Below are 55,528 nucleotides of genomic sequence, written 5' to 3'. Positions count from 1 at the left end.
TGCAGGCGGATTGCTATGGCGGCTTCGAGCCGTTGTTCGACCCAAAAAGGAAAGCAATGCCGATCACGCCGGCATTTTGCCTGGCCCATGCGCGGTGGGGATTCTTCGAGCTGGCTGACATCGAGAAAGCCGCCCGGGAAGGCAAGGGCAAACCGGTCTCTCCGATCGCGCTGGAGGCGGTCAGGCGTCTGGATGCGTTGTTCGAGATCGAGCGCGCCATCAACGGCCGTAGCGCCGACGAGCGGCGTGCCGTGCGCCAGGAGCGGAGCAAGCCGCTGCTCGACGACATGCACGACTGGCTGCTCCGCGAGCGAGAAAGCCTCTCGCGCTCCGCCGAGGTCCTGAAGCCCATGAACTACATGCTTAAGCGCTGGGACGACTTCGTCCGCTTCCTCGACGATGGCAGGATCTGCTTGACCAACAATTGCGCTGAGCGTGCATTGAGAGGCATTGCCTTGGGAAGGCGCAACTGGACCTTCGCTGGCAGCCAGCGTGGCGCCGATCGTGCAGCTATCATGCTGACGATGATCACGACCTGTCGCCTCAACGACGTCGATCCCAAGGCTTGGCTCGCCGACGTCCTCGCCCGGATCGCTGATCTTCCCACCTCGCGTCTGCGCGAACTGCTGCCCTGGAAATGGAAGCTCCTGCACCAAGCCGGCAAGTCCGCCAATCAGCAAGCCGCCTGACCCTTCACGCAACGCCATCGTAGAACTCGCCGTGCTCGCGCGCATGCGTCAATCAGGCGGCCTTCGTCGTATGCGTACGCCTGACATTCGATGCGAAGATGAACAACGACCCGCTGGAACGTCTTGGTGCCATCGCGGGTCAGGGCATGCTTAGCTCCTTGGTGTTGCGCTGGCGTGGCGCTCACGTGCGAGTGAAGATCACGCGATCGGACTCCAAGCGAAAATCGCAGCGGTGCTCTTCGTAAGCCGCGAATTCGGAAAGAGCGAGTATGCCCGCGCTGTCCCATTCATCGAAGGCAACATCGCTGGTTGAGTAGAGTTGGGCCGCCTCGCTCTTGCTAATCCATCCGCTCGCGCCGACGGGTAAGCTTTGAAGAGCCACAGATAATGCAGCTTCGGAGCTGGCATCGAGATGCAACGGCCAGGAGGGGGCGATTACCTTGCTTTGCCGAAACCGAGACTTAAACCAATCCATCAAATTAGCTCCCGAGCAATCGGGCCTGAAGTGCTTCGGCGGCGCGTTGATCCGCGTCAGCGTTTGAAAGAAAGTGCCCGTAGACGTCAAATACCCTTGATCGAGCTATGCCCCATTAGGCGCTGGATCTGCTTCGGGTTGTGGCCGTTTTCGATCCAGAGGGAAGCACAGGCATGGCGCAACGCATGCCGTATTATCCTGCCACAATCGTCTGCGGTGCACCAGCGTCGTCCAGCACCGACTTAGCAGCCTGGCTCGGGCTTGACTAACCGGCCCATTGCGGGAAAACGCGCCCGCTGGTGCGGCTTACGCGACCGTCCTGTTTACGGAAGCGCTGCAATCGACCGTAAACCGCCAAACGAGTTCGGCCTAACTGCCGGCCGATCTCGGTTGCAGTCATACCGCTTTCGATGAGCGCACGGAGATGCGCCTCTTCCTCGGGCGACCACGGACGTATTTCCAGTCTATTGTTGGACATCGCCGATTCCTCCCAGCGACAGCACAGATCATGCCTGCTCACGCAGGGTTACTAGAGCTCTCGAACGCAACGCCGATCAGATTGCCACTCGACCAGATCAATCGGCAACTTCGAATGCTGCGATCTTTTTCAAGCATCAGCTTGAATGTGGAATTCACGTATCGCTTCGACGGAAGCTCGATTGCTGCGCCTTGATCCGACATGTTGACCACGCGACAACGCAAACTGGCGCCGTCGCCGAACACGTAGGCGACCTCGTCCACCTCGATACGCTCACGCTTTCGACGCTCGATCATTCTGTGCTGCCCGCAACGAACTCATTCGTCCAATGTGCATCGCGTCTGTAGCAGCCTGAGTTGTCGCGCGATCTGCCTTGCCAGGTTGGATCGCTCCTTGGCGAGCCTGCTTCTCTCCTCAACCATGTCGTGTCCGTCCTGTTCAAGCACCTCAATCAAGATGGCTTGGTTTTCAATGCTGAGTTGCTTGGCTGCAATGTCTCGCGAGATACTTGTCAATTCATCGTCGCAATGTGAGGTCATGGGCAATCCCACGGCGGGCCTGTCGGCGAGTAAAGCTACATCCTACGTCGCCGATCCTGCGAAAACGTTACCCGAGCCGTTCGGCTCGGTGGCTGCAAGCGGGGCCAGATACCGGCTTAGGCGCATCCTGTTACCTCAGCATCACCTCCGACTTCGAGCGCGCCCCGTGCTGGTTCGACCGAAGGTCGCCGCACTCCGAACAGTCCTTCATCGCAGATTTCGTTCGGGCTCATGGATCGGCATCGTCTTCGCCCGCACACAAACAACCAGCGCCACCGCGTGTTAGAAATGGACGCTCCCGCACAAATAAGGGTGTATTGGAATCGCATGGCGCGTTCGGCGAGTCATTGTTTGCCTTAAGCAACGTTGTGCGAATCCCCTGATGGATGGCCATCGATGCCAAGGGCGTAAATCCCCATTTCGGGCGGCTCGGAATGGTCCCCGCAAGTTTTTTTGCTTTGGGGACGCGGAATTTTATGAGCTCATCAAGGGCACGCCGCTCGCCCGAGCCGGCCGAGAAAGCAAGTGTCGTGCCCGGCTCAACGCCATTGGCGAGGCTTTCCGGCGTCGGTTGGAAAACCAACCGCTCGCCTATCCCGATGTTGATGAGGTGATCCGGTTGTGGCTGGATCGACCCTCTCCTTGCAGGTGCGACGCGTGATGCTTCGGTCTTGGAACGATGCCCCCTGCCTACGCCTCATCTCATCCGACCAGCGCGCCCATCCTTCTGTTACAGAGCCAATATTCCGGTTCTTTAGGGGCACAACTTTGAGCCCGGCGCTACCCGAGGCCGGGCTCGCTCATCCCAAGGAGCCACCCCGCAAGCTCAGCAAGGCGCACCTGCTGTTTGTTGCATCGGCACGGCAACGAACGGCCGTGGTGGGCGAACCTGCAGATCGCGCCACTGCCGCTCGCGCAGGAACTGTGGGCGGCGAGCCCGGTCCATGGTCCGATCGACAGCGCGGCCGGCGCCGCAGCCGTCCTCGCCAACCTCGGCGCGGCCCCCGGTCTGCCATCGAATGGCTGCTCGCCATCGACATCGCCGAACTGTCCTGGGAGATCCAGCGCTACCGCATGTTGCGGCACAAATTGCTCGAGACCTATCGTCAAAAGTCGATCGAAGCGGCGCTACGGCGCATCGACATGGTCGGGATCGATCCCGACTTCGAACACCAGGCCGAATACTACACGCAGCAAAATGCCCTGAGCTGGCGCATTGATCCCGTCGCTGCGACCGAGATCGAAGCGCGGCTTGCCGCCTAGGGCTTTGATCAAGATGCCGTCACCACTGAAGTCTACGTCCAGGCGCGCGAGGTCCTGGTCCTGTTCGAAGGCTTGCTCAACGCCGCGCAAACCAAACGCACATTGCTGCTGCGCGAGATCAGGCACCAGCGCTTCGTCAGCGCACCGATGCGGCGGCCACGCTGAAAGATCAGATCGATATTCCCGACCGCGCACTCTCGATTCTCGCTTGCGCTCACAGATGTGTTCGCTTGATCGAAGTTCCGAAAGCGGGATGCGAAGCAACATCGGAGTAGCGGCATCGCACCTGCAAGCTTCGGAGCCGCCTACCGCTGCGAACTCCGCCGCAGCAGGCGCTCACAACTCGTTCACTCGGATGAACGCAAATACAGGCTCGCGCCTAAAACGGTCTCTGCCGATCGATCGTGCGGCCCCTGCATACCTTTTGATCATCCGATACGGTTGATAACCGCTGCGACACAGGGCCAAATGTTCGCGCCGTTCGCCTCATTGCACCGAACACGAACTCTGGATCGTAACAGACATGGTCAAATTCTTTCTCGCCGCGGGTTGGTTGGCTCTCGCCCTCGTCACGTTTGTGACGCTCGCTCCCATTCACGATCGGCCCATGATTGCGCCCCGTCACTTCGAGCACTTTGCCGCATTCTTCATCCTCGGTCTCGTGTTCGTGCTGGCCTACTCGAATCGCATTATCCTCATAACTGTAATCGTCGTCGGCAGCGCAGTCATCCTCGAAGCCCTGCAGCTGCTGACTCCGGATAGACATGGTGACCTCATGGATGGCCTGGTCAAAGTGGCTGGAGGTGTCTGCGGGATCTCGGTCGTCGCTCTCGCGCGCGTCGGTATAACTCAGGCTATGACCAAGATCGTATCTCGCGGATGACCGGCTCGGCCCTGAAATACATCTGCTCTTAGCTACCGCTGTGAGGGCCTACGCAAGCAAGAAGGGGTTCTCCGATCGGGAGCGGAATGCACTTGTCAAGCTTGACGGCAAACCGGAGTTATACAGCTATCGTTTCCATAACTATCTTGAACAATTGCATCAAACGTCATTTTACCCTCGAGAGATCCGGGATTTCGGAGTGAATTTTCACGAGGAATTTGTATGACACCACGCGCGAGGGTCGCCAATCTTCTTGAAGGCTGTGATAACGGGCGCAAGTTGGCAGAATCTGAAGACTTGCTGGCGAGGCTGATCGTTGAGGCGGAGAACGACGCTCTTCTGCTTGCATCGATCGAGCTTCAGAACAATTGCTTTCCAGGGTTCACTCAGGCCGAAGCTGCGCTTATCATTAGAAAGCTGATGCGGCGCAACTAGCAAGGCTAGCCGTCATGGGTCTCTGGCTGATCGCAGCTATGTTGTCGCTCGGCTTATGAGCTGGGTACGTTGTGCGGAACCAACAGCTACTGCGATGGCACCACGAATTGGAACGATCGCGCACGGCCGGCGGCTGCTCGAAATGGCGTCGGGGCCCTCGGTGCGCCAAGCAATTTTCTGGACAGAGAAGCCAATTCTTACACGTTAAGTCTGTCCCCTTTCTCTAAGGCCGTGATTGCGTCTTCGCGATCACGTCGCGCAACCCGCGTTCTTGGATCGGCAAACGGCTGCGGCAGCGACGCTTCAAGGCTAGGCATCAATTGCCCCATAATTGATATAGCGTTCCCATTTTTGCGCCTGCAATATAGAGCGATGGTGTCAGGCACCAAGCGATGATCAGATATGCTGCAAGCACACTTGCCATAATCTATTGGATTTGCGGCCAACCGGCCTATTGCGGTTTTGAACAGCAAGTCGCCGCTCCCCTTTCGTTCGCTCTGTTCTGCGTCCGATATCCCGAAGATTGCCAGCAACATGGCGATCTGCGTATTACAGATTTCCGTTCTCGCAGTCAGCGATGGCGAGAGCTCAACCAGATCAATTCCATGGTCAATTTCAGCATCATGCCGAAGGCGTTGGCGGCAAGCCGCAATGACTATGACTGGCAGATCTTTCCCAGCGAGGGAAACTGCGCGGACTACGCTGTCACAAAGCGCCATCTGCTGCTGCGAGCAGGTTGGCCGAGTTCGTCTCTTCTTCTTGCGGAGGTTGGCATTCGGACAACCGGAGAGCACCACCTGGTTCTGCTTGTACGAGAAGGCAGAGCTATCTTGGTTATCGACAATCTGAGTACGGCCATTCTCAACGTCAACGAAGCTTCCGACCAATACGCTTTTCTGCGCATACAATCGAATCACGACCCGCAACTCTGGACGCGCAGGCTTACCGTATCGTAAGTCCATGGAATCGCCTGACTTGAGCGGAGCGGGCGTTCTGCCTTCTGCTTGGCGGAGAGTCGACCTGACCTGGCCATGCGTGCCTTGGTCCGAAGTCATGGCGGGCTGGCTTCTGAGGCGTATCAGCGGACCGCAACTGACTGGCTCGGCCCAAGCCCACTGCTCTGCGTCTATTGTGATTCAAAAGGATTGACGCAGGACCGCGAGGTCAGCGTCCGCGCCGGGCAATCGCCTAAAATTGGTGCAGGGATGCACTTCCGTCACCATGCACTTCCAGGCTTGACGGGCGTATAGTCGAGAGAGATCGCGGTGATCCGGTCCTTTAAATCTTGGTCTCGAAGGGCGTGGCGGTATGTCGGGCCCTCACATGCCGACACTGACGGCCCGATACGTGTGAACTGTCTACTGACGCAAGTTTGATACTCCGAGCCGTCGAACGATCAACGCATCGCGAGCGAGTCTCTCACACTTTTCGCTACAGCAACTTCGAAGCATTTCTCGCGCAAAATAATTCGTTCGTTCCGCTCAAGGCTTTACTCGCGGAGATTTTCGATGATCGATCTTAGCGGTTACAAGCTGACGTTCGACGATGAATTCAATTCCAGGAGCATTTCACTTACTGGCGCCGGCACGAAGTGGGCGGACACCAGGGCCGAATGGCTGGGCGATGCGGCGTCCGACGTCGGCTTCGGCACCAGCTCGTTCGTCGACCCCAGCTCGGGATACGATCCTTTCTCCGTTTCCCAAGGAGTGCTTGCGATTACCGCTGTTCCGGATCGTACTCCATTCGGAGTTCCCGGGAGCTGGGAGTCCGGACTGATAACAACCCAGAGGACTTTCTCACAACAGTACGGTTACTTCGAGATACGGACGGAGTTCTCGTCATTACCAGGCGCTTGGGATGCATTTTGGCTGCTGCCCGTGAAAACTCTTCCCGACCCGAATGGGCTCGGACGGTGGCAAGAACTCGATGTGGTTGAGCACTATGGCGTCTGGAGTAAAGGGGCATACAGCACCATTCACACAACGGACCGAGCGTTGAATGAAAACTGGCAGACGCAGCTCCAGGTCTATAGCGAACTGCCAAATCCTGCTGGCTATCATACCTATGGCGTGAATTGGCAGAATGAGCAGATCAGTTTCTATATCGATGGCCAGCTGGTTGGGACTCGCGCAACGCCAAGCGACATGCATCAGCCAATGTACCTTCTGGCGAATCTGGCTACGCAAGAGCCCGCAAGCCTCGCGGGGATACCTATCACCAGTAAGATCGATTACATCCGCGTTTATTCGGCCGACCCATCGGCGACAGCTGTTTCTCTAGAGCCGGTCTCATCTCCCGCGGGTAATGACGCCGGGACCTACGGCGCTGTAACTGCGTCGAGCACACCCCAAGCAACACCGACATCAACATCGATCGGCGCCGGTTCCGATCAACTCGTCTTCAAGATCAGCGAAGATGCCTACCTTGGAGACGCGCTCTACACCATCTCGGTCGATGGCAACCAGATCGGCGGCACATTGACGGCCCATGCATCGCATGCGGGCGGTCAATCCGACACGATCGCGGTGCACGGGAATTGGGGACCCGGCGATCACACCGTCCTGGTTCACTTTCTTAACGACCGCTGGGACGGCACGCCGGCTACCGACCGCAACCTTTACGTGGACGCCGTTGGCTTCAACGGAACGAACCTTCCGCAAGGCGCCATCGGAAACGTACTCGGACAGACCTTCAGCTTCCACGATGGTGCATCGGCCGAAACGACCACGCCGGTGATAACGCCCCCACCGCCGACAAATCCAACCGGTACGCCTTCACAAACACAAGACGGCTCATCACCATCGATCGGTGCCGGTCCAGATCAACTCATCTTCAAGATCAGCGAAGATGCCTATCTCGGAGACGCGCTCTACACCATCTCGGTCGATGGCAACCAGGTCGGCGGGACATTGACGGCCCATGCATCGCATGCGGGCGGTCAATCCGACACGATCGCGGTGCATGGCAATTGGGCACCGGGCGATCACACCGTCCTGGTTCACTTCCTTAACGACCGCTGGGATGGCGCCCCGGATACCGACCGTAATCTTTACGTGGACTCCGTCAGCTTCAACGGCGCGAACCTTCCGCAAGGCGCCATCGGAAACGTACTCGGACAGACCTTCAGCTTCCACGATGGTGCATCGGCCGAAACGACCACGCCGGTGATAACGCCCCCACCGCAGACAAATTCGACCAGTACGCCTTCACAAACACAAAACGGCTCATCAACGTCGATCGGCGCCGGTCCGGATCAACTCGTGTTCAAGATCAGCGAAGATGCCTATCTTGGAGACGCGCTCTACACCATCTCGGTCGATGGCAACCAAGTCGGTGGGACATTGACGGCCCATGCATCGCATGCGGCAAGTCAATCCGAGACCATTGCGGTGCACGGGGATTGGGGACCCGGCGATCACACTGTCCTGGTCCACTTTCTCAACGACCGCTGGGACGGCACCCCTGACACCGACCGCAATCTTTACGTAGACTCCGTCAGCTTCAACGGAACGAACCTTCCGCAGGGTGCGATCGGAAATGTGCTCGGCCAACTCTTCAGCTTCCATGATCTAGTGATCTAGTTGGGTAGATGGGTTGAACCGATAGCTCGGCCCGTGGGGGGCGACGGGTCCCAGGACCTGAATAATGGCATCGAGAACGGCCGCCACCGGGCCCATGACAGCGCCTTGTCTAGCGCCGCGAAACAACGCGGAGACGTCCCGATCGTCTCCGGTTTCGAGACCTGTAGGCCATCAATGCTCTGGCTGGTTCGCGAGGCAGCATGGCCGCAAGCACAAAGAAAGCAACCAGTGCCATTTTTTGAACGATTGGGAAAGGCTCAGAGCCAACACTCGCTATCAGTTTCGGCAACATCGAAGCGCGTGAGCTGCTTCCCGATACGATTTGGAGGCAGAAGCTTCGCTCGCGATAGTAAAAGGCGCCTTGCGGCTCAACCAATCTTCGGCCCGGAGCCACTCGAGCGAGAATCGCGCGCAAGTGCTCGGTACGCGCCACAAACCTCTTGATATCGCGCTGTAGCAACGAAGCGCTTGGAAGCTGACCGAGCTGCGAATCGTTTAGGCCGTGGACGCGGTAGTTTCCCAGCTCTTCGGAAAGACTGACGACGTCACCAAAGAAAGGAGCAACAAACAAAATCACTCCATCAACGGCCTTGTCATAGTCCACCTCGCGCAGCAGTTCGCAGACATCCCGACGAAACACGTTTCCAGACGTCGGTGGCGTCTTGTAGACGCCGCGTCTGAGCACCTCATTGACCAATCGGTCGCGCTCCCGAAACGATTCGAGCGACGAAAACGATCCGATAGGCCTGCTTTCGGCATTGATGAGCGTCAGACCAAATTGCAGTTTTGCAACGCGCTCGTCCAATTCGGCCAGGATTCTGGCCAGTGAACCTGGCTTGAGCTCATCATCGGCGTCGAGGAACAAGATGAATCTTGCTTGGGTCTTCTCTAGCCCAAACAGGCAGGCCCCTAGCTGCCCGCGGTTTTCGATCTTGAATGCAGTCACCGCGCAGCGGGTGATCGTCTCCCACGAGCCGTCAGTTGAGCCATCGTCCACCACCAGGAGTTCGCAGGCATCGCAGTTCTGGTCTAAGACGCTTCTGATCGCTCGCTCAATGTAAGCCTCGTAGTTGAAGCAGGTGATGATGACGGCGAGCCTAGCAGCATCGATGGCCTCTATTCTCGAGCACGCCGTCGCTTCAGCTGGGTCACTGACATCGCTTGCTTCAGGCGTGAGCATGAATGGGACCGGACGCCTCTTGGTAAATCGCGAGCGTTTGCCGAGCGACCCGCTCGATTGTAAGCAACTCTAGATTGAACTGACTTTTCTTTTTCCATTCCAGCACGGCTTGTTGGTCCTGGAGCAAACAGCGTAATACTTCGGCAAGTCTTTGCGGGTTGCCCACGGGAACGAGAAGGCCTGCTTTCCCCTGTTCAAGCAGTTCAGGAATTCCGTCGACATCGGTCGCGACGATGGCGCAGCCAGCTTCCCGCGCTTCCGACAGCACCAGCGGAGCGGGATCAGCATGCGACGGCAACACGAATATGTCGGCTCCTGACAGGAACGGAAAAGGATTATCCTGAGCACCCAAGAAGGTCACCGCCGACGCGCATGCCATCGAGCTGACCTGAACGGCATATTGCTCGCGGTGCGGACCGTCGCCGACAATATATAAGCGTCCTGCTCCGAGCGCAGCGTAAACCATATCGAACGCGGAAAAGAGGTCCGATAGCCCTTTTCGCGGATGCAGTCCGCCAACGAACACGATCGCCGGTGATTGAAGCGAGGCTGGCGAGCGATCCTTTTGCTCGAACCGCGCTGCACCGATTGTTCCATTCAGAACCACGCGGATCCTCGACTGTGGGATGCCTCGCCTTCGCATCGACTTACCGACGGCTGCACTAACCGCGATCACTCTCGCTCCGAGGCCCATGAGGACTGCGCTTCGCTCGAATTCATTGTGAACGGTCGTGATGAGCGGGATTCCGAGCAACTTGCAAATTGGCCAGGCAAGGACGGCGCTGGTCATCATATGGGCATGAACCACCTCTGCCCGCCAATCGCGCATCAGCCGATAGAGCGACAGCGTGGCCTGCAGCAGCTCCTTAGGTCGACGCTCCAAACCGATGCGGATGGTTTCGACATTGTTTTCCGCGAGCAGGGCATCAAAATCGCCGCCGCCGCTCACCATTGCGACTTGATGGCCGAGTTTCACCTGTGCACAGGCGAGGTCCACGGCGGCATGCACATGACCATTCAGCCGGCGTGTATGATTGAGCAATTGTACAATACGCATGCACACCTGCGGCAAATAGCCAGGGAAGATGAAAGACACCCCAGTCCTTGGTCCAGCGCGTTCACCGGGATGATTGACCTCAAGCTGGAAAACCAACGGTGCTTACGCTGCAAATACCCTGCCAAGGTGACATCGGTCGGAACACAAATCCCTGTGCCGAAAAAAGCCGTTGACGGGGAATGCGCCAACTTGATCTGGTTGCTCCGCTTGCTATTCTGACTCGTCGGCGGCTTTCACAGGGCTTGGTCTGACAAGCAGGCCTAAGTTATTGTTCGGATGCACCAAACTGGCTTGGCGCCCCGTGAGTGCCGCCACAAGATCTTGCCACACTGCCAGTTTACGTTCTCGCACAGGTGATTCCGTAACTTGACGGGTTCGTCAGTGGGGCGGCGAGGCAAGGTGTCGAACTCCGGCCCCAAGCGGCGTGAGGGGCACGAAACCGGTCGCAAGGACGTTGGTTCAGCTCAGCTCTTCCGAAGGGACTTCGCGCATCGCAGGACACTGGAATGGAATACGCGGCGATTGGACTGGCAATTTTCGGAGCGGTGTTGGGGCTGCGCTTCCGATTTCGGGCATTGCTCCCCTTTGTCTTGCTAGTACTGCTTGTCACGATCTTCCTGGCACTCAATCAGCGCCTCGGCGGGCTTGAGACCGTGCTTGCCGTCCTCGCCACCCAAGCCATCTTGCAAGGCGGTTACTTTGTTGGGGTCACTATCCGCGCGCTGTTTCGCGCCTATCCGCGCAAGCTGATTGCGCCAGATGAGCTGGCTGCAGCGGATAAGCGAAGGTCCAATTCAGGATCGATCGCTTCCAACTGAGGCCGATCACAGGGCTCAGCCTATGGCCGCAACCCAGCAGACTTGCGGGATCGGTCCTCATTTTGCGACGACCAGCAGCGAGTAGCCGCCTAGCAAACGCACCGCGAGATCCGCATTGAACGCAAACATCAGGCGGCGGGGCAGTCGCATGAGACGACTTGTGAAGGCCTGATTGGGCAATTCCAACCGACTGGCGGTGTAACAATGATCGACAATCGTGTAGCCGCAATCCTCGAGCGTGGCCAACGCCGACTGTTTGAAGAAGTAGTGAATATGTCCGACATTGCGTCTGAGGTCGGCAATCGGCCAAGCCCGCAAAATGGATTGCGCGGAGAGATCCAACGGGATGTGAAAGATCTTGAATGTTCCAAACCGACGCAACTGCTTTATGAATGAAATATAGTCCTCAACGTGCTCGATCACGTCGATTGCGAGAATAACGTCGAATTCTAAATCGTGTTCGCCCAGAAGATTGCTCAAGTGAAATTTTGTACGTTGAGTACTTTTTGCCGCTGCGCGCCTGAACGCATCGGGCGAGATTTCGTACCCCGATAAGCGCGCGTCCGGAAACGTCCTTTCCAGGTTCAGCAAGATCTCGCCCGTGCCGCAGCCAATCTCGCATATGCGCTCGGTTGGGATGTTGTTTCGCCGGATCATCTGCGCGACGTGACTGGCCTTCCACGGCGCATCCTCCTCGTGCCATGTCGGATTGTTCTTTCCGTAAGCGTCACCCTCGTATAATTCCTTCATTGCGCAAACCTTCTCGAAAGATGGCGACCCGTTGCCTATGATTTTCCCGCCCTATACCGCTAAGACAAAGCCTCCAAGTTCAAGCTTGATTCCGCCGCGGTGGCGACAGTGTGATGAGCGGATCTTCGCAGACTATCTGCAAGCTCCGCGTACAGCTTCTCCGCATTGTAGCTTTCGTGGACGGTTTCGCTTGCTGCTCGGCCAAGTGATTGACGATTGCGCCAGGCATCCAGAATGGCGGCGGATAGATCTCTTACGTCACCGACGGGAAACAGCACGCCATTAACTCCGTGCGTGACCAATTGCTCAAACGCCCGTATGCGGCTCAGAACCACCGCCGCACCGCAAGCCATTGCCTCCAGTACAGCAAGTGCCACCGCCTCGTTCGCCGAGGGCATCACGTATACGCCGCACCGGCACAGCAACGCGCGCACCTTGGATCGATCGACAAATCCATGAAATCGCACCCGGTGCGACAAGCCGAGTTTGGCCACGAGCCCCTGCATCAGGTCCTTGTCGGGCCCCGTGCCGACAATATCCAGCGTCCACTCCTCTGGAAGTTTGGCGAGTGCGCGAATTAGGTCGGTCGTGCGTTTCTGCCTGTTGGTCAAACGCGTGATCGTCAGGATCGTCTTGGAACGGCTCGCGGCCGCATCCGGAAAGAACTCCGATACGTCGCAGCCGTTCGGCTGGAGACGGGATCGACCGCCATATCGACTGACGATGCGACACTCCTGCTCGGTTTGACCATAGAGCAACGCCGCCTTGCGAAAGCTATCGCGTTTGAACAGCTTCACGACACGATCCGATAGGCCACCATGATCTGCACCGACGATTGGCAGATCAATTCGACCCGCGAGGTGATCGAACCTGCCGCTCCAATATTCCTGCACGTACAGCAGATCAATTTTGTCCGCAGCCAGCGCCTTCCGAAGCGGCTGCATAAAGGCAATCGTGTTCAACCGTTCCTCAGCATATAACGACCAGCGCGAACGGCGCGACAGGCGCTTGACCCACACCTGTTCGATCAGCTGGTACCAACTCTCGAGTGGCAGAAATCGAACGTCGATCCCAACATCTGTGGCGAACTTTCCCGACTCCCGCAGTGAGGGGATGTAGAGCAACGGCCTAATCCCGTTTCGGCTCAAACCGCGAGCATAGTACCACGCCCAGTCGTTTCGATAGCGCTCGAGATAACTGGCGCGCGTCTGACCCTGTACCCACCCAAAAAATCCTTCGAAGGAACTGCAGCTGAGCAACATTGCGACATTGATGCACTTTGCTTCAGCCGCGGGCTCTAACGATGACATGCGTGTGGCATTCTTGCTCGTGCTGAAAACTCTTTCATTCAAAGCTCATCCCGTGTCTGGTCAGCCATTCGCTTTCTCGACCAACGCCACGTTCTGGACGGGGCTTGCGCCAAAGCACCTGTCAAGATTCGTGCCACGACGAGAGATCATGCGCTCCGAATGCACATACCAGCCGTCCCATTGCGAGAACTCCTCAAAGACGCGCTCGTATCCGCGCGCCGTCAGAAGCGTCTGAATCGCCGCTTCCGTTTTCCGGTTCTGCTCCACGCTGAGTAAATCGATGCTGTACCGGGAGAAATCGAAGCTCTTTAGGATGTCGTACTCGCTCCCCTCGGTGTCGATCGACATGTAGTCAATCCTGCGAGGAGCATTGCAGTCCGCCAGCAGTTGGTTAAGCGAAACCGTCTCGACCTCGATCTCTCGTCCGGCAGAACGCACAGCTGCAAAGTGATCACCCGAGGCGAATTCGGCCACCCCGCTGAGCTCCGGATCCACTTCGTTCGTTACCAAGAAGCGCACCTTCTTGCCTGAGCTCGAGCTGATGCACCGACGATCCTTGCGCGAAGCCCGGTTCTGCGCGAGCGCGTCGTGCCAGAATGGATTCGGCTCAGCTAAAATTCCTTGCCAGCCGTATTCCTTTTCCAACAACCAGGTGTTGCTATTCGTAACGCCGTTGGTTGCGCCAAACTCGACAAAGAACCCGCCCTGCTTCTCTCCGAGCTCGTAACTGACCCACAGGTCTTGAAATATTTGCGATCGCGATCGGTCGCGATTTAGAAAGCAGTAGGCCAGGAAGCGGATCTCGTCCATTCGACCAAAACATTCCACTTCAGGGCGCCGCAACCGGATGCCATTGAATATCATCCTGCGCAACGACGCGCTTTGTGCAGCCCTGGAGGCAACAGAAGCAAGCGCGGAAATCCCATGCTTAGTAAGCGATCGCATCATTATTCTCTAGATACCCCTCGCTGGAATTGTCAGCTGAGATCGTGAGAATTCGGCTGGCAGCCAATCCATATAATTCTTAAATATGAACGCCTCTCAGAGTTGGCACGCAAAATGCTACAAGCAATTTATTGATCTGAGCAACATCTAATTGCGGAGCTCGCCTAGCATAAATCAATTTGCGACCGTTATGCGTATTGCGTCATTTCGGTGCGTTTGGAGTTCGGTAATTTATGAAGTCACATAGGCTAGCCGAGCGCGTCAGAGCCGCCGATGGAATCGATCTGATATCCGTCGACGTCTTTGATACGCTTCTGCTGCGAACCGTACGCTCCGCTCGCTCACGGATTGTGCAAGGTGAGCATTTGTTCAGCAGCTTTCTTTGGGAGCGCGGCTGGCAAATCGAACCTGCTCTGCTGTCGAGAACCAGACAGGAAGCGGAGCGAGTTGCCTTCCGATCGCTCGCCGTGCGCGGATCCGGTGAGGTCCGACTGGCCGACGTGATTGATCGGCAACTTCGCTTGCTGGGTCTTCCGGCTTTCTTGAGCGCTGCGCGATTGGCAATTGAGCTCGAGGTCGAGAAGACCTCTCTCGCTGCAAACCGGAACTTGGCCGGGCTTCTCCGCGCACGCCGAGCGGCGGGCTACCGCATTGTCGCCGTCAGCGACACCATGCTGTCGTCTGCAGATCTCGATAAACTGATCTGGCATTTTCATGGGCGCGATGTTGTTGACCAGATCTACAGCAGCGCCGATCAGGGATGCACCAAGCGTGACGGTGCGCTGTTTGCCCGGGTCGCCGAAGCAGAAGGGGTGCCCTTAGGCCGAATTCTGCACGTCGGCGATGATCCGCACGCCGACGTTCGTCAAGCCTCGGCATTTGGACTAACTGTCATTCATACACCCCGGCCCGTCTGGTTCAGCTATTTGCGCAAGGCGAATGGCGGTTTGGTTGCCGCTCGGGCTGCATTGTCGCGACCAAAGCGCGGCAAGTGCTCGGCAGCGGAGACACCCGAAAATGCGTACGCGTTTGGACGTCTTGTCCTTGGGCCCATCGTCACTCAGTTTTGTTTGCTGATTTGGCTATACGCCGCCGAAGTGGACGCATGCGACAAGGCGACCTTGCTGTTTTGCGCCCGGGGCGGTGTTGGAATAAGGGACGTTTTCGAACGAGTCGCCGCTCGACTTTCGCTGCCGCTCGGCATGCCGCGGCAGAACTTCATGGTCTCGCGCCTCGTGGCGGCGCGGGCTGCGGTGCTGGTTCGCAGCGCTTCTGCGCTCGAAGAGATTGCCCGTGAGTTTCGAGGCCGCTCGTTTCTTGATGTGGCTTGTGCCTTTGGTGGAGGACGCTACGAGCTGCCAGAGGAGTGGAAGCAGCCATTTCGTGCAGACGTATTCTACGCCATGTTGTTCGATGATCGCGCGAAGGCAGTTTTGTCTGACGTCTGCCGGCAGAACGCGCTATTCGAGCGGCACTTTGCCAAGCTCCGGGGCGATGCGCGCCGAATTCTGTTGTGCGATACCGGTCTCTATGGAAGCACACAGCGGCTATTGGCCAGTGCCTTTCCGGCGCTACAAATTGAAACCATTCAGTTTGCCCGATCAAACTATAAGGGACACAGCGAAGAACATTTCAAGCAGGTGTTCGGCCTCGTGGTTCAGCGCAATCGCTATAGTCCGCTCGACGTCCGCTCCTCTGTCCTGCGGTACTGGCATTTGATTGAGAGCTTGTTCGAGCCCAGGGTCCCCTCGGTCACTTCTTTTGTCGACGAGGGAGAGGATGTCGCGGCCAATTGCGGCGATATCCGGTTTGGGATCAGCGACGCTAGCCTCGGAAACGAACTGCTGTCCGGCGCGCTCAGTTACGTGGATAGCCTTCCGATCGATGGCGGGGCGGCGGCACTGCGCGATGCCGATCCCGCCTGGGTTCGGCTCAAGCGGGCCATTACGCGGCCTACCGCCGGCGAATTGCGATGTCTCGAAGTGCCGGGCCGATCCGTCGATTTTGGCAGGTCCGATGTGCTGCAGGCCTTGCGCGCCGAGCAACCCCAGCCGGTGTTGAACAGGCTGGCATCGCTGCGCTTTGAACTCTGGCGTGAGGGCGCAATAGCTCGGCAATTTCCCATTCTTAAGCACGCTCTGTTGCCAATGCTCGATTCCATACATTCTGTCAGGGGCATGATGGCTCGCCAGCATTGAAACAGCCGATGCCGAATCCAGCAGCACTTCATGTGTCGTTTCCGGTCCGCCGCGCTGGCTCCGCGACTCCGGTTAGGACGCGAGGCGGCGCACTCGAGCCAACCCGCACCGGTGCGCCATGTCGGTAGAACCGATCGGGATTTTGACCGTCCTCCTCGGGTTGCTTTGCCTGCCGCTCGGTTATCGCGCTACTTTCGGCGTACTGATGGGCACTGCCCTGTTTGGCGCGGCCGCCGCCATTCTCGTCGGCGGTGCAAACATCCAACCGGCACACCTGTTCTTAAGCTTCGCCGTGGCGGCAGTGCTCGCTCGGCGGCACGAGGCTGCCGCTGCGATGCGAGCCATGAGCTTCGGCCAGCCTGGATTTTGGCTGTTATGCATGGTGATCTTTGGCGTTGGCTCTGCTGTCCTGATGCCACGTTTACTGGCTGGCGCAACGCAGATCGTTCCTCTTGGCGCGTCGGAATACGCCGACACCGGCTCGACCGTCCCGCTTGGGCCAGTGTCCAGCAATTTTACTCAGTCTGTCTACATGGCAGCCGATCTCGCCTGCTTCGGGATCACGGCCGCGATCGCAACGACTCATGTCGGCTTTCGCGCCGTTGTCGCCGCGGTACTCGGCTATTGCGCCGGAAACGTCCTGCTCGCCATGCTGGACGTCGGAACGTATGCGACGGGCACCCAAAGTCTTCTCGATTTCATGCGGAACGCCCAGTACACAATGCACTCCGATGATCAGGTCAACGGTGTAAAGCGGATCGTCGGTTCATTTCCCGAAGCTTCCGCCTTTGCGCGCGCCACTCTCGGCGCGTTCGCGTTCACCGGCACCCTGTTTCTGAGCGGCAGGATCCCGATGCTCACCGGCCCGATGGCGCTGGCATCGCTGGCGCTCGTCATTCTGTCAACCTCCTCGACTGGATTTGCTGGGGCTCCACTGGTCGGCTTGATCCTTTACGCCGGACTTCTGCGGCGATCGGGCTTTCAGCCGAACCGTCCGCTCAGTTCCGCCGCTGTGCTATGCACGCCGATCCTCTTGATCATCCTGATCTTGGGCGTGCTCCTCGATGAGCGAGCTAGCGAAACGGTGCATGCCTATGTCGATACGTTGATACTCAACAAATCCTCTACGACCTCGGCTGTCGAGCGCAGCTCTTGGAATGCGGCTGCCCTACAGAACTTCTTTGACTCCTTTGGTTTTGGCGTTGGGCTCGGAACCATCCGCACATCGAGTTTTCCGATCGCACTCCTTGCCAACGTTGGTATTCCGGGAACTGCCTTCTATCTGCTTTTTGCCGCAACAGCCCTGTTCGCACCATTGAATGGTCCGCGTGCTTTTGAGACCGACGCTCGCCTAGCCGCGCGCAATGCATGTTTGGCTCTCATCATCGGCGACACATTGGCGGCTCCGACCGTGGAGCAAGGTCTGCTGTTTTATGCCCTCGCCGCGCTGGCTTGCGCCTCACCGCGCGATCACCTCGAAGGAGTGCTGCTCACGCCGTCCGAACCATCGGGAGCCAAAGCATGAATGCATCCAGCAGCAGTTTTGCCGTCAATGGCCGCTATCTGACTCAGCCCACAAGTGGCGTGCAGCGCTACGCCCAGGGCGTCACGGCGGCACTGAATCAAGTACTCATCGGGTCCGGCGCAATCGTTCCGATCATTGCCCCCAAGGCCGCCCCCGATCCTCGGCTTCAGGCCATGCCACTCATTACGGCGGGGCCTCTCGACGGACACCTCTGGGAGCAATTGGTTCTTCCCGGGCGGTGGCCCGGACGGTTGCTCAATCTCGGCAACACGGCGCCGGCCGTCAAACCGGATCAGGTCGTGTGCATTCACGACGCCAACGTGTTCGATGCACCGGAGAGCTATCGACGAGCATTTCGCGCGACCTATCGCGCCCTGCAACCGCTGTTGGCCAAGCGCGCAAGGATCACCACCGTTTCAGCCTATTCGGCCCGACAACTTGCCCGGCACCTGCCGCTACGCGCCGCGGACATTGCCGTGCTTCCGAATGGACATGAGCATGCCTTGACCTGGGACCCCAGCCTCGCGCGCAAGGATTGCCAGCTTGCGGCCGAGGGCCGGTTCGTGCTGGCGCTCGGATCGCGCGCTCCGCATAAGAACCTGCAGCTGGTTAGCACAATCGCGCCGGAGCTCGCCGCAATGAACATCGGCGTGATCGTCGCCGGTGGCGGCGCGGACATATTTTCGCCTGAACGTCTAACGGACGCACGCGGCCTGACCCTACTCGGCCGCGTCACCGATGACGATCTCGCCTATCTCATGGATCGCGCCTTGTGCTTGATCTTTCCATCGTTGACAGAAGGTTTCGGGCTTCCGATCGTCGAAGCCATGGCGCGTGGTTGTCCTGTCGTTGCCTCGGATCGCGCCAGCATGAGCGAAGTGTGCGGCGATGCCGCTTTGCTCGCTCCCCCCGACGATCCACGGCGATGGGTTCAGTGCATTCGGCAACTCTCGATATCCGGCGATCAGCGCGATGAACTGATCGGACGTGGCCGTGAGCGTATCAGGATGTTTTCTTGGGCGCGCACCGCGGCTGGCTATGTCGAGCTGATGCAAGAGCCTGCATCGGCTCTGAGAAGGCGTGAGACCACCGTCGGACCCATGCCTAGAGTGGCGGTGGCAATCGCGACACGAGGAAGACCTCAAACTGTGACGGCTACCCTGACTCACTTGCTGCAGACCCAGACCCTCAAGCCGGACGCCGTCATCGTTTCTTGCGTCAACCGTGAGGATGCCGGCGATGCCGCCAAGCTGCCCGGCGTTCGGCTTGTCACCGGCCCCGGCGGCTTGCCGGCTCAGCGGAATACCGCGTTGGCCGCGCTCAGGAATGAGACCGACGTGATCGTGTTCTTCGACGATGATTTTCTGGCGGATCCCGATTGGTTGGCCGCGGCCGCGCAAACGTTTCGAGACGAACCAGAGGTCGTCGGCTTCACTGGGTATCTCTATGCTGATGGCATCCTTGGACCGGGATTGAGTTTTGATGAAGCGCTGCGCATCTTGACGGAAGGCACGCTGTCGCCCGAAGCACCGCGCATCGAACCATTCAGCCCGTACGGCTGCAACATGGCTTTCCGCATGTCTGCGATCGGCAACATAACCTTTGATGAGCGGCTCGTGCTCTATGGATGGCAGGAAGACCGGGATTTTGGCGCGGCGCTTGCAAAGCGAGGCGGCCGGCTGATCAAATCTCCCCGCGCCCGCGGCGTGCATATGGGACAGAAGGCGGGCCGTGTTGCCGGAGACCGACTGGGCTATTCCCAAGTCGTCAATCCAATCTACCTGCTGCGCAAAGGCACGATGACGCCTCGGCAGGCAACAATGCAGATCTTTCGGAACGTCGCCATCAACCTGGCGCGCGCCGCCAGACCTGAACCTTTCATCGATCGGCGGGGCCGCCTTCGCGGAAACGCGCTCGGTTTCGCCGACGTTCTGAGAGGCCGTCTTGAGCCCGAGCGCGCAGCGACCCTCATACCGAGCGACAAGAGCTCGCGCCCGCGACCAGTAACTCCAAGCACAGGCACTCGCGATGACGCCACTGCCTCATGAAGCCGCGCGAGCCGGCACTCTTTCCGCATCGACGACCAGGCAGCGCCTCGTCTCAACGTGCAGGCATTGAGCCGTGCTTGCCCGCAAAACCCTCTTGGGCGCCGCTTGGACTGTGTCGTCCAGGCTAACAGCCCGGGCTATCGATTTCGTCACGCTTTTGGTCCTCGCACGCATCCTGACGCCCGCTGATTTCGGCCTCACCGCCCTCGCCGCTACCGTAACGATCATCGCGGACATGGTGCTCGAGGTCCCAACGCTGCAGGCTCTGACGCGCTTGCCAAGCGTAACGAAGTCGCACTTGGACACTGCCTTCACCTTGAGCGCGCTGAGAGGCATCGCCTTGACATTGGTGCTTTTGCTGGTGGCGTGGCCCTTTGCTCAGATTTACCAGGATTCCCGCCTGGCCAGCTTGATCATCGTAAGCGCCATCGGACCCTTGGCTCGCAGCCTGTATAGCCCTGGAATGGTCGAACACACCCGCAGCCTGGCTTTCAGGCCAGTCTTTGTTGCGGAGATCTTTGGCAAACTTGCCGCGGCGATCATTGCAGCGACAGCAGTCAGACTTGGCGCTGGGTACTGGGCCATTGTCGCCAGCGGCATCGCAGCGTCCTTGGCAGCCACATCGATGTCGTATCTGTTGGCCCCTTACAGACCAAACCTCTCGCTATCGAAGTTTCGGGAGTTCTCGGCTTTTCTCGGTTGGCTGAGCGGCGCTCAGATCATCATCGCCCTGAGCTGGCAGTTTGATCGAATCCTACTCGGCTATTCCTCGAGCAAGGCCACATTGGGTCAATACACCATCGCCAGCGATCTATCGGTGATGCCAACCCAGAGCCTGATCGGCCCGGCGATGCAGCCTCTCATGGCCGCACTGTCGCAGATCAACCAGAACCAGGACCGGCTCCGTCATGCCTATTCGAAGGCGTCCCGGCTCACGATGTCACTTGCCGCGCCGGCTTGCATCGGAATGTCGTTGACCGCGGACTTGATCGCCGAGGTCCTGCTGGGGCCGCAGTGGGGCGAGGCTGGACTCTACTTGCGGTGGCTCGCATTGTCGACCGTCCTCAGCGCGTTCTATCAGCCCCTGCATTCGTTGGCGCTGGCCACCAATCGAACCCATCTGGTGTTTCGCCTCACCCTGGTCGAGCTGTGCGCCAAGATCGTTCTGATGTGTTTTGGCTTCTACTTCTATTCGCTTGCAGGCGTGGTCGCGGCACGAGCCGCGGTTTCGTTCATCATGTTCGTCCTCTCCTTGATAGGCGCCCGGCAACTGGTCGGAACAAGCGTCGCGTCTGAGGCGGCCAATCTGTGGCCGATCGCCGCCGCATGTGCGGTGATGACCCTGCTGGTGATGGGCCTGCGATACAAGCTGCCCGAAATCCATCTGGCTGCCTTTTTTGAACTGGGAGTGATCTCTCTGTTCGGTGCCAGTGTCTATGTCGGCGCGCTATATGGCTTTGGTGTTCGGGTCAGCAGCCGCGCAGGGGCAGTGTGACGGTCGAAGTGCACGATGCAGGATCAAGGAGAGCGGAATGACCGAGAAGGGGCATGCAACAAAACACCTGACCTGGGCGGCCACGACGGTCGCGCTAACTGTCGGGATTTCATTCGGTTCTGCGTTCGCGGCCGAGCAGCCTGCATCCTGTGAACTTCATCCGGTCCTGCTTGAAGACTTCGACGAGCTCAGTGTCTCAGCGACCCGCCTGGGCGCGGCCCGCTGGACCGCACACACCCCATGGTCGGGGGATTTCGGCGACGCGGCGTTTGCCAATCCGGGACCAAGGGGGCCATTCAAGGTGGAAGACGGAGTTCTCACTATCACCGCGTCAAAGGATCGGAACGGCAAGTGGACGTCGGGTCTTCTGGCGGCAGCCGATGCTTCCGGCGCCGGGACCGGAACCCGGTACGGCTATTTCGAGGCGCGCATGAAGATGCCGCCCGGTCCGGGAACGTGGCCCGCATTCTGGCTTGCTGCTCTGAAGCCCGCCACGGTGACGGAAGGAAACGTCGAACTCGATGTCATCGAGTATTATGGGCAGTTCACATCCGCTTATCAGGCCGCCACGCACATCTGGTACAAGCAACCGCAGAAGACCCGGGGCGAGGCGCAGAAGGTCACGGTGCCGAACGATGCGCTCGTGCAAGACTTCCACACCTTCGGCGTCGATATCTCGCCGCAAGCCGTCGTGTTCTTCTTCGACAGAACCCCGGTCTGGAGCCAACCAACTCCGCCTGAACTCGACGGCCCGCTCTACCCTCTTGTGAACCTTGCCCTCGGCGGTGGTTGGCCGATCGATCAGACACCCAGTCCTTCCACGCTGTTGATCGACTATGTCCACGTATACGGGCGCGGCCCTGGTCCGGCCGAAGGTTGCCCGCCTGCCCCTGAGGTCCTGCCACGCTGAAGCGTAGATGTCGGCTCAATCCCACTGCGCAATCACAGCACATCATTTCGATCCATTTGCGAAAGATTGACTGCATGAAAGTCGCGATCATTCACTATTGGCTTGTGGGAATGCGCGGGGGCGAGAAAGTCCTCGAAGCTCTTTGCGAGATGTATCCCGAGGCAGACATCTACACGCATGTCTATGTTCCAGAAATGGTCTCCGAAACTATTCGAAAACACCGCGTTGTTTCGACCTTTATCAATCGGCTACCGCGCGCTCCACGCATGTACAAGACTTATCTCCCGCTCATGCCGCTCGCGCTGGAGCAGCTTGATTTACGCGACTATGATCTGATCCTCAGCAGCGAATCCGGACCGGCAAAAGGCATCATTGCTCCTCCTCACGCCCTCCACGTCTGCTATTGCCACACGCCCATGCGCTACATCTGGAATATGTTTCACGATTACCGAGCAGGCGCAGGCTCGCTCGCGCGGTTGGCCATGCCCTCGCTCGCGCACTATCTGAGGCTGTGGGATGTCGCTTCTGCCGCGCGGGTCGATAGCTTCGTTGCCAATTCCGCGACCGTCGCCGACCGCATCCGTCGCTACTACGGTCTCGCAGCCAACGTAATTCATCCTCCAGTGGATACTGCAGCATTCTCGCCGTGCCCGTCCTCCGAGCTCGGCGACTACTATCTGATGGCCGGCGAACTCGTATCCTACAAGCGACCCGACCTTGCGGTACGCGCGTTTAACGAATTGAAACTGAAGCTGGTGGTCATCGGCGGTGGCGAGATGCTGTCCGAGATTCGCCGCCTCGCCGGTCCGACCGTCTCCGTGCTCGGACCGCAGCCGTTTGAGGCACTCAAGCACCATTACGCGCGCTGTCGCGCGCTCATCTTCCCGGGAGAAGAAGACTTCGGCATGGTGCCGGTTGAGGCTATGGCGAGCGGACGTCCGGTGCTCGCTTTCGGGCGGGGCGGCGCTACCGAGACGGTCGCAAACGACGTGACCGGTCTCTTCTTCGACGAGCAGACAGTTGATGCCATCAGCAATAGCATTGCCAGATTCGAGCGGATGACCTTTGAGCCCGAGGCTATTGTCGCTCATGCCCAGCAGTTTGGCCGCGAGCCATTCATCCGCAAAATGCGATCACACATCGATCTCCTTTTAGCCCAACGCGCCAGATCGAGGCAGCAACGCATGGAAACGATCAGCATGGGCTCAACCCTCAATTGACCGGTTCTTGAGCACAGCCTGCACGGCATTTGTGCTCTGTAACATCAATTTAATGGGCAATACTCCTTTTTGTTTAAATGCCAATTCTTGTTTACGCGAGCAGATGCGAGCTGCTCCTTTTGGACTGGGTGCGTTCTTAAAACGAATTGAGTTGAGGGCGTGGAATGAACATCGCCGGCGAATTTCGGCCCTATGCAACGGCGACAGAAGCCGCCCCTGATCAGGCAAGATCTCTGCTTCTGTTACGCGACTTCTTACGTCGCGAATGGCGTCTTATCGCCTTCATGACGGCCGCCTCGTTGGCGCTTGGCTCGTTCTACGTCGGGACGGCGCCTCGCAAGTTCACGGCGCAGGCTGACATGTTCATTGATACCAAGGGAATTACCTCCCCACGAAGTGAGAATTCCCAGGAACATCAAGGCGTAGACGACGCCGTTGTGGAGAGTGAGATCGAGACCACCAGGTCAGAAAAGGTCGGAAAAGCGGTCATCAACAAATTGCATCTCACGGATGATCCAGAGTTCGTCGCCTCGAGCGATGCAATCACAAGCCGCTTGGCCCGATCGTTGCGGCTAACGACTTCGTCCGAAGAAAGGCCTTCGTCTGCAGAACTGGAGCGACGCGCGCTTGGGGCCCTGAAGGACAATCTGCGCGTCACCCGTTTGGGCCGCAGCTACGTCGAGCAGATCGCCTATACCTCGCTTGACCCGGACAAGGCTGCACGGATCGCCAATGCCTTCGCCGATGCCTACATCGAATACCGGCTGCAGGCAAAGTACGAGGCTACAAGACGCGCCAGCGCTTGGCTGGAACAGCGGATCAGCGAACTCCGTCAGCAGGCCAGCAATGCCTACAAAGCCGTGCAGGACTTCAAGGCCGAAAACGGCATCATCATTGGCGTCGAAGGCAAACTGGCGAGCGAGGTTGAGCTCGATCAGCTCGGCGTCGCACTGGCCAAAGCACGCGCCGACACCAGCCAAGCTCGCGCCAAGCTCGAGCGTATACAACGCATCCTCGAACAACGACCTGAGAAGGAAAACTTCACGATCCCGGACCCGGTTGTCACCGATGCGCTTAACAGTCCGGTCATTACCAAGCTCCGTCAGAAATACCTGGAGAACCAAAACAAGCAGGCCGAATGGAGCGCGCGCTATGGTGCCGAGCATGAGGCCGCCAGGAATCTGCGATCGGAAATGGCCGCGCTGCAACGGTCGATGTGGGATGAAATCTCCCGTATCGCGGAGAGCTATAAGAGCGAACTCCAGATTGCGAAGTCGCAGGAGGAGGCGATCGATACGCGAATGATCGAGATCTTCCAGCAATCCGGGGCGACGCGGCAAGCTCAGGTTCACCTGCGTGAGCTGGAAACGGGCGCAAACACCTACCGCGGCATCTACGAGGCCTTCCTGTCTCGATTCACCCAGTCGGTGCAGCAGCAGTCGTTTCCGTCGACCGAGGCCCGCGTGGTGACGGAAGCCTCGGCACCTGCAAAGCCAAGCTCTCCCAAGCTCGCAATCACCTTGGCTTTCGCAGCGATGTGCGGGCTCGGCCTGGGCACTCTCGCAGCAATAGCCCGAGAGCAATTCATGTACCGGAGGGTCCACACACGTGACCAGCTCGAGAAGCTGTTGAGCACGCCGTGCCTGGCTGCGTTCCCAGCTGTTTCAAAGTTGAGGACGCGATTGCGCGGCGGTCACGCGAGTGCCTTCCACCAGATCAACCAAGCCGCTCCTTTTTCGGCTACGGCCGAGGCATTGCGTTACATCAAGGTCGCCATCGACCTGCATCCGGCGAAGCCGAAGGTGATCGGCATTACGTCGGCTCTTCCCGGTGAAGGGAAGACAACCACCACGGCGGCGCTTGCCGCATTTCTTGCGAGAACCGGGGCCCGCACGCTCCTGATTGACTCGGATCTACGTAAACCGGCCTTGTCCAAAATGCTTGGCTACGAGCGCCGGTTGGGGCTGCAGCGGATGGTGGTCGATCGGTTGCGTCTCAAGGACGTGATCATCAACGACCTCAATTTCAACTTCGATGTCGTCCCCTCGCCATCTGGGGCACCGCCCTCAAACAGCTCGGATGTGCTTTGTGCGCCATCGATCAGGCTGGGACTGGAGCGAGCTCGCGAGGACTACGACTACATCATTTGCGATTTGCCGCCGATCTTGCCCATCGCTGACGTCAGAGCGGTCGCAAGCCTGTTTGACGCGTTTGTGATGGTGGTTGAATGGGGCACGTCCACCAACGAGGTCCTCAAGGCAATCCAGTCATCGCCGCTTGTTTCGGAACGATTGCTTGGCGCCGTCCTCAACAAAACCGACGAAGCGTTTATGCGTCGCTTTGAGGGTTATTCCGATCGGCGCTACTCCTATTATCAAAACTGAAGGAAGGTAGCGGCGCTGCTGCCGCCGAATTCAAATCGCAAAGCCATCACGAGCTCAATGATACTACGCTGAAAAAATCCGCTGGCCCTGCCGAAACTTTAAACTTGTATTAATTTTGCACCGCGTCAGAATTTAATGTGCTCGTATTCGGGCGATGAGACCGAAAGAAAAAGAGGGGACGAGTTCGAAGGCTTTTTAGGTGTTGTTTTATGGAGTTCCCGCAATGGCCAATGTGGTCGATACACGCGGCGAGTTGCCTTTTATTTCTGCAAAGACACGTTCTCCCGCCCACGTGGCACCGCGTCCCGTGGGTACACTCGTAAAGAGATCGATTGACCTTGTATTGGCAGCTTTTGGCATTCTGCTGTTTTCTCCTTTGCTGTTGCTCTGTTGCTCGGCCTTGATTGTGTTCTCGCCAGGACCGGTGCTGTTTCGTCACAAGCGGGTTGGCTTTAATGGTCAGACCTTCGAATGTCTCAAGTTCCGCACCATGGCGCCTGACGCAGCGGAGCGGCTGCAGCGGTTGTTGGAGTCGGATCCTGCGGCCGCTGCCGAGTGGAAGGCCGCTCGCAAGCTACGAACAGACCCTCGCGTCACGCTGTTGGGCGGGGTGCTGCGTCGATCAAGCCTCGACGAATTGCCCCAATTGTTCAATGTCATTCGAGGTGACATGAGCATCGTCGGTCCTCGGCCGGTCACCGAAGACGAACTGGCGCGGTACGCTTCCAAGGTCGACGCCTACCTCGCCTGCCGTCCTGGCATCACGGGCCTCTGGCAAGTGAGCGGTCGCAGCACAACCACTTACCGCCGGCGCGTCGCATGCGATGCATTCTACGCGCGCAATTGGTCCATCATGCTCGACACAAAGATAATGCTGGCGACCCTCCCGGCTCTGTTTGAGGATTCGGCATATTGACGTAGACCTGAAGCCCTCTGCGAGACAGAAGGTCCTCTGATTGGAATTGATAATCGCTCGATTGCACAGGATTCAAAGCACCACGAACAGGCCAACGCTTAAGCCATCGATTGTATCAATGAGGGATGATGATGAGCGCGAGCTCGACCGACGCTACGGATTTCGAAGCCGTTTGCTCGAACTGCGCGACGCTGGCCGTCACGTTCGAGTGTAACGACGGAGCCCTCGATGACACACCGGTCTTTTGCAGGAACTGTGGTCGCTTACGAGGCCTCATCGGCGCGGTTAGAAAGATGGCCCATGAGCCCGCGACACCCCACTCGGCCGGCTCTCGGAGCCCCCGGTGCGACCCACATTTGCTGCTCTAATCTAGGAGCCGACTTTATCTTCCGCTCTCCGCGACTCCAACCGCTTCTGCCTCGGTCGTGAAAGCAATTCACCAAACCTGCTATGCGCTCGCATCTGATCTGGCTCTCGTGATCTAATCCGAACGAAGCGCGGCTTCTGCTTTCAACGTGGAGTCACGCGCGGTAGGTTGATAGTCAAATCTACCTTGGCGTCCAATGGATTCGATTCCTAGCTGGCGCAGTGCGGCCACCGCCCTTCCGGCGCGCTCGTCGGCCTGATCGCTGTAGATGGGATAGGCATTTCCAAGCGCATGCGCCCCCTCAAGCCGAAGGTCGCCAAGAAACAAACTGTTGTCGCAGGTATGGGTTCTAAAGTCGCAATCTGCCTTGTCCCTATCGTGCGCCACATGCTCAGCATTGATTTCAACCGAGAAGAATTCTCGGCCGTGGCACTTGCCATAAAAATCGGAGTGCATTGTGAGGCGCTTCCAAGCACCTTCTCTTGAAAAATTATATAGGATTGATTGCGTAAAACCCCGTTTACCGGAAAAGCTGTAGAACAGCGTCAGCAACGTGACAGTTTTAAGTTCGCGATGGGTTTGCAATCCGCACAAATCCTGGATGCGCGCGAGGGGAACGGTCGAGACCAGCCGCCGGCCGGCAATCGCGCGCTCGTTTCCCAGCACAATCGAAAAGCCACCATTCTGCCTTTCAACACCAGTTATCTTGGCCCCCAGAACGAAGCTTGCGCCTCGACCTTCAAGCCGCTCCACTGCCTTCTGATAAAGAAATGCGAAGCCCTCCCGCGGTCGAACAAGTTGTCGATTGGTGGGCGCGTCAGGGGCGCGACGCAACGCGCGAGCAACGTGATTTCGTAGCGTCGCATGCTCTTTGATCCAAAGCATTCTCTTCTCGGCAAACTTGACGTCGACTTGGTCGGCCGGAAATCCGTAGAACCGGCTCAAATAGAAGCCGAGTCCTGTGCGCTCCAGTAACCGCTTTCCGATCCAGAACGTTGCAAAGTCCTTAGCGCTCCGGATCTTGCGGCGGAACGTTCGGGCAAAAACGATCGAGCCCGCCATCCGAAGCCACTCCATTGGACCAGCTGAAACCAGATCATCCGCGATCGATAGCGGATAGTGGCTTACTGCGCCTTGCGGCGTGAGACGCCCCCAAGACGGGTGGATCTCAATGTAGAGCGGCAACAACTCGGGAAAGTGTGACAGTAACGGGGAATCATCCTGAAAAATGTAACTGCCGACGTCGAACGTGTAGTCACCGATCTTGCAATCAATGTGATTTCCACCGCTCTGGGCGTACTCGTCGATGACAATGACGTTGCGGGCGCCGTCGCGGAGCAAGATCGATGTGGCGACCAAGCCGCTGATGCCAGCGCCCAGCACCGCCGCATCGTATGGCACCTCATCAAAGCTGTTCGTCATCAAAAGACCGTCAAACATCCGCTGTACGAATTTATTCAAGCGCATTTCTGAAAGCGCGGCCAGCAAAATTAGAATCGAGGACATAGGCTCCTCGTGCCCTGCTCGGCGCAGGTGCAGCTTGCTGGGCGTCCAAGAGCGAAGGCCTTGAGGGAAGCCAGTCTAAATCTTGTGCAACCTGCGCCTAATGACGTGGCGCTTTCATTCGCAGCGAGCCGCGCTTAACGGGGTTGCGGTGATCAGACAGATATTGCTCGAGCCGGTGATGCTGGCGGCGAACGAGCTAGCCGATGCTGAGCCTGCGGCTGCGAAGCTGACGGTGTGACTTATTCGAACTCACACGGCGCGATGGTGTGGTCGCGTTTGTACCCTGCGGGCACAGCCAAGAAGACGCGCCGTAGACGGCTCCGGTCTACCGATCCGAATGTCGGTTCCGGCCATAGGCGAAGCTTGCGGCTTGCACTCTTCAGGTCTGCTTCGCTGGGTCTAGCGGACGCGAATTGCTCGCATCGAGCTTTTCTCAGTCTGACCCGAAGCCGACCTTAGGCCGCCGCGCCTCGTCCAGAGCGGTTCTGCCTTCATCATCTGTACGGGTGGCTTAGGTTGAATATGCTAGGCTCCATTTGATGGTCCAGTAGTCGACGCGATGACGTGGGATCGCTTCATTGGTGTCAACAACTTAGCTGAGGTCGCGCCATGCCGTTCGGTTTCAGGATAGTTGTCGCAGTCTTGCTCTTCGTGGGAGCTCCCGTATCGGGTGGCGAGTTGCAGGTAAATGGATTTCCCACCGATGCCAACTTCTTCCCGATTGGCGTTTGGTTGCAATCGCCGACTCGCGCTGCCTCTTACAAGGCAATCGGGATCAATACCTTTGTGGGATTGTACGAAGGACCCACTGAAGAGCAACTCGCCGCATTGGCGCGGCAGCATATGTTCGCCATTGCCGGCCAAAACGACGTTGCGCTGAAATCGGTCAACCGGCACGTTATAAAAGCGTGGATGCAAGAAGACGAACCGGACAATGCCCAACCAATCGGGCCAGGAGTGTATGGAACATGCATTCCAGCAATTGAAGTCGCTCGGCGTACGCGAGAGATGAAAGCCCGGGATCCAACGCGACCGATCATGATCAATTTCGGGCAGGGTGTGGCCAACGAATTCTGGCGCGGTCGTGGTCCCTGCAACGGTGATCAGGGATACTACGATATTGCGATCCAAGGTGCAGATCTCTTGTCGTACGACATCTATCCAGTGGGATCCACTACGCCCCAAGTTAAGGGAAGGCTGGAATATGTTGCGCGTGGCGTCACCAATCTCGCGAAGAGGGCTACCGATGGGCAAAGCGTATGGATGGCGCTCGAGACAACGGCACTAGATCCAACTCGTCGACCGACTGCGGCGGAAGTTCGGGCGGAGATCTGGATGGCATTGGTTCATGGCGCGACAGGAATTTTTTATTTCGTGCATGAGTTTAAACCAACCTTCCGGGAGGACGCCATCTTCCGTTACCCCGATATCGTGGAGGAGGTCACGAAAACGAACCGATTGATCTTGTCTCTCTCGCCAGCGTTGAAGAGCCCAAGCGTATCCGGGGCTATATCCGTAAGCTCGCAGGTCCCGATCGCAACCATGGTGAAGGTGTACAAAGACAACACGTATATCTTTGCCGTCGCGATGCAGAACTCTCCGTCCACAGCGCGGATCACGGTCAATAACGTTCATCAGACCAGTGCTCGGGTCATCGGCGAGGGGCGTAGCGTATCCCTCGCGCAAGGTTCTTTCGAAGACCAATTTGAAGGCTACGGGGTACATCTTTATCAAATACCCTAGCAGGCCATTCCGGAGCGAACGGGATTTCGCCGCCCAAACTGCGACTTCCGAATCTGGCCCATCGCTTCCGTTGATGCGGTACAGCTACATGCCCGCTTATGGGAGCCTACCGAAAGCTTGTTGTCGAGGGCGAAACGGCGCGATCGACCCTGAGCCGAAGTCGGATTTGCGGCAGCCGCGCGTCCATTGCCGGCCGAGCTCGTCCACGCTGTTGGCATCGTTCCTAGGCGGCGCGAACGTAGCCGTAGCGCAGGTTGGACGGTTGCTTCGAAGCTTGTGTGTACTCTTTCTTGAGCGCCGCGAGGCGGTCCTCGGAAAAAGCCGGCATCCTGGTGTTCTCGGCCGCCTTCAGCTTGATCTTGTAGAACCTGGTTGCGTTGCCCGCGAAGATCAGCTGCTTGGTAGCGCTGTTCGCGTCGCCAAGCGCCGCAAAGCCGTACTTCTTCTGCATATCCTCGGGGATTTCGAGCCGGCGCAGCGCCTCGATCTGCCACTGCGGTGAGCCGTACCAGACCGAGTCGGTGCCCCACATGACGTGGTCAACACCCATTCCCTTGATCAGCGTGCCGATCAGCGCGGCGCAGAACTTGGGATGCGCCACCGCCGAGTTGGCAAAGGACGTGCCGAGCTCGGCATAGACGTTGGCGACGCCGAGCTTCTGCGGGATTTCCGCGAGATCGGTGGCCCACTGGATACGGCCGGTCTGCTCGAACTCCGCCCACGCATGATCGGGTAGCTCGAGGAACGGCCGCAGCGCCGAGTGATAGATCACGAAGTTCATCTGCGGCCAATCCTTCGCGGCCTTTCCGATGTCCCACGCCGTTGCATATTGCCAGACGCCGGCGAACGACTTCTCGTAATCGGGCGGCAGCAGCCCCTTGTGGATGCACAGCGTGTTGATGCCGGCCTTCACTGCTTTCTCGTAGAACGGATACATCACCTGCTCATCGTCGAGCCGCCATGGGAACTTCGAGGGCGCCAGCGGATCGCCAATCGTGTAGGACTTCCAGGAATCCGGTTTGTAGACCTCGATTGCCTTGTCCACCTCGTCCATCCAGCCGGGTTGCTTGGGGGTGATGACGCTATGCGCCAGCAGGCGGCGCGAACCGGCGAAGTCGTTGATCAGTTCTCGCGCCTTGACGATCTGCTCATTGGACAGCAGCCACCAACTCGGGTCGTCGAAGGGCGCGCCACTCAGGAGCGCCATGTTGGTGTCGCTGTCGTAGTAGATCTCTTTCACATAGTTTTGGAATTTGTAGCGGGCAAGCGAAGAGACGCCTTCCTCCTTCATCTTCGGATTCCAGTGCTGGCTCGCAAAGTCCGCCAGCCCCAACAGCTCCTTGTGGTCGAAGTCGTCCCGCACGAAATGAGTCTGGACATCGAAGATGAATTGGCCTGCAAGGCTCTCCGCGCGGGCCAGCATCGGCTCGGGCTCGCGGGCTTCAGCGGGCGCGACCTGGAAAACATTGCCGTAGATGTCGTTCATGGCGAGGAACGCTGCCGCCATGCCGCAGCTCGTGTGCAAGAACTGCCTGCGGCTTAAGCCGAGGTGTCTGCCGTTGACCTCAGCGAGCTCGTTGATCCGTGCCTCGACTTTCTTTTGCGTATCGCTCTGCGGGGGCGGGAGATATTCGCCATTGGAGACAATCTGGGTCGGGATAGGCGTTGCCGCCGATGCTGCCTCCGCGCCCGCGACCAGACGCTGTTCTCGCTCACTAAGCCAGCTGCTCATTGTTCTCCTCCCGTTTGTTGGCCGTCGACCGTGCTAGGCGCGCATGAGGCGCGTGTGGCTACTCCCAATCAATTGGCAGGAGCGACTAGGCGTAGCTCTCCGGTTCAGCTACGCATGAAGCCATCACGCGCCCGAAACCCAGGCGACTCTCTGCATCGCTTGATCCTGCGAGAGCGGCAGGCATACCCGAGAAACCACTTGCAGTTGTGGTTATCCGCGCTGATTCAATGCTCAAACTTCTATTCGCGCAAGCGATGTGAATCGACAACCACGCTGTCCCAACGCCGCATCATTCCTTCATCTGATCGATCAGCCGAATTGAACGGCTCGTTGCTTAACTGGACTGCGTCGGCCGATCCAAACACCGCTGCAGCGGCTGCCATCTCGGCTGTCTGCCGGAGACCCTCATACGGCGGCTGCTTTAACTGCTGCTTTGACCCATACCAGCCTCGAGGCGCGAGGTCTTAACCAGTTGCTTAGCCGGCCAAGGCACAAGCCCTTCGGCCGTCAGAGAACCCGATCGACGCGAATGACCCAAGGCCGATCTTGCCGGACGACGATGTTTGTACGTGAGCAAATCACCAATCTATCGCCGATTAGGCACTCGACCTGCGACTCCTCGCGTGGCGTCGTCAGCTTGCGGAAATTCTCTCTCTCAGCAGCGCCTAGAGCTTCTCAGCGCCGGTAGGGAGGTAGGGAGCACTCCGCTGGAACCGCCTTACCTCGGGCGCCCGAAGTGATACCCTGAACGTATCGACATCAACGTGGAGGGACAACCATGCGCACAGCAGTCCGGGCCGCATATGTCATAGCGTTCCTTATGATGTTCTCCGCCGACGTCTTACCGACGTGGGCCGCCGGACCAGACGCGGAAGTGAAGGCACTCCATGCCGCCGATCAGGCGTGGCTGAAAGGCTTCACCGCCGCCGATGGCGATGTGATGGCGAAGTTGTACGACGAACACGCAGTTCTGATGCCACCCAATGCGCCGGCTGTCATAGGCCGCGACGCCATTCGCACCTCCCTGGCGAACATGGCGTCAGACGCAGCCAAAGCCGGCCTTGTGTTCAGCTTCAGCGACAAACAGGATGGTGGCGCAAACGGCAATCTGGGTTGGTCTTCGGGCTCCTATACAGTCAAGGATAAGGCAGGCAAGGTTGTCGAGACCGGCAAGTTGTTGTCGGTATCGAAAAAGGTCGGCGGCAAATGGCTGTATTGGCGAGACACCTGGAACGCTGACAGTCCACCAAAATAGTTGGGCCACATCGCGCTTCGAGATGAATGTACTTTGCTGCGGGACCAGATTGTCGCGCGGCGTTCCGGATTGTCTCTGGGGCGATCGATAGCTGAATGCGTCCCTTGCCTCTGCTTTGCTTCTTGGCGGTGTCCACGCCGAGCCTTCAGAGCTGTTCCCGTTTGAGACGGCTTGCGAGGTGCGAACGGACCAGGGTCGAGGATGGCGGCGACGCTACGCTCGTGGCCCTTCTCGACCGTTCGCGACATTTGCTCGAATGTCGGCTGAATCCTGACCGGTTCGGGACGAGCTCAATCGACGTGACCCACTGTCGACATCGGAGTGGGCTGCGCGACCGCTCAACGACTACGGATAGAACCGGTACATCATGGGGCGATGGGACTAAAAAGGGGTAAGCCAGCAGGCCCGCCGATCGTTCGGTAAGAACAAGATAGGAGTGATCTACACCGCTCTGCGTCAGGTCGGCTGCCGTATTCGATTTCCATCACAACCTGCCCGCTCACAGCATATACTTCACAATTGCTTGAAAACGAACTAATCTGCGGCCAGTTGCGGAATTTAGAACTTGATTGGAGCGTCGACAGTAATGCGTAGGGAGAATTCAAATGCCAACCAACGGAGAGCCGCGTAGAGCAATTACGCTCGGTGGAGGTGGGCCGGCAGCGGGGCTGCACATCGGGGTTCTGGAAGCCCTTGCCAATCAGCCCGACCTGCATTTCGACGTATGGTCTTTGTCTTGCATCGGTGCATGGGTCGGTATCGTCTACAACCAATCAGACAAACCCAATGCTAAAGGTAAGGTCGAAGAAACCTACGAATTCTTCCGAGATGGCGTATTTCGAGACGATGAGGGCTACAGGCGCTTCCCGATAAACACCGTGTTCGGGCCGGATTGGCGCAGCAACATAGACGCATTCAACAAATTCGTTACTGACCCCAAAAATTATAAGGACTTTCAATGGCAGCCCTACAGGATCTTCGATTACGTCCAGGAATCCCTGTCAATTGTAATGGATCAACTGCCGACCGGTGAAAGAAGATCTTTCAAGAGGTTGGACGAAGGAGATCTCAATCGATGGATACTCAACCAGGTGATGGCTCCTAATCCCTTCATCCGCTATCTGACATCCCTGATGTACCTGTCCAAGTTCAACGGACTCTCCAGAATAAACTACCCGGAGAGCGAGTTCATGAAGAAGATCAAATTCGACCGGCTGTCCCCATCCGGTCGCGACGACGCGGAGAAGAAACCCCTAATCTTTCACAACGCGTGGGATCTGGATCGTCACGAGCTCACGTTCTTCGCAAATCGTCCGATGCCGGTGCTGAACAAGACCGACGAAAGCATAAAGAAGAGATACGGCGGCCCTATCACCGCACAGTCCTTATGCGCGTGCTCGGCTCTTCCCTTCATCGAAGAAACCGTGGAGATCGATGGAACGACCTACTGCGAAGGGGCCTTGGTGGATACGGTCAATTTCGAGGGACTGCTCGATCTCCAGGTGAGAGGGCAAAAGCTCGATGAAATATGGATTAGCCGGATTGTCGATTCCAAACAAATCCGAAAGCCGGACAATCTTCACGATGCGCTGGCAAATCTCTGCCAATTGTTTGCAGCGTCGGTCGGCGAAGATGACGTGAAGCTGTTCAAATACCACGTCCGGTACGACAAACGGAAATGCGACGCATCGAAAGACAACACTGCGGAGGATCAGAATTACAAGAAAACAAGAGCTGAGGCTTCGAAGAATAATGCTGCGAAGACTAAGAATTCGAAGGCCAAAGATTCGCAAGTTCACAGTTCAAGCGACGTATGGAATGGCACGGTTGTCGAAATTCACGTCCCCGGGCACATCAACTTCAAATGGAATCACAGCAACCTGGACAATGGGCGAAAGCTGGGGCGAGAGTCTGCGGAACAAGCGATCAAGCAATATCGCCAAAACAAGGATACACCCCATCCTGGAGAACCGCTCTTCATCAACGAAAGACCCGAGCAAGATGCCGATTGGCGACGAATTCGCGATGACTATCAAAAGCTGAAGAAAGCGCTCGCCGAGAGTTAGCAGATCTGAACTATCGCGGTCTTGCACTTGTAGACCGCAGTTGATCGAGCAGAGCCCGTGCTTGCTTGAGGTCCTGCGTCTCAAAACCCTCGGTGAACCAGTCGTAGACGGGCGTGAGGACCTTGATCGCTTCTTCACGGTCGCCTTCCTCCACCCACACGGCGGCAAGATCCATTGCGGCTCTGAGTTCAAGAGCTTTGGCCCGTTGGGCACTTGCCGTCGTTAAGGCCTTTTGGAGCAACTCGGTTCCGGCATCTCTTGAACCGCGAAGCATCAAGGTACGCGCTTTTAATCGATACAGCTCGGCTTCAAATATCCGTTCGCTATTGCGAGTGGTTGTCGTCAGGCCCCGCTCGATAAGCGCCATCGCAGTCTCGTAATCCTGTCCAAGCAGCAAAGCCGGGCACAACAGCACATATAGCGCCGTGATTCCCAGTTGGTAACCCGCGCCACGATATTCGTCCATTGCAGCTCGGATCTCCTCGACGGCGCTGGAGGAGGGGTCAAGCATTGTCACGCATATGCCACGGACGGCCTGCGCCAGCCCGTGCCATTGGCGGAATCCATGCTCCTCCGACAAGCTGCGACAGCGGTCCGCATAGCGTTGCGCGCGCGACAATTCGCCGCGAAGAGCGTGGAGAACAGAAGCATAGTAGCAGGCATACGCTTGCGAGTGAGGATGATTGATGACGTCGGCGCGTTGAATGGCGGCATCCATGCGTGCGCTAGCTGCATCAAAGTGACCGAGCAGCCAGAGAACCCATGACATCAGCGCAAGGTCAGCTACTCCGGCATCCTGACCGGCTGCTCGGGCGGCCAATCTGTCATCCTCAGAGCTTGCCTCGAACTCCGCAACCGCGCGCTCGATAGCTTCACGGGCATCGGTGAGACGTCCCATGAAAAGGCGAATCATGGCCTGACCGCGGGTCGCATTGAGCAGCGCTGGCCGATCGCCGCGCGTCTCGGTGAGATGAAGCAGTGCCGCGATCGTTTCCTGGGCAACCGGCAACTCGCCGCGAATGACGCTCGCGGTAGTCAACCAGAACATAATCTGCAATTGTTCAGGGGGATCTCGGAGGCGCTCGCACAGCTCCCGCGCGCGAGCGAAGGTTGCCACCGCTTTGTTGGAAGCGGGCCCCTGGGTAGCGATCAGGCAGGGTCCCAGCGCGACTGCAAAATCAAGCTCCAACCTGTCCTTTCGTTCACCATCGGCCAAGTGGATAGTGGTCTCGATACCCCGCTCCAACTGAGCAATGGCCTCGAGGTTGGCGGAGCGCATGGCGGCTTTCCTGCCTGCCAGCAGCCAATATCCCGTCGCCTTTTCAAACAGTCCCGCCTCGGTTAGATGATGCGCGATTGTTTCCGGTTGAGCTTCCACGATTTCCAGGAAATGCCGCTCGAAGGCATCCGCAATCATGGCATGCAGCGCCGCGCGCCGGCTCTTCAGAAGTCCCGAATAGGCAGCATCTCGCACGAGCGCATGTTTAAAGGTGTAAACCGCCCGGGGTATCTCGCCTCGGCAAAATATCAGCTCTGATCGAACCAACTGACCAAGCGCCTCGTCAAGTCTCTCTCTGGGCAATCCAGCGACTATGCTCAGCAGTTCGTAGGAGAACTCGCGACCCACCACAGCGCCAATCTGAGCCACCTCCCTCACCGGGGCCAACCGATCGAGCCTTGCCATGAGAGACGCGTGTAATGTCGTCGGAATCGCCATCGGAGGCAGTGGCCGGCTGAGGACATAATGATCGTCTTGCTCGTGCAACAAGCCTGTTTCGAGCACCGTCTTGGTTAGTTCCTCGACGAAGAGGGGTATGCCGTCCGTACGAGCGAGGATCTGGTCCGTGACCTCTTTTGGGAGTGTCTTGCCGGCCGTAACGCGCTCGATCAGTGCTGCACCGTTGCGTCGGTTCAGGCGGGTGAGCGAAACCGTCGTCACATGCGCATGACCCGGCCAAGGGGGCATGAAGTCCGGCCTCGCGGTGATGAGCACCAGCGCCCGAAGCTGCGGTACTCGTTCCAGTGTAAGCGTCAAGAGCTCAAGCGACGTAGGATCGGCCCAATGAGCATCCTCAAAGGCAATGAAGACGGGCTGACGTGCCGCGAGTGTATTGAGCTGCATCAGAAGCGCCGCCAGTGTGATCTCCTTCCGCTTGTGTGGGTTCAGATCTGGCAGCTGATAGCGATCACCGGCAGGCACGGATAGGAGGTTTGCCAAAGGTGGTACTATCTGGTCTGCGGCAGCACCGGATTGCGCCAGCAAAGCCTGGAGCTTGACGAATTTCACATCTGGCGAGTCGGTTCGCTCGAAACGCGCGGCTCGTTCGAGTTGGCGTATGAACGGGTACAGCGCGCTGTTAGTGTGGTGCGCCGAGCAGAAGAGGCGCAGCGTGACGTGCGGTTCGGTTTCCTTGAGTCGTTCTTCGAGCGCTTGTGCGATGTGCGACTTTCCGATGCCCGGCTCTCCGGTGAGCACGACAGCGCTGCCCTCACCACGCGTGGCGTTGTGCCAGCGACGTAACAGCAGATCTATCTCCTCGTCACGCCCGATTGGGGGGGTCAATCGGGTCTGGTGCAGCGCCTGGAAACGGCTTTCCACCCCACTCGTTCCCAACACCTCCCAAGCCGGTAGCGGTTCTACCCATCCTTTGAGTATAGCCGGGCCGACATTGCGGTATTCGAATTGTCCCTCCGTGAGTCGACGCGTACTCTCACAGATCAGGACTGTGCCCGGCATTGCGAGCGCCTGCAGGCGTGCGGCCAAATTCGGCGTCTCACCAATTACCCCCTGTTCCTTGGCAGCGCCTTCGCCAATCAACTCGCCTACTACAACCATTCCGGTAGCGATGCCAACGCGAACCTGGAGCACCGCGCCGGCTTCTGTTTTCAGGTTAGCGACGGCATCTACCAACGCCAACCCGGCTCGGATCGCCTGCTCGGCATCATCCTCGTGTGCCTGGGGAAAGCCGAAATAGGCAAGAACGCCGTCCCCCATATACCGGGCGATGATCCCCTCAGATTTGGTTATAATCTCAGCGATGCAAGCGTGGTAGGCGCCGATTACCGCTCGCAGGTCCTCGGGATCAAGGCGGACCGAGAGTGCAGACGAGCCCACTAGATCGCAAAACATCACCGTGAGCTGACGGCGCTCGGCGCCCTCCCGCGGTACCTTCTTGCTCCCTGTCGGAGCTGCCGGAGGAACATCGCCCCGAAGTTCGGCAATCGCACGAAGCATCTTGCGCCGATGTCCCAGCAAGACGCCAAGGTCCTTCAGGTCCTGCTCTGTAAGATCGCCCAGGACCGAAAGATCAATAGCGTTCTCGGCGAAACGCCCCGCGTACTCACTCAAGCCTATCGATGCCAACCATTCCGCAATAGCTGTCATGGCGAACCTACGGCTTCTGTCGTGATAATAGCACGTTTGCTCGACATGCGAAGCGACTTATCAAGCCACGACGAGCGCAATTGCTCGTTCGGTGCCAAAACGCCGACGCATAGCCACGGTTCTAACCGAGCGATTTGCAGCTCTTCGCATGCCCTGATGAGCAAGCGTTCGGCTTATGACATTCTCGTCCATTTGCGCCAGCGTCGGTCGATGCCAACTTGCTTCTCACCTGAAGCATCGACCCATACGCTTGAGAGCTCGGAGCCGAGCTGGAATGTGTGTCCGATTCTGGAAGTAGACAGGACTAGACTTGCGCGGTTGGGATACTTCCGCTTGTGGCTCGATGGCGAAGTTCGGTTTGGCGCAGATATGGTCTGCTGATCGGGGCACACCGGAAGTGACACGGCGCCGTTCAAACCGGCTCTTTTGGTGGAGTCGAGATGTGGCGCGGTGGCTTTAGGCTGCACATATCTGTTGCCGCCCTTCGTCTGGCGGTGCCTTAGTGGTGTAGCCGTGACTCCGTTTCCACATCCCGCTCGTCGAACCGGACAGGCAGATCTTCCGCATCCGGCTCTCCGACAAGGCCTCACGCCTTCGCCCACGGCACGTCGCGCCCAAGTGCGGTGAGACGTACGAGCCCGAAGTGCCCGTAAAGGTGCGAGAGTGGATAGGTCCCGCCCTTGCGTCGCCTGACCTTGTGTTTGATGCGCAACCACCGGCGCAACCGCACAGCGGTGTAGTTGTCGATCGCCCGATACGCCTTGGTGACGGTGCCTACATTGAAGTAGTTCGCCCATCCGCGCAGCGTGCGGTTCAACTTCGCCACCAACTCTGTGGTGTCTTGCCACGTCCCCGTTCGGTCCGTCAGCGCATGGATTTGCTCAACCATACGCTTGATGCTTTTCTTCGATGGCCGGTACCCCAGGCGCGCCTGGCCGGTTCTCGCTGAGTACATCCGTCCGAACGAGTATCCCAGGAAGTCGAACTCCTCTTCCGGCACCTTGCAGATTCGTGTCTTGTCCTCGTTGACCGTCAGCTTCAGCTTGCCCATGATCTCGTGCAGTCGCGACAAGGCCTCTTCGGCTTTGCCCCGCCGGCATAGGATCACGAGATCGTCGGCATAGGTCACGATGCGAGTGCCGAGGCTTCGCTCGAGACCGAGCATCTTCCATCCCAGCACAAACCGGCGCATGTACAGGTTAGCCAGCAGTGGCGAGATGGGTGAACCTTGCGGGATGCCGCGCCGGTTGTCCCGGGCTTCGGTCGTGCGTGTCTTCCTTCCTTGATCGTCGGTTTCTTCCACAGGGCATTCCAGCCACATCTTGATCAGATGCAGCACGCGCCGATCCACGATCCGGCGCGCCACCGACTTGAGAAGTTCGGCATGCGGAATGCTCCCGAAGTAGTCCGCGAGGTCGGCGTCGACGACTTCCGGGTGACCACGGAACAGCAGCCCTTCCACCTCGACCACCGCCTGTTGAGCATTTCGCCTAGGACGGTACGCGTACTGTTCGGGTGGAAGGTCGGCTTCGAAGATCGGTTCCAGCACCAGCATCGCTGCCGTCATGCAGACCCGATCGCGCAAGGTTGAGATGCCCAATGGCCTGAGTTTGCCATTGGCCTTCGGGATGTACACTCTTCTGATAGGGTCCGGTCGATACGTCTCCTGCCTGAGCGCAAGCGCCAGTTCGCCAAGCCACCGCTGCACCCCATACGCTTCAATGTCCGCGAAGTCCTGACCATCCACCCCCGGTGCGCCCTTGTTGGAGCGGCATTGGGCATAGGCATGGGCCAAGATGTCTTCCCGGCTGATCTTGTCGTACAGGGCATAAAAGCGGTAGCCGGCTTCTGCCTTCGCTTTCGCGTGCAACGCCGTCTGCAGTTTCTGAACACTCTTCGGAGTTGATAGGTTGCCCAATCCCCAGGTCCCTCACTACGTCTTGCGTTCGTCTTGAACTGAGGTCCCTTCCCTCCCCCGGCGTTACCCGGCTTCAGCGGTATTACGAACCTCTCCGCATCCCCACGGCGCCCGGCCTGTCCCTCGCGGGCGTCCGGTTGATCATCCCTGACCACGTCGTAGGGCCTCCCGTGTTGCGTACGCTTTCCTTGTGTACATGCTGTCGCCACTACCCCGGCGCAGCGGCTGGGCGTACTACTTCGCTCAATCCCCCAGCCGTATCAGCCTTCCCCGAAAGGGTCGTCGGGTCGGCCTGCGCATCGTCCTTTTCGAGGCTTGCTCGGCGTTCACTCGCGTTACGGCCTGCACACTCGCGCTGTCACCAATTCGTGACACGCTAATCGAAGGCTTCAGCCACTTCGTTACCTCCATGACTGCTCCGATTGCTTCCGGCTGGAGCGTTTGCCGGGTGGGACTTGCACCCACTGGAAAGCGCCGCCTTTTCACGGCGCACACCCGAAGCGGTCGTTGCCCGGTGTTACTCCTGATTCCGGCACCAAGTGCACGCTTTCAGAGTACGCCCGGGACGTTCGCTGAATGGCCACCGCGCAGGCTACAGCCTCTACAGCGCTGGGTACTCGATGACAATGCCGTCTCCAGTCGTCTTGACGACACGGCCATGATGCTCGGCGATTTTGCCGAATGACCTTAAGCCGGCGAAGCGTTCCGCGCTCGTCTTGACCCATCGGTCGGCTATAGCCAACCACGTCCCCTACGAGGTGGCTGCGAGGCGGCGCTGCTGATTCTCCCCCACCCCGAGCGGTAAGAGCGAACACGCGCTAGACCATCGGGCGGTTGCATGAGCGGCACCAGCTTAGCACGGTAGGTTGCAGACCTCGTGGCCCCGGGCCGATATGATGCCGCTTGGGAGGTCGATGGGCGAGCCAACGTGAGTTTTTGCCGCCGGCATGCTACAAGGCGCGTTCCAGCACCAAACGACTGGCGAAATTGTCATGCGTGATGGACAACCAAGTCAAACCGCTCGGCGGGCAGCTGCTTACCGCGCCATTCACCAAACCTTGGAACGCGGGGCAGTTTTCAAGGATCAGTTTGCGCTGAGAATACTAGACCCGGAGACGGCGGCGTCCTTGAGCGAGATCGCAAGAGATGATTCCGTGCGCCCAATGCGCTTATTCATAGCCGCACGCAGCCGGTTCTCCGAAGACACAATAGCAAACTGCGTTGCACGTGGCGTACGTCAGGTCGTGGTACTGGGTGCTGGTCTCGACACATTCTCCTTGCGAAATCCCTATGCTGATTTAGGCCTTCGTGTTTTCGAGGTCGACTACCCTGCAACGCAGGTATGGAAACGCGATCGGATAAAGGCCGCGGGCCTGTCCGAGCCGCCGTCGCTTGTCTTCGCGCCCATCGATTTTGAACGAGAAAGTCTGGCAGAAGGTCTAACGAGAGTCGGTTTCATGGTGGACGAGCCAGCTTTTTTTCAATGGCTTGGCGTTGTACCATATCTGACAAAGCATGCGGTCTGGTGCACCTTGAAGTTCATATCCGAGCTACCACAAGCTGCTGTCGTTTTCGATTATGCCGAACCGTTTGAGAATTATCCTGCTGAGCGCCGCGCCAGCATTGTGGCAACTGCAGAAAGGGCGGCCGCGCGAGGTGAGCCTTGGCTCAGCCTGTTCGAGCCGATCGAGTTGCACCACTTGCTGCACGGCGTGGGGTTTAACGTAGTGGAAGATCTCGGTGCCAGCGAAATAGCCCAGCACTATTACGGAGTCCTAAGGCGAGGCATCGCGCTCGGACCTGGTGCCCATATCGTGCGGGCACGTCAACGGGTTAACTGAAACGTGGTCGGCTTCTGGCCCACCAGCGACGTAACGCCTCGTCTGACGGAGGCTCGCTCATTGCCACTTGGCGGCCTAGATTTGCTCATCTTGAGTTCTTCGCAATTTGACACTGAGCGGACTTGGAACGTGGTGGCCCGGAACTGAAGGGTACTCGATCGTTTGTTCCAGTATCTGCAACGATATCGCTGGCCGGCTTAGCTTGACCGCGGAGTAATTGGGTTTTTAGATAATTTAGCGCGGCGCCGGCGGGCGCTGGGCGATATGGATTTATCGATGACCAGGCTGTCTCAAGACGCCGATCTTGCGCGCAGGATCGCCGAGCTAGAACAGAAGAACCAGTCGAGCGCGGTCGAGATCGAACACCTGCAGCGCGAGCTTGCAAAATCGCGGGACTGCCAAAGAGCCAGCGCAGATATCCTGGCAATGATTGCGAGCACCTCCGGTGACGCCGACTCAGCTCTGGAACAGATAGCGGAGACTACCGTTCGGCTGATCGGGGCCTCCAGCGTCTGGATCCAGCTTGCCGAGAACGGCGAATGCGGCAAGGCCTTCCGGTACGGCGCGAGCGACGAGCTCCTCCGCGCGGGCTTGCCGCCGAGCGCTGTCAACGCGGGCGACCGCAACATGCCCGGCGCGGTGGTCGGTCGAAACCGGCAAATCCACGTGCCGGATCTCGACGATCTCAATCCCGATCTAGCCGAGTTTCCCGGCCTGCCGCACGCCAAGGCCGCCGGCACCCGGACCATGTGCGGCACGCCGCTGCGTATCCAGGGCAAAGCGATCGGCGCTCTGATCGTCTGTCGCGACCGGCTCGATCCGTTCTCCGATGATGAGCTCGTGCTGCTGCAGGGCTTTGCCGGCCAGGCAGCGATGGCGCTCGAGAATGCGCGCCTGTTCAACGAGACCAGGGAAACGCTGGAGCGGCAGACCGCCACTGCCGACATCCTGAAGGTGATTGCCTCCTCGCCGTCCGACGTACAGCCGGTGTTCGACGCCATCGCGAGCAGCGCCAAGCAGCTGATCGGCGGCTTTTCGACGGCGGTTTTCCGCTTCGTCGACGACATTGCGCACCTTGCGGCCTTCACGCCGACTAGCTCGGCCGCCGACAAGGTGCTGAAGGCCGGATTTCCGACTCCTGTCGCCCGCTTCGAGCCGTTCAGGCTCGCACAGGCCGGCAAACCGGTTCAGATTGGCGATGTCGAGACGCTTCCAGACTCCCAGATCAAGCAGATCGCTCGGGCACGTGGCTTCCGCAGCATGCTGCTCGCGCCGCTGATGAGCAATAATGTGCCGATCGGCCTAATCAGCGTGACGCGGCTCGAAGCGGGATCGTTCATAGATCACCACGTGCAGTTGCTGCAAACCTTCGCCGACCAGGCAGTGATCGCTATCGAGAACGCGCGTCTGTTCCAGCAGGTTCGATTCAGGACGCATGAGTTAAGCGAGGCCTTGCAGCGGCAGACCGCGACCGCCGATGTACTCAAGGTGATCAGTCGCTCGGCGTTCGATCTGCGGACCGTGCTGGATGCCCTGCTTTCGTCAGCCTGTCGGCTGTGCGACGCCGAGATTGGAACGATCCGTTACGAGCACGAGGGAAATTACCGGCTCGCCGCCGCCTATGGCTGCAAACCCGAGTGGATCGAGCATTTCCAGACCTACACGACGAAGGCAGACCGCGGCTCGATTTTCGGCCGAACTATTCTTGATGGCCGTCCCGTTCACGTCCCGGATTTACTCGCTGATCCCGACTTCAATCGCCCGCAAGCACAAAGGCTCATCGGCATGCGGGCCGCGCTTGGTGTGCCGCTCGTCCGGGAGGGGCACGCCTTCGGTGTCATCAACCTGTTTCGCTTCGCCGCCGGGTCTTTCGAGGACAAGCAGATCGAACTGGTAGCGACGTTCGCCGATCAAGCGGTGATCGCGATCGAGAACGTCAAATTATTTGAACAAGTGCAGGCGAAGACGCGCGACCTCTCCGAGGCGCTAACCTATCAGACCGGAAGTGCCAACATTCTCAAGGTGATCGCCTCGTCGCCGACCGATGTTGAGCCCGTCTTGCGCACCATCGTCGAGAGCGCCGGCGAGCTCTGTGATGCCTATGATTCGGTGGTAGTTCTGAAGGAGGACCAGGATCTCGTCGTTCGCGCGCATCACGGACCGATCGGAATGGGAACTCAGACGTGGACCGACGACCGCACCTCCGTGTCGGGTCTCGCAATTGCCGAGCGGGTGCCGATACACTTGCATGACGTCCTCTCGGACGAAGGCGTCAACTTTCCTATTGCGCAGGCGATGTCACGACAGGATGGTTGCCGGACCCTTCTCGCCGTGCCGATGCTAAGCGAAGGTGGCAGCATTGGTGCGATCGTACTTCGCCGCACCCAGGTGCAGCCCTTCAGTGACAAGCAGGTCACGCTCCTGCAGACCTTCGCCGATCAGGCGGTGATCGCGCTTGGCAACGTCCGCTTGTTCGAGGAGGTTCAAGCTCGCACCCGGGAACTAGCCAAATCCCTCGATGAATTGCGCGCCGCCCAAGACCGCCTGGTGCAGACCGAGAAGCTCGCATCCCTCGGCCAGCTCACTGCCGGCATCGCGCACGAGATCAAGAACCCACTCAATTTCATCAACAATTTCTCTTCTCTGTCCGCCGAATTGATCGGCGAGCTCAACGAGCTGCTCGGAAAGGCGGAACTCGATGAGAAGATCCGCGCAGACGTAGACGAGCTTGCCCGCATGCTGAAGGGCAACCTCGACAAGGTCGTCCAGCACGGCAAACGCGCCGATTCCATCGTCAAGAACATGTTGCTGCATTCCCGCGAGGGGGCCGGCGAACGTCGCCCGACCGACATCAATGCAATTGTCGAGGAAAGCCTCAACCTAGCCTATCACGGCGCCCGCGCGGAGAAATCCGATTTTAGCATCACACTTAAACGCGACCTCGACCCGAACGCCGGAACAGCGGAGCTTTATCCGCAGCAGATCAGGCGGGTGCTCCTCAACCTGATCTCCAATGGCATCTATGCGGCTCACAAGCGTAAGGAAGCTGCCGACGCTGATTTCGAGCCGACATTGAGCGCCACCACGAGAGCTCTGGCAAACGAAGTAGAGATTAGGATCCGCGACAATGGCGTCGGGATTCCGGAGGAGGCCAAAGCGAAGATCTTCAGCCCTTTCTTTACGACCAAGCCCCCCGGCGAAGGCACCGGGCTGGGGCTTTCGATGAGCCACGACATCATCGTCAAACAACACGGCGGCAGGATCGCCTTCGTAACGGAGCCGGGAGCATGTACTGAGTTCACGATCACCCTGCCGCGGATGATGGCAGTATAAGGCAATCGAGTTGAGCGTTTACATTCTCGTCGCCGACGAGGAGCCCAACCCGAGATGTCGTCTATTGGGCCCGCAGCTGACCTTGTCGCCTAACCCGCGGCCCGTCAGCTTTTGGATCCATCGGCATCCCGTTGGGATGAGCCGTTCCCCTTGGTTGCGTTATGGAGTTTCCTAAATCAGTGCTCGCCCAGCGTTCCGGTTACCGTGATCGGCTCGTCTGGCTCAAGCCGTCTCCGCACGAGCCGGACAGCGCCGATGTAGGGATAGCGCCAACACCACGAGCGTCTTTGACGCGGGCGGTCGGCTTATGCCGCAGACAATAATGACGACGCACACGCAAGCAAAGAAGCGAGACCCAAATGCCTGCCAAAGCAGATGACCAATGCTGCGTCTACTACATCAGTAACGCAAGCTGCACCGGACGGTTACATCGGCATCAACTCCATCAGGCGCGAATAAGAACGCATGGCTGAGTGCGGGGCAGGCGAACAAAAAAGCCCCGACAGGAACCCCATCATGGTCTTTGGGGGCAATTTTTTGGCGAAGCTCGTATTCAAAAAATGCAAGGCTTTTATTTGCACACCCGGCCCGGTTCGTCCTGCCCGGCTGCTCCTGTTGTTATCCCGTTCTCAGTCGCCACAGCACCAGCTTGGTCAATTGCCGTAAAAATCACAGGACACGCACATATGACCAGCTTTATCAAAGTTCTTCTTAGCATCGTAGCCTGAGTCGCGCAGATTCCGCCTATAAAGCGCCGAAGCAGACTGCTCGCCAAGACTACCGCCTGCTGGAACACCAACAGCCGCCATGCTTGATCCAACACGGTGCATTTTATGGAATGATGATGAACCATGACGCTGATTATGACCAGCATCAGCTGATACGACACCCACAGCTAATATAGCTGCAATAAGAAGTGCGGTCTTCATGATACACCTCCTGTAAGGCAACGTAGTTGTTGCAAAAGCAAGGAGCGCGCGTGCTCGATCTCGAGCCAGCGGTCTCCAATACGATGTAAGATGAGCGGTCGGAGCGCGGATTGCAGACACGGGCCGCCGCCCTCGGATGCGCCAAACAGAACCGCGCGCTCTGAACCGACTTTCTCCAGACTCGTCTGCACGTCGTGCATGCGTTGCTCAAGGGTGAAGATCTGCGATACTCGGTCTGACGTTCCGGTGCGGCGCGTGTCGAAAAGGATAAGGCGGACGAACGATGCCAGGCGACGGAAGAACGCGCTGCGTTCCGCCACGTGCCAGCTCGCCTCAACGTGCGAGACGAAACCCGGGACGAATACCAAATCCAACGGTCTATTTCCAAGGACCTGATAGGCGAGGTGAACGTCACCGCTCTTGACGCAATGAGTTGCCGGTGCGGCCATAAGACACCTGATCCGGACTTGCCCCGTTCGTCAGAGCCGAAGATACTCCTCGCGGGCAACCGTGCCAACCTGGCGCGACAGCATCCGCAGTTGACCCGAATGAGACATCCTAGAGGGCAGCACAAACGTCCGCTTCCAAGGGAAAGCCAGATATCGCGCGCGCTACCAATGCACTGGCATTAGAAAGGCGCCCATGCGTACGTGCGATTTGCCTCGTTCAAGCCAGGGTGCGAGCAAAGTCGGAAAACGTGCGGGTGAAATATCCTCAAGGAGGGCGGTCGCGCCTAGAGGCCGTGTCGTAAGACCTGCCAAAGCGCAGACACAAAATTCCGGCGCGGTCGGGGTGACGTATCGTCCTGGCGACCCGGCGCGATCAACGTTACATCGCCGTCCAATTTGGTCAGCCGGTCCACCATGCCTTCCAGACGCGATGGTAGTGGCGTGAGATCGTCGGCAAGGATCCCGCGAAGCTGCTGACCGATCTCGTCGCAGATTGCCCGGCGATGCTCCGACTCGTGATCCGGAGATGAACTAGGGGTACGCGTTGGAAGGCTGTCCGCCATAGCTGCGACTGTTCTGGATGTACACAGCTTCCCTGCGGCGTTAAACGCGTAAGACGGTTCGTTGCTCCTGCAAGGCTGTTCTTTTTGTTCGTGGTCCTCCCGGCGGTCCCGCCAAGCGCAGTCGCATTTCGATGGACCGCGCGTCCCGTGCTATCATGTTCTCCCGCGTGCGCTTCCTGCGAGTACAAACCGCCGCTCTAAGTCTGAAATGGTTAGCCGCATCACGGCAGCTAAGAGCAGGCGCTCCATACGATTCGCGTCACGGATCGCGACGATCGCCACGGATATGGTCGCAAGCAAGATCATCAAGATCCCGCAAGCGGCAAATTGTTTGGTGATCAAGGAACTCAAAATGCGTTAGCATGCCTAACGCTATTGGAACTGAAACATTCCTGACTTCGATAGGTTTTGAGGGCTTCGGAGCTTCGCAATATGCGAGGCACGCTATGACCCTTTACGCCAGCGAAGCAATTCTCACTGCCGCGATCATCGGCCTCATGCCCCTGATCGGCAATCATGAACCTGCCTGCGAGGGAACTAATTTTGAGCGAACACAATTGTCTTGTCATCAGCGATGGAGTATCATCGCCATGAGGATCGAATATCTCTCCGCGATTGTGATAGCTGTTCTTGCCGCTGGGACCGGGCTGGCCGTCAATTCTCTCGGCTCGCTGCCTACCGAACTGCAATCCACGCCGGTCGCACCGCAAGTTGCGGACCGATTAGCTCTGTCAATGGATCCGTTTCTGATGCGGTCTGGTGGCTAACAGATTGGGGTGAGGCGGCGCCCCATAACCCGCGCCCGGCACGCTCAGTCTTGTGCCCGCGCTTTGAGCGCTCTTCGATGCGCGATTGGCAAGACGTGCAGTAGCGGCCTCAGCGCGACAACCCGATCTGCAATGCAGCTAGTAGTAAGTCATTCCGCGCTGCAGTTGGATTTTTGCTTGCACTCGGTTGCTGACGCGCGAGAGGACCTTTCATCGACTCGGCAGGCAGTAGTTAGTGGACTGCCTACAGGTGCAGGCATTTGCTGATCATCACCAATTTCGCGCTTGGCTCGCGACAGGCTATGTTCAGCTTTCTTGGATTGAAAATAGGCTTGAGCTGCAGAGTGTTAGCCACTTCATAACTCTTGTCGAGCCTGCCGGCTTAAGCTTCTAGAGACAACCGCTCGGGAGGCAACGATGACACCCGGCTGGCTCATTTTCCTGCGACTATCGCCTGTATCTACGTCCTGATCATCGTGAGTTTGATCATTCTTGGCGCTTGGCAGGCAGCTGACGAAGAATCTTCAAAGAGCGCACTCTGAAGAGTCGCTCCCAGACCGACGTGAAGTCATGTAGGTCAGCAATTCGATCGGGTGCGGCATGGATTGTCCGAGTTGCGGCAGAGTCAACCCAGAGGGAAAGAAGGTCTGCGGCGATTGCGGCGCGCCGCTAGTCTTTCGGTGCCCTGCCTGCGGGGCCGACAATCCGACAGGCAAGAACTTCTGTGGCGACTGCGGTGCCGCGCTCACGCCGACAGTACCGCCGCGAGTAACAGCAGGGGCGGGCGCATCGACGTCCATCGTAGCACGGGTCACGGAACGCTCGAGCTTGTCACCCGCACCAAGTTCTTCCGCCGAGCGTCGCCAGCTCACAGTGATGTTTTGCGACCTCGTCGACTCGACGGCACTTGCGACAATGCTCGATCCGGAAGATCTACGAGACATAATCGCCGAGTATCGTGATAGCGTAGCGGCGGTCGTCCGCAAATACGGTGGCACCATCAGCCGCTACATCGGCGATGGCATGCTCATTCTGTTCGGCCATCCTTCAGCGCATGAGGACGATGCCGAACGCGCGGTGCGCGCTTCGCTTGAGATCGCCGCGCCCAAGAACGCGCCGGGCGCCCCGCCCGGCTTCGAGCTTCGGGTTCGCCTTGGGCTCGCGACTGGTCTCGTCATCGTGGGCGACCTTATCGGCAGCGAAGCTGCGGAGGCACAGGCGGTCCTTGGCGAGACGCCGAACCTTGCCGCTCGACTGCAAGCGCTCGCCGAGCCCGATGGGGTGGTAATCGCTGAGGACACGCGGCGGCTCATCGGCGGGCTCTTTGACTACGAGAATCTCGGCGCGGTGACGCTGAAGGGCTTCGCCACGCCGGTGCAGGCCTGGCGGGTGCTGCATGAGGGAACAGCGGAAAGCCGCTTCGAGGCGTTGCATCCTGCGGTCCTCGCCCCGCTGGTTGGGCGCGAGGAAGAACTTGCGCGGCTGGAGCGAAGCTGGCGCCGTGCGCGAGTGGGTACCGGTCAAGTAACACTGCTCGTTGGCGAGGCGGGGATCGGCAAGTCGCGCCTCGTTGCGGCTCTCCAGGAGCGTATCGAGCGCGAGCCGCACACCTACTTGCGCTATTTCTGCTCGCCACGTCATCAGGAAAGTGCGCTCTATCCCTTCACCGCACAACTCCAGCGAGCGGCTGGTTTTGATCGTGAGGACACACCAAGGGCGAAGCTCGATAAACTCCGAGTGCTACTATCCCCGGCACTGCCCTCCGACGAGGACGTGGCGATCCTGGCCGAGTTGCTGTCGATCCCGGACGGTGATCTGTATCTGCCGGTTACCGGTACGCCGCAACAAAAGAAGGAGAGAAGCTTCGCCGCTCTCGTTCGCCAGCTTGAAACTCTCGCACAAAGACATCCAATTATGGTTGTGTTCGAGGACATGCAATGGATCGATCCGAGCTCGCGCGAGCTGCTGGACCAAACGGTCGATCGAGTAGCAAGCCTACCGGTTTTGGTCCTGATCACCTGTCGCCCCGAGTTCCAGTCGGTATGGACCGGAAAGCCGCACGTCAGCTTGCTCGTGCTGAACCGGCTGGACCAGAGCGCGGGCGCCGCACTGATCCGGAGCGTGGCCGGCACCCGGACGCTGCCGAGCGAAATCGTCAATGAAATTGCTGAACGAACGGATGGCGTGCCGCTGTTCGTCGAGGAGTTGACCAAAGCGGTGCTCGAAACGAACCCTGAGGGGTTCGCGCGAGCCATCTCCTTCGCGCCCCTGCCCGGACTTGCTGTGCCGGCCACGTTGCATGCTTCGTTGATGGCGCGGCTCGATCGAATCGGTCCGATAGCTAAGGAGTTGGCCCAAGTCGGCGCGGCCATTGGCCGCGAGTTCTCCTACGATCTGCTTGCTGCGATCGTACAGCGGTGCGACAACGAGCTGCAAGCGGCGATCGACCGGCTGATCAACGCCGGGCTCATTTTCGGGCGAGGCGAACCGCCCGACGCCAATTTCTTGTTCAAACACGCACTGGTCCAAGACGCGGCATACGGCACACTGTTGCGCAGCCAACGCCGCGAGCTGCACGCGCGGATCGCTAGCACGCTCGAGGAGAGGCTCGCTCGGGGCATCCAAGAGGAACCGGAGATCCTCGCTCACCATTGCGGGCATGCGGGTTTGATCGAAAAGGCGGTTTCCTATTGGCAGCAGGCTGGTGAGCGTTCGAAAGCTCGATCGGCAATGACAGAAGCAATCGTACAGATGCGAAGGGCGCTCGATCTGCTATCCCATCTACCAGATACCCCGGGGCGACAGCGCACCGAAACTCACCTTCAACTCGCGCTCGGCGGCGCGCTGATCGCCGCAAAGGGCCATGCGGCCGAAGAGACTGGCAGGGCCTACGCCCGGGCGCGTTGCCTCTGCGAGTCACTGAACGACACGCCGAACCTGCTGAAGGCGCTCTGGGGCGCGTTCGTGCATTATCACGTGCGTGGTGAAACTGAGCGATCGCATCGCATCGCCGAGGATCTGCTCGATTTGGCCGGACGACAAAACGACGCGGCCATTCTTGTCGCCGGTCATCGGGCAGTCGGCGATAGCTGGCTTCATCGCGGGCAATTGGCCTTGGCGCGTTCCCATCTTGAGCGGGGGCTCGCCCTCTACGATCCGGAGCAGCAGCGCTTTCTGACGGCTCTGTTCGCGGAAAACGCCCGCGTAGCGATGCTTTCGTTCCTGTCGCTGACGTGTGGCCTACTTGGCTTCGCCGACCAGGCGCGCGTGCAGAGCAGGGATGCCTTGACGGAGGCGCGGCATTCATCTCACCCGATCAGCCTCGCATTCGCGCTGAGCGTTGCCTGCCGGTTGCATTTCGTGCTCGATGATGCGGCTATGGTTGGGCGACGGGCGGAGGAGCTAGTAGCGCTTACCACCGAGCAGCGCTTTGCTTTTTTTCTCGCGATGGGGACGGCCTATCGCGGCTGGACGCTGGCCGAAGCCGGCGACGCCGAAGCCGGGGTGAACTTACTGCGGCACGGTATCGAGGGATTCCAGGCATCCGGCGCAGCATGGACTCTTCCGTTCTACCTCGCGCAGCTCGCGGCAGCCGAGGCAAAGGCAGCACGATTTGAATCCGGGCTCGGTCAACTCTCCGACGCCTTGGCACTCACCGAGAAATTGGGGGTGCGATGGTTCGAGGCCGAGCTGCACCGGCGACGAGGCGAGTTGATGCTGATGGCTCGGCCGGGTGCCGAGGTCGAGGCGGAGACTGAGTTTCGACGCGCCATCGCGATTGCTCGCCAGCAGGAGGCGAAACTCTGGGAACTTCGCTCTGCCGTCAGTCTCGCTCGGCTCTGGTGTGATCAAGGCAAGTGTGATGAAGCACGCGGTCTTCTCGCGCCGGTCTACGGTTGGTTCAACGAAGGCTTCGACGTTCGCGACTTGAAGGAAAGCAAGGCACTGCTGGAATATCTCTGGGCGTAGACACTTTCTGAAGGCAAAGCGAAGGGGCCTCGCCTAGCCCGTCAGGCCGATTCTACCTGTCCTTTGAGTGGACGCAGCCAGGCGAGAAACCCCGAGCCAAACAGACCGTTGTCAGTGCCCGTCTTCGGACAGGCACTCAGGGCAAGTTTCGCCGATGCCGTCGAGGACCTCCGCTACTGCCAGGGCAGCCGCTTCTGGCGAGACACCGGCCGGAGAATGTTTCCGAGCAATTTCGAAAGCGAGCTGACGAGCATGTGGATCTGTGCGGTCCTGCATCCAACCGCTCCTCGCACTCGCGGATGGCACCAGCTTCCAACAATACCGATCGCGCCCAGCGTTCAATCGTCCGGTAAGCGGGGCCTCGTTCTCGGACCACCAACATCTCGCAAACTCCACGGACGCGAAAGGAATCGCCATCCAAGCCTGTCGTTCTGGCGCTTAGCACAGAGCAGGGATTCGCAAATGTGCAGGGTAGAACTTGTCCACCTGTTCCGGGCGAGGTCACTCCCCTGAGAGAGGGCCAGGAAGTTGTCCGCTACTGGCCCCGAATGCGAAGTCGAGACGGTCTCTGAAATTGTCTGATGATCGGGGTAGATCGGAAGTGGCTCGCTCGCGACCGGAACGACGCGAATGACCCTTCTGCGACCTCGGGTGATGTCTGCATTTCCCCCGCTGTTGAAGCTTGCGGGGTCCTAGACCTGCATCGGCGCTGCCCAGCTCGCGCGCTCCTTTCAAAGCATTCCAATCAAAATAAAGAGCCCAACCTCGGCCAGGAAGGTGACGCTCATGATGGCGACCGTACAGAACACGTCGCTCGCCGATAGAGGGTTCATGAATGTCTCGCACCTTGTGTCCCGGCCGAAATCCATGAGCCGGTCATGCAGCTTGCGTCTGAAGACCGCCGGGACCGAGACAAGGTCAACAAAGCCGTTCGCCGTTGGGGTAATTTCGGGAGCCGCCGCTATGACGGCGCGATCCGGATGCCCGGCTCGTCGACCCAGGCTTCCCGCGCAAACCACGCGTGATCGGTGCGGCAGATCGGACAACGGGTTCGCGAGAAAAACACCGCGCGGCGTCCAAAGCTCTCGCGATCAGTCTGGATACCGGTGGGAATCGCGTGTCCAGTTTGCGGACATTTGACCATAACCATTCCCATGTTGCCCTCCCTTGCGATTTGTCTTTGTTGTATTTTGCAGAAAAGCACCGGCCGGTTGGAATACGCCTCTTGTCGGTGCGGGGTTGGGGGGCGTCGCGCACCTTGTTGATCGAGCATGGGGCGGTGGGGCGTGCCCGCTCAGCTCGGCTTGCTCAAACCGGCCGGGTCCCTCCTCAAACGAATCTGGATGTGAAATTGAGCGCGCTTTTTTAGCCGCCGCCTTGGTGGAGAACCCTGGTGAAATGCTTCCTGATCGGCTCACCCGTTTCCGTCGCGAGCTTCTGGGCAAGCGCCCACAATTCCTTGTTCTGGTCGGAGGCGGTGTCGAACGCCTTGCGCGCTTGCGCCGCCGATAAGGTATAGACGTCGGTCGCTGACTTGCTGCCGAACAGATGGACGAAGAAATCGAGCGCAGAAGCGACATTGGCGTTTGAGATTTCGAACACCTTGAGCCCGTAGTCGGTCGTGCATCTCGCATTGCTCGAATAGGTCTCGCGCAGCGCCTCCGTCATCTCTTCCGATGCGGCCTTGATCTTCTCGCAACCTTCCCGTGCGCGGGCGAGGCCTCGCTCGGTAAGCTCGCGCCCCACGCCAGGGAAGGCGACCTTCGAGAAATCCAACCATGGCATCCCGAAAACATTCGTTCCGTTCGGCGTCAGTTTCATTTCGCTTTCACTCACGCAACATTCCCTTTCTCAAGCGAAAGCATTCCTCGCGACGCTCGCTTGCGTCACGAGAGCTCACGCTCTGTGTTCGATCAGATTTTGGATGAGCCGTGATTTAGCCCCGACCCAATACAACTTTGTTAAAGAGAAGCGGGAATGTCGGTTCGGTTTGCGACTCTCGCCCGAACTTTTTTTGAGATTGTCAACACAACGAAGGTATATGTCGGGAGTGCTGTGCATAACAGGGATATCCCAAGGATTTGGGAAGTTCTTGCTCAGCGTAAGCATTGCAAATGACGCTGGCGCTAGCTGCGTCGGGATGCGCTACGTCCGAGCAAGAATGGACATCATCACGCAACATGCCGTTGAGGGCAGTCCGGACTTCGCATCAGCGATCCTTTGACCGCTGCAGACGCGGTGGTCGATGTCAGCTTCTGGCCCCGTGGCTGACCTCAGCCCACAGCGCGGGAATGTCCGCTTCATGGAGGTGACCCGACCAAGGTCATTCTGGCTACCGAGGGCAGTCTTGGTGACGTTTAGCGGACATTTAGACGGATTCCGCACGATAGATCGGGACCAGGGCGCACACGAGCCCAGTTCACCCGCTTGCCATAGGCGATGGCTACGGGGACGGCGGCAATCAAGCTGCTCCTGCAATTAGAGCATGTTGTTTTTGGCTGGAATCGGGATTCCCACCGGGAGCGATTTCTGATTCAACATCCATGCTGGAGGGCGGAGGCCGGCATGGATGACGCGACCCTATTCGGAAGACATCCGGGAACGGG

The 55,528-nt window shown here is 58.6% G+C and carries 40 protein-coding genes and 1 pseudogene; 22 read left to right on the top strand and 19 right to left on the bottom strand.

Features of this window, described 5'->3' with window-relative positions; all coding sequences use genetic code 11:
• Positions 1 to 689: IS66 family transposase (tnpC, locus tag EAV90_RS31205; RefSeq protein WP_129145642.1), on the top strand; the 689-nt coding region annotated here is incomplete at its 5' end.
• Between the two features lie 181 nt (positions 690 to 870).
• On the opposite strand, the gene EAV90_RS31200 is transcribed toward tnpC, so the two are convergent.
• The 6 genes from EAV90_RS31200 to EAV90_RS39790 form a co-directional block, all read right to left on the bottom strand.
• A complete protein-coding gene (locus EAV90_RS31200) occupies positions 871 to 1,164 on the bottom strand; it encodes a hypothetical protein (protein WP_129145641.1) in 294 nt (97 codons plus the stop codon).
• Positions 1,165 to 1,250: 86 nt separating this feature from the next.
• Positions 1,251 to 1,358, bottom strand: coding sequence for a tyrosine-type recombinase/integrase (locus EAV90_RS40940; RefSeq protein WP_376707335.1), 108 nt, complete (start codon positions 1,356 to 1,358; stop codon positions 1,251 to 1,253).
• 71 nt (positions 1,359 to 1,429) lie between these two features.
• The gene (locus EAV90_RS31190) at positions 1,430 to 1,642 is read right to left on the bottom strand and encodes a GcrA family cell cycle regulator (protein ID WP_129145640.1); all 213 of its coding nucleotides are present in this window, start codon (positions 1,640 to 1,642) and stop codon (positions 1,430 to 1,432) included.
• A gap of 38 nt (positions 1,643 to 1,680) precedes the next feature.
• On the bottom strand, positions 1,681 to 1,938 hold the full coding sequence (locus tag EAV90_RS31185; protein WP_129145639.1) for a PilZ domain-containing protein: 258 nt from the start codon (positions 1,936 to 1,938) through the stop codon (positions 1,681 to 1,683).
• Positions 1,939 to 2,410: 472 nt separating this feature from the next.
• Complete coding sequence (locus EAV90_RS31175; RefSeq protein WP_129145638.1) at positions 2,411 to 2,764, bottom strand: hypothetical protein; 354 nt, start codon at positions 2,762 to 2,764, stop codon at positions 2,411 to 2,413.
• Between the two features lie 545 nt (positions 2,765 to 3,309).
• Positions 3,310 to 3,570: a hypothetical protein gene (locus EAV90_RS39790; protein ID WP_164937183.1), complete on the bottom strand. Its 261-nt coding sequence runs from the start codon at positions 3,568 to 3,570 to the stop codon at positions 3,310 to 3,312.
• A 397-nt stretch (positions 3,571 to 3,967) separates the two neighbouring features.
• On the opposite strand from EAV90_RS39790, the gene EAV90_RS31160 reads away from it, so the two are divergent.
• The 4 genes from EAV90_RS31160 (at position 3,968) to EAV90_RS40935 (ending at position 8,343) form a co-directional block, all read left to right on the top strand.
• Positions 3,968 to 4,327, top strand: coding sequence for a VanZ family protein (locus EAV90_RS31160; protein ID WP_129145637.1), 360 nt, complete (start codon positions 3,968 to 3,970; stop codon positions 4,325 to 4,327).
• 222 nt (positions 4,328 to 4,549) lie between these two features.
• Positions 4,550 to 4,762, top strand: coding sequence for a hypothetical protein (locus EAV90_RS31155; RefSeq protein ID WP_129145636.1), 213 nt, complete (start codon positions 4,550 to 4,552; stop codon positions 4,760 to 4,762).
• A 392-nt stretch (positions 4,763 to 5,154) separates the two neighbouring features.
• Complete coding sequence (locus tag EAV90_RS31150; protein ID WP_129145635.1) at positions 5,155 to 5,718, top strand: transglutaminase-like cysteine peptidase; 564 nt, start codon at positions 5,155 to 5,157, stop codon at positions 5,716 to 5,718.
• Between the two features lie 552 nt (positions 5,719 to 6,270).
• Positions 6,271 to 8,343, top strand: coding sequence for a carbohydrate-binding domain-containing protein (locus EAV90_RS40935; protein WP_245509665.1), 2,073 nt, complete (start codon positions 6,271 to 6,273; stop codon positions 8,341 to 8,343).
• Between the two features lie 109 nt (positions 8,344 to 8,452).
• On the opposite strand, the gene EAV90_RS31135 is transcribed toward EAV90_RS40935, so the two are convergent.
• Positions 8,453 to 9,523, bottom strand: coding sequence for a glycosyltransferase family 2 protein (locus tag EAV90_RS31135; RefSeq protein WP_129145634.1), 1,071 nt, complete (start codon positions 9,521 to 9,523; stop codon positions 8,453 to 8,455).
• On the bottom strand, positions 9,510 to 10,580 hold the full coding sequence (locus EAV90_RS31130) for a glycosyltransferase family 4 protein (RefSeq protein WP_129145646.1): 1,071 nt from the start codon (positions 10,578 to 10,580) through the stop codon (positions 9,510 to 9,512). Before EAV90_RS31130 ends, EAV90_RS31135 begins: the two co-directional genes overlap by 14 nt.
• Before the next feature lie 506 nt (positions 10,581 to 11,086).
• Between EAV90_RS31130 and EAV90_RS31125 the strand changes: the two genes are divergently transcribed.
• On the top strand, positions 11,087 to 11,398 hold the full coding sequence (locus tag EAV90_RS31125) for a hypothetical protein (protein WP_129145633.1): 312 nt from the start codon (positions 11,087 to 11,089) through the stop codon (positions 11,396 to 11,398).
• Between the two features lie 57 nt (positions 11,399 to 11,455).
• Here EAV90_RS31125 and EAV90_RS31120 read toward each other — a convergent pair whose 3' ends face one another.
• The 3 genes from EAV90_RS31120 to EAV90_RS31110 form a co-directional block, all read right to left on the bottom strand.
• The gene (locus EAV90_RS31120) at positions 11,456 to 12,148 is read right to left on the bottom strand and encodes a class I SAM-dependent methyltransferase (protein WP_122404990.1); all 693 of its coding nucleotides are present in this window, start codon (positions 12,146 to 12,148) and stop codon (positions 11,456 to 11,458) included.
• Between the two features lie 59 nt (positions 12,149 to 12,207).
• Positions 12,208 to 13,410, bottom strand: a complete 1,203-nt coding sequence (locus EAV90_RS31115) for a glycosyltransferase family 4 protein (RefSeq protein ID WP_283810520.1) — start codon at positions 13,408 to 13,410, stop codon at positions 12,208 to 12,210.
• A 108-nt stretch (positions 13,411 to 13,518) separates the two neighbouring features.
• Positions 13,519 to 14,268 (bottom strand): FkbM family methyltransferase, encoded by a 750-nt coding sequence (locus EAV90_RS31110; RefSeq protein ID WP_245509663.1) that lies wholly within the window; start codon positions 14,266 to 14,268, stop codon positions 13,519 to 13,521.
• Between the two features lie 368 nt (positions 14,269 to 14,636).
• Between EAV90_RS31110 and EAV90_RS31105 the strand changes: the two genes are divergently transcribed.
• The 8 genes from EAV90_RS31105 to EAV90_RS31070 all read left to right on the top strand — a co-directional run bounded on the left by EAV90_RS31105 (position 14,637) and on the right by EAV90_RS31070 (position 27,099).
• The gene (locus EAV90_RS31105) at positions 14,637 to 16,601 is read left to right on the top strand and encodes an HAD family hydrolase (RefSeq protein WP_129145630.1); all 1,965 of its coding nucleotides are present in this window, start codon (positions 14,637 to 14,639) and stop codon (positions 16,599 to 16,601) included.
• Between the two features lie 118 nt (positions 16,602 to 16,719).
• Positions 16,720 to 18,126 carry a hypothetical protein gene (locus EAV90_RS31100; RefSeq protein WP_129145629.1) on the top strand — a complete coding sequence of 469 codons (1,407 nt, stop codon included), beginning with the start codon at positions 16,720 to 16,722 and terminating at the stop codon, positions 18,124 to 18,126.
• Positions 18,123 to 20,174 (top strand): glycosyltransferase, encoded by a 2,052-nt coding sequence (locus EAV90_RS31095; RefSeq protein ID WP_129145628.1) that lies wholly within the window; start codon positions 18,123 to 18,125, stop codon positions 20,172 to 20,174. The genes EAV90_RS31100 and EAV90_RS31095 overlap by 4 nt, the downstream gene beginning before the upstream one ends.
• Positions 20,175 to 20,247: 73 nt before the next feature.
• On the top strand, positions 20,248 to 21,669 hold the full coding sequence (locus tag EAV90_RS31090) for a lipopolysaccharide biosynthesis protein (protein ID WP_129145627.1): 1,422 nt from the start codon (positions 20,248 to 20,250) through the stop codon (positions 21,667 to 21,669).
• A gap of 37 nt (positions 21,670 to 21,706) precedes the next feature.
• Complete coding sequence (locus EAV90_RS31085; RefSeq protein ID WP_129145626.1) at positions 21,707 to 22,579, top strand: glycoside hydrolase family 16 protein; 873 nt, start codon at positions 21,707 to 21,709, stop codon at positions 22,577 to 22,579.
• Positions 22,580 to 22,653: 74 nt separating this feature from the next.
• Positions 22,654 to 23,799, top strand: a complete 1,146-nt coding sequence (locus EAV90_RS31080; RefSeq protein ID WP_129145625.1) for a glycosyltransferase — start codon at positions 22,654 to 22,656, stop codon at positions 23,797 to 23,799.
• A gap of 164 nt (positions 23,800 to 23,963) precedes the next feature.
• Complete coding sequence (locus tag EAV90_RS31075) at positions 23,964 to 26,183, top strand: polysaccharide biosynthesis tyrosine autokinase (protein WP_129145624.1); 2,220 nt, start codon at positions 23,964 to 23,966, stop codon at positions 26,181 to 26,183.
• Positions 26,184 to 26,406: 223 nt separating this feature from the next.
• Positions 26,407 to 27,099, top strand: a complete 693-nt coding sequence (locus tag EAV90_RS31070; protein WP_129145623.1) for a sugar transferase — start codon at positions 26,407 to 26,409, stop codon at positions 27,097 to 27,099.
• A gap of 481 nt (positions 27,100 to 27,580) precedes the next feature.
• Here EAV90_RS31070 and EAV90_RS31065 read toward each other — a convergent pair whose 3' ends face one another.
• Entirely contained in the window at positions 27,581 to 28,972 is a 1,392-nt protein-coding gene (locus tag EAV90_RS31065; protein ID WP_245509662.1) for an FAD-dependent oxidoreductase, read from the bottom strand.
• Between the two features lie 609 nt (positions 28,973 to 29,581).
• On the opposite strand from EAV90_RS31065, the gene EAV90_RS31060 reads away from it, so the two are divergent.
• Positions 29,582 to 30,715, top strand: a complete 1,134-nt coding sequence (locus tag EAV90_RS31060) for an alpha-amylase family protein (RefSeq protein ID WP_129145622.1) — start codon at positions 29,582 to 29,584, stop codon at positions 30,713 to 30,715.
• Positions 30,716 to 30,938: 223 nt separating this feature from the next.
• On the opposite strand, the gene EAV90_RS31055 is transcribed toward EAV90_RS31060, so the two are convergent.
• On the bottom strand, positions 30,939 to 32,447 hold the full coding sequence (locus tag EAV90_RS31055) for an amidohydrolase family protein (protein WP_129145621.1): 1,509 nt from the start codon (positions 32,445 to 32,447) through the stop codon (positions 30,939 to 30,941).
• A gap of 778 nt (positions 32,448 to 33,225) precedes the next feature.
• Between EAV90_RS31055 and EAV90_RS31050 the strand changes: the two genes are divergently transcribed.
• Positions 33,226 to 33,702 carry a YybH family protein gene (locus tag EAV90_RS31050; RefSeq protein WP_129145620.1) on the top strand — a complete coding sequence of 159 codons (477 nt, stop codon included), beginning with the start codon at positions 33,226 to 33,228 and terminating at the stop codon, positions 33,700 to 33,702.
• Between the two features lie 605 nt (positions 33,703 to 34,307).
• Positions 34,308 to 35,768, top strand: coding sequence for a patatin-like phospholipase family protein (locus tag EAV90_RS31045; RefSeq protein WP_122405003.1), 1,461 nt, complete (start codon positions 34,308 to 34,310; stop codon positions 35,766 to 35,768).
• A gap of 10 nt (positions 35,769 to 35,778) precedes the next feature.
• Here EAV90_RS31045 and EAV90_RS31040 read toward each other — a convergent pair whose 3' ends face one another.
• Complete coding sequence (locus EAV90_RS31040; RefSeq protein WP_129145619.1) at positions 35,779 to 39,153, bottom strand: AAA family ATPase; 3,375 nt, start codon at positions 39,151 to 39,153, stop codon at positions 35,779 to 35,781.
• A 586-nt stretch (positions 39,154 to 39,739) separates the two neighbouring features.
• On the bottom strand, positions 39,740 to 41,071 hold the full coding sequence (gene ltrA, locus EAV90_RS31035) for a group II intron reverse transcriptase/maturase (RefSeq protein ID WP_164937182.1): 1,332 nt from the start codon (positions 41,069 to 41,071) through the stop codon (positions 39,740 to 39,742).
• 992 nt (positions 41,072 to 42,063) lie between these two features.
• Here ltrA and EAV90_RS31025 point away from each other — a divergent pair.
• Both EAV90_RS31025 and EAV90_RS31020 read left to right on the top strand, forming a co-directional pair.
• The gene (locus EAV90_RS31025; RefSeq protein WP_129145618.1) at positions 42,064 to 42,912 is read left to right on the top strand and encodes a class I SAM-dependent methyltransferase; all 849 of its coding nucleotides are present in this window, start codon (positions 42,064 to 42,066) and stop codon (positions 42,910 to 42,912) included.
• A gap of 264 nt (positions 42,913 to 43,176) precedes the next feature.
• Positions 43,177 to 46,245, top strand: coding sequence for a GAF domain-containing protein (locus EAV90_RS31020; RefSeq protein WP_430644758.1), 3,069 nt, complete (start codon positions 43,177 to 43,179; stop codon positions 46,243 to 46,245).
• Between the two features lie 653 nt (positions 46,246 to 46,898).
• On the opposite strand, the gene EAV90_RS31015 is transcribed toward EAV90_RS31020, so the two are convergent.
• Both EAV90_RS31015 and EAV90_RS31010 read right to left on the bottom strand, forming a co-directional pair.
• Entirely contained in the window at positions 46,899 to 47,174 is a 276-nt protein-coding gene (locus tag EAV90_RS31015) for a hypothetical protein (RefSeq protein ID WP_129145617.1), read from the bottom strand.
• On the bottom strand, positions 47,171 to 47,548 hold the full coding sequence (locus tag EAV90_RS31010; protein ID WP_129145616.1) for an alpha/beta fold hydrolase: 378 nt from the start codon (positions 47,546 to 47,548) through the stop codon (positions 47,171 to 47,173). Before EAV90_RS31010 ends, EAV90_RS31015 begins: the two co-directional genes overlap by 4 nt.
• 1,084 nt (positions 47,549 to 48,632) lie before the next feature.
• Between EAV90_RS31010 and EAV90_RS31005 the strand changes: the two genes are divergently transcribed.
• The 3 genes and pseudogenes from EAV90_RS31005 to EAV90_RS31000 all read left to right on the top strand — a co-directional run bounded on the left by EAV90_RS31005 (position 48,633) and on the right by EAV90_RS31000 (position 52,922).
• The gene (locus tag EAV90_RS31005) at positions 48,633 to 48,953 is read left to right on the top strand and encodes a hypothetical protein (protein ID WP_129145615.1); all 321 of its coding nucleotides are present in this window, start codon (positions 48,633 to 48,635) and stop codon (positions 48,951 to 48,953) included.
• Positions 48,954 to 49,553: 600 nt separating this feature from the next.
• Positions 49,554 to 49,679 (top strand): annotated as a pseudogene (locus EAV90_RS41880) (double zinc ribbon domain-containing protein); the annotation flags it as partial.
• A gap of 102 nt (positions 49,680 to 49,781) precedes the next feature.
• Positions 49,782 to 52,922: an ATP-binding protein gene (locus EAV90_RS31000; protein ID WP_245509661.1), complete on the top strand. Its 3,141-nt coding sequence runs from the start codon at positions 49,782 to 49,784 to the stop codon at positions 52,920 to 52,922.
• Positions 52,923 to 53,653: 731 nt separating this feature from the next.
• Here EAV90_RS31000 and EAV90_RS39785 read toward each other — a convergent pair.
• Both EAV90_RS39785 and EAV90_RS30985 read right to left on the bottom strand, forming a co-directional pair.
• The gene (locus EAV90_RS39785) at positions 53,654 to 53,968 is read right to left on the bottom strand and encodes a hypothetical protein (protein WP_164937181.1); all 315 of its coding nucleotides are present in this window, start codon (positions 53,966 to 53,968) and stop codon (positions 53,654 to 53,656) included.
• A 319-nt stretch (positions 53,969 to 54,287) separates the two neighbouring features.
• Positions 54,288 to 54,698 (bottom strand): phasin family protein, encoded by a 411-nt coding sequence (locus EAV90_RS30985; RefSeq protein ID WP_129145613.1) that lies wholly within the window; start codon positions 54,696 to 54,698, stop codon positions 54,288 to 54,290.
• Positions 54,699 to 55,528: the final 830 nt, after the last annotated feature.

The sequence above is a fragment of the Bradyrhizobium vignae genome (genome assembly GCF_004114425.1).
In the GTDB taxonomy this organism is placed as follows: Bacteria; Pseudomonadota; Alphaproteobacteria; order Rhizobiales; family Xanthobacteraceae; genus Bradyrhizobium; species Bradyrhizobium vignae.
The sequence above is the reverse complement of the archived record's forward strand: the minus strand, read 5'-3'. Positions and strand labels throughout refer to the sequence as shown.

Bases quoted from the DNA above. Each gene is read 5' to 3' on its own strand.
- EAV90_RS31185 (WP_129145639.1), bottom strand. From the start codon at position 1,938: ATGATCGAGCGTCGAAAGCGTGAGCGTATCGAGGTGGACGAGGTCGCC.
- EAV90_RS31080 (WP_129145625.1), top strand. From the start codon at position 22,654: ATGAAAGTCGCGATCATTCACTATTGGCTTGTGGGAATGCGCGGGGGC.
- EAV90_RS31060 (WP_129145622.1), top strand. From the start codon at position 29,582: ATGCCGTTCGGTTTCAGGATAGTTGTCGCAGTCTTGCTCTTCGTGGGA.
- EAV90_RS40935 (WP_245509665.1), top strand. From the start codon at position 6,271: ATGATCGATCTTAGCGGTTACAAGCTGACGTTCGACGATGAATTCAAT.
- EAV90_RS31020 (WP_430644758.1), top strand. From the start codon at position 43,177: ATGGATTTATCGATGACCAGGCTGTCTCAAGACGCCGATCTTGCGCGC.
- EAV90_RS31065 (WP_245509662.1), bottom strand. From the start codon at position 28,972: ATGTCCTCGATTCTAATTTTGCTGGCCGCGCTTTCAGAAATGCGCTTG.
- EAV90_RS31005 (WP_129145615.1), top strand. From the start codon at position 48,633: ATGACCCTTTACGCCAGCGAAGCAATTCTCACTGCCGCGATCATCGGC.
- EAV90_RS31055 (WP_129145621.1), bottom strand. From the start codon at position 32,447: ATGAGCAGCTGGCTTAGTGAGCGAGAACAGCGTCTGGTCGCGGGCGCG.
- EAV90_RS31120 (WP_122404990.1), bottom strand. From the start codon at position 12,148: ATGAAGGAATTATACGAGGGTGACGCTTACGGAAAGAACAATCCGACA.
- EAV90_RS31150 (WP_129145635.1), top strand. From the start codon at position 5,155: ATGATCAGATATGCTGCAAGCACACTTGCCATAATCTATTGGATTTGC.
- EAV90_RS31095 (WP_129145628.1), top strand. From the start codon at position 18,123: ATGAATGCATCCAGCAGCAGTTTTGCCGTCAATGGCCGCTATCTGACT.
- EAV90_RS31040 (WP_129145619.1), bottom strand. From the start codon at position 39,153: ATGACAGCTATTGCGGAATGGTTGGCATCGATAGGCTTGAGTGAGTAC.
- EAV90_RS31100 (WP_129145629.1), top strand. From the start codon at position 16,720: ATGTCGGTAGAACCGATCGGGATTTTGACCGTCCTCCTCGGGTTGCTT.
- EAV90_RS31050 (WP_129145620.1), top strand. From the start codon at position 33,226: ATGCGCACAGCAGTCCGGGCCGCATATGTCATAGCGTTCCTTATGATG.
- EAV90_RS31160 (WP_129145637.1), top strand. From the start codon at position 3,968: ATGGTCAAATTCTTTCTCGCCGCGGGTTGGTTGGCTCTCGCCCTCGTC.
- EAV90_RS31085 (WP_129145626.1), top strand. From the start codon at position 21,707: ATGACCGAGAAGGGGCATGCAACAAAACACCTGACCTGGGCGGCCACG.
- EAV90_RS31075 (WP_129145624.1), top strand. From the start codon at position 23,964: ATGAACATCGCCGGCGAATTTCGGCCCTATGCAACGGCGACAGAAGCC.
- EAV90_RS31115 (WP_283810520.1), bottom strand. From the start codon at position 13,410: ATGTTGCTCAGCTGCAGTTCCTTCGAAGGATTTTTTGGGTGGGTACAG.
- EAV90_RS31130 (WP_129145646.1), bottom strand. From the start codon at position 10,580: ATGCGTATTGTACAATTGCTCAATCATACACGCCGGCTGAATGGTCAT.
- EAV90_RS31200 (WP_129145641.1), bottom strand. From the start codon at position 1,164: ATGGATTGGTTTAAGTCTCGGTTTCGGCAAAGCAAGGTAATCGCCCCC.
- EAV90_RS31155 (WP_129145636.1), top strand. From the start codon at position 4,550: ATGACACCACGCGCGAGGGTCGCCAATCTTCTTGAAGGCTGTGATAAC.
- EAV90_RS31045 (WP_122405003.1), top strand. From the start codon at position 34,308: ATGCCAACCAACGGAGAGCCGCGTAGAGCAATTACGCTCGGTGGAGGT.
- EAV90_RS31125 (WP_129145633.1), top strand. From the start codon at position 11,087: ATGGAATACGCGGCGATTGGACTGGCAATTTTCGGAGCGGTGTTGGGG.
- EAV90_RS31135 (WP_129145634.1), bottom strand. From the start codon at position 9,523: ATGCTCACGCCTGAAGCAAGCGATGTCAGTGACCCAGCTGAAGCGACG.
- EAV90_RS31025 (WP_129145618.1), top strand. From the start codon at position 42,064: ATGCGTGATGGACAACCAAGTCAAACCGCTCGGCGGGCAGCTGCTTAC.
- EAV90_RS31070 (WP_129145623.1), top strand. From the start codon at position 26,407: ATGGCCAATGTGGTCGATACACGCGGCGAGTTGCCTTTTATTTCTGCA.
- EAV90_RS31110 (WP_245509663.1), bottom strand. From the start codon at position 14,268: ATGGACGAGATCCGCTTCCTGGCCTACTGCTTTCTAAATCGCGACCGA.
- EAV90_RS31190 (WP_129145640.1), bottom strand. From the start codon at position 1,642: ATGTCCAACAATAGACTGGAAATACGTCCGTGGTCGCCCGAGGAAGAG.
- EAV90_RS31105 (WP_129145630.1), top strand. From the start codon at position 14,637: ATGAAGTCACATAGGCTAGCCGAGCGCGTCAGAGCCGCCGATGGAATC.
- EAV90_RS31015 (WP_129145617.1), bottom strand. From the start codon at position 47,174: ATGAAGACCGCACTTCTTATTGCAGCTATATTAGCTGTGGGTGTCGTA.